44 protein-coding genes (1 of these 44 cut by a window edge) are annotated in these 48179 nt (G+C 73.7%); 21 read left to right on the top strand and 23 right to left on the bottom strand.

Annotated features, from left to right (window positions below; genetic code table 11):
* On the top strand, positions 1–13 hold the final stretch of the coding sequence (locus tag ACFSHS_RS11105; RefSeq protein WP_376875379.1) for a glutamine amidotransferase. Its footprint begins 716 nt before the window's first position; 13 of the gene's 729 nt are visible here — the last part of the coding sequence; its start codon lies off the left edge, out of view; the stop codon is at positions 11–13.
* A 78-nt stretch (positions 14–91) separates the two neighbouring features.
* Entirely contained in the window at positions 92–730 is a 639-nt protein-coding gene (locus ACFSHS_RS11110; protein WP_376875382.1) for a hypothetical protein, read from the top strand.
* Between the two features lie 103 nt (positions 731–833).
* On the opposite strand, the gene ACFSHS_RS11115 is transcribed toward ACFSHS_RS11110, so the two are convergent.
* The gene (locus ACFSHS_RS11115) at positions 834–1562 is read right to left on the bottom strand and encodes a GntR family transcriptional regulator (protein WP_376875385.1); all 729 of its coding nucleotides are present in this window, start codon (positions 1560–1562) and stop codon (positions 834–836) included.
* Positions 1563–1658: 96 nt separating this feature from the next.
* Between ACFSHS_RS11115 and ACFSHS_RS11120 the strand changes: the two genes are divergently transcribed.
* From ACFSHS_RS11120 to ACFSHS_RS11150, 7 genes are read left to right on the top strand one after another with little or no spacing between them, the layout of a single operon-like run.
* Positions 1659–2708, top strand: a complete 1050-nt coding sequence (locus ACFSHS_RS11120) for a BMP family ABC transporter substrate-binding protein (protein ID WP_376875388.1) — start codon at positions 1659–1661, stop codon at positions 2706–2708.
* 55 nt (positions 2709–2763) lie between these two features.
* Positions 2764–4284, top strand: a complete 1521-nt coding sequence (locus ACFSHS_RS11125) for an ABC transporter ATP-binding protein (protein WP_376875391.1) — start codon at positions 2764–2766, stop codon at positions 4282–4284.
* Complete coding sequence (locus tag ACFSHS_RS11130; RefSeq protein ID WP_376875394.1) at positions 4281–5345, top strand: ABC transporter permease; 1065 nt, start codon at positions 4281–4283, stop codon at positions 5343–5345. The genes ACFSHS_RS11125 and ACFSHS_RS11130 overlap by 4 nt, the downstream gene beginning before the upstream one ends.
* The gene (locus ACFSHS_RS11135) at positions 5342–6283 is read left to right on the top strand and encodes an ABC transporter permease (protein ID WP_376875397.1); all 942 of its coding nucleotides are present in this window, start codon (positions 5342–5344) and stop codon (positions 6281–6283) included. The genes ACFSHS_RS11130 and ACFSHS_RS11135 overlap by 4 nt, the downstream gene beginning before the upstream one ends.
* A 49-nt stretch (positions 6284–6332) precedes the next feature.
* Positions 6333–7376 carry a s-methyl-5-thioribose-1-phosphate isomerase gene (locus ACFSHS_RS11140; protein ID WP_376875400.1) on the top strand — a complete coding sequence of 348 codons (1044 nt, stop codon included), beginning with the start codon at positions 6333–6335 and terminating at the stop codon, positions 7374–7376.
* Complete coding sequence (locus ACFSHS_RS11145; protein ID WP_376875403.1) at positions 7373–8104, top strand: nucleoside phosphorylase; 732 nt, start codon at positions 7373–7375, stop codon at positions 8102–8104. The genes ACFSHS_RS11140 and ACFSHS_RS11145 overlap by 4 nt, the downstream gene beginning before the upstream one ends.
* A gap of 22 nt (positions 8105–8126) precedes the next feature.
* A complete protein-coding gene (locus ACFSHS_RS11150) occupies positions 8127–8762 on the top strand; it encodes a class II aldolase/adducin family protein (RefSeq protein ID WP_376875406.1) in 636 nt (211 codons plus the stop codon).
* A 73-nt stretch (positions 8763–8835) separates the two neighbouring features.
* On the opposite strand, the gene ACFSHS_RS11155 is transcribed toward ACFSHS_RS11150, so the two are convergent.
* Together ACFSHS_RS11155 and ACFSHS_RS11160 are read right to left on the bottom strand one after the other, a co-directional pair.
* Positions 8836–9822: an asparaginase gene (locus ACFSHS_RS11155; RefSeq protein ID WP_376875409.1), complete on the bottom strand. Its 987-nt coding sequence runs from the start codon at positions 9820–9822 to the stop codon at positions 8836–8838.
* Between the two features lie 242 nt (positions 9823–10064).
* A complete protein-coding gene (locus ACFSHS_RS11160; protein WP_376875412.1) occupies positions 10065–13037 on the bottom strand; it encodes a BTAD domain-containing putative transcriptional regulator in 2973 nt (990 codons plus the stop codon).
* Between the two features lie 409 nt (positions 13038–13446).
* On the opposite strand from ACFSHS_RS11160, the gene ACFSHS_RS11165 reads away from it, so the two are divergent.
* Both ACFSHS_RS11165 and ACFSHS_RS11170 read left to right on the top strand, forming a co-directional pair.
* A complete protein-coding gene (locus ACFSHS_RS11165; protein WP_376875415.1) occupies positions 13447–14100 on the top strand; it encodes a peroxiredoxin in 654 nt (217 codons plus the stop codon).
* Positions 14101–14161: 61 nt separating this feature from the next.
* Complete coding sequence (locus ACFSHS_RS11170; protein ID WP_376875418.1) at positions 14162–15538, top strand: MBL fold metallo-hydrolase; 1377 nt, start codon at positions 14162–14164, stop codon at positions 15536–15538.
* A gap of 330 nt (positions 15539–15868) precedes the next feature.
* On the opposite strand, the gene glnA is transcribed toward ACFSHS_RS11170, so the two are convergent.
* Complete coding sequence (gene glnA, locus ACFSHS_RS11175) at positions 15869–17302, bottom strand: type I glutamate--ammonia ligase (RefSeq protein WP_376875421.1); 1434 nt, start codon at positions 17300–17302, stop codon at positions 15869–15871.
* Positions 17303–17492: 190 nt separating this feature from the next.
* Between glnA and ACFSHS_RS11180 the strand changes: the two genes are divergently transcribed.
* Positions 17493–17912 (top strand): RDD family protein, encoded by a 420-nt coding sequence (locus tag ACFSHS_RS11180; RefSeq protein WP_376875424.1) that lies wholly within the window; start codon positions 17493–17495, stop codon positions 17910–17912.
* 57 nt (positions 17913–17969) lie between these two features.
* On the opposite strand, the gene ACFSHS_RS11185 is transcribed toward ACFSHS_RS11180, so the two are convergent.
* The 3 genes from ACFSHS_RS11185 to ACFSHS_RS11195 all read right to left on the bottom strand — a co-directional run bounded on the left by ACFSHS_RS11185 (position 17970) and on the right by ACFSHS_RS11195 (position 21059).
* The gene (locus ACFSHS_RS11185; protein WP_376875427.1) at positions 17970–18818 is read right to left on the bottom strand and encodes a DUF4191 domain-containing protein; all 849 of its coding nucleotides are present in this window, start codon (positions 18816–18818) and stop codon (positions 17970–17972) included.
* A gap of 49 nt (positions 18819–18867) precedes the next feature.
* On the bottom strand, positions 18868–19842 hold the full coding sequence (lipA, locus tag ACFSHS_RS11190) for a lipoyl synthase (RefSeq protein ID WP_376875430.1): 975 nt from the start codon (positions 19840–19842) through the stop codon (positions 18868–18870).
* 74 nt (positions 19843–19916) lie between these two features.
* Complete coding sequence (locus ACFSHS_RS11195; RefSeq protein ID WP_376875433.1) at positions 19917–21059, bottom strand: hypothetical protein; 1143 nt, start codon at positions 21057–21059, stop codon at positions 19917–19919.
* Positions 21060–21174: 115 nt separating this feature from the next.
* Here ACFSHS_RS11195 and ACFSHS_RS11200 point away from each other — a divergent pair, with 115 nt between their 5' ends.
* The gene (locus tag ACFSHS_RS11200) at positions 21175–22104 is read left to right on the top strand and encodes an LLM class F420-dependent oxidoreductase (RefSeq protein WP_376875436.1); all 930 of its coding nucleotides are present in this window, start codon (positions 21175–21177) and stop codon (positions 22102–22104) included.
* 33 nt (positions 22105–22137) lie between these two features.
* On the opposite strand, the gene ACFSHS_RS11205 is transcribed toward ACFSHS_RS11200, so the two are convergent.
* A complete protein-coding gene (locus ACFSHS_RS11205) occupies positions 22138–24417 on the bottom strand; it encodes a putative bifunctional diguanylate cyclase/phosphodiesterase (protein ID WP_376875439.1) in 2280 nt (759 codons plus the stop codon).
* 280 nt (positions 24418–24697) lie between these two features.
* Between ACFSHS_RS11205 and leuS the strand changes: the two genes are divergently transcribed.
* Entirely contained in the window at positions 24698–27616 is a 2919-nt protein-coding gene (gene leuS / locus ACFSHS_RS11210; protein WP_376875442.1) for a leucine--tRNA ligase, read from the top strand.
* Positions 27617–27775: 159 nt separating this feature from the next.
* Here the strand turns inward: leuS and lipB are convergent, their stop codons facing one another.
* On the bottom strand, positions 27776–28438 hold the full coding sequence (gene lipB, locus ACFSHS_RS11215) for a lipoyl(octanoyl) transferase LipB (RefSeq protein WP_376875445.1): 663 nt from the start codon (positions 28436–28438) through the stop codon (positions 27776–27778).
* Between the two features lie 72 nt (positions 28439–28510).
* The gene (locus ACFSHS_RS11220) at positions 28511–29245 is read right to left on the bottom strand and encodes a Type 1 glutamine amidotransferase-like domain-containing protein (RefSeq protein WP_376875448.1); all 735 of its coding nucleotides are present in this window, start codon (positions 29243–29245) and stop codon (positions 28511–28513) included.
* A 297-nt stretch (positions 29246–29542) separates the two neighbouring features.
* Here ACFSHS_RS11220 and ACFSHS_RS11225 point away from each other — a divergent pair, with 297 nt between their 5' ends.
* Complete coding sequence (locus ACFSHS_RS11225; protein ID WP_376875451.1) at positions 29543–31198, top strand: protein kinase domain-containing protein; 1656 nt, start codon at positions 29543–29545, stop codon at positions 31196–31198.
* 16 nt (positions 31199–31214) lie between these two features.
* Here the strand turns inward: ACFSHS_RS11225 and ACFSHS_RS11230 are convergent, their stop codons facing one another.
* The 3 genes from ACFSHS_RS11230 to lpdA form a co-directional block, all read right to left on the bottom strand.
* Complete coding sequence (locus ACFSHS_RS11230) at positions 31215–32123, bottom strand: TIGR01777 family oxidoreductase (protein WP_376875454.1); 909 nt, start codon at positions 32121–32123, stop codon at positions 31215–31217.
* An 84-nt stretch (positions 32124–32207) separates the two neighbouring features.
* A complete protein-coding gene (sucB, locus tag ACFSHS_RS11235) occupies positions 32208–34058 on the bottom strand; it encodes a 2-oxoglutarate dehydrogenase, E2 component, dihydrolipoamide succinyltransferase (RefSeq protein ID WP_376875457.1) in 1851 nt (616 codons plus the stop codon).
* Between the two features lie 47 nt (positions 34059–34105).
* The gene (lpdA, locus tag ACFSHS_RS11240) at positions 34106–35485 is read right to left on the bottom strand and encodes a dihydrolipoyl dehydrogenase (protein ID WP_376875460.1); all 1380 of its coding nucleotides are present in this window, start codon (positions 35483–35485) and stop codon (positions 34106–34108) included.
* Between the two features lie 163 nt (positions 35486–35648).
* Here lpdA and ACFSHS_RS11245 point away from each other — a divergent pair, with 163 nt between their 5' ends.
* On the top strand, positions 35649–36011 hold the full coding sequence (locus ACFSHS_RS11245; protein WP_376875463.1) for an oxidoreductase: 363 nt from the start codon (positions 35649–35651) through the stop codon (positions 36009–36011).
* Positions 36012–36050: 39 nt separating this feature from the next.
* Here ACFSHS_RS11245 and ACFSHS_RS11250 read toward each other — a convergent pair whose 3' ends face one another.
* Positions 36051–37565: a leucyl aminopeptidase gene (locus tag ACFSHS_RS11250; RefSeq protein WP_376875466.1), complete on the bottom strand. Its 1515-nt coding sequence runs from the start codon at positions 37563–37565 to the stop codon at positions 36051–36053.
* Positions 37566–37677: 112 nt separating this feature from the next.
* Between ACFSHS_RS11250 and gcvT the strand changes: the two genes are divergently transcribed.
* Positions 37678–38796 (top strand): glycine cleavage system aminomethyltransferase GcvT, encoded by a 1119-nt coding sequence (gcvT, locus tag ACFSHS_RS11255; protein WP_376875469.1) that lies wholly within the window; start codon positions 37678–37680, stop codon positions 38794–38796.
* A gap of 54 nt (positions 38797–38850) precedes the next feature.
* Here the strand turns inward: gcvT and ACFSHS_RS11260 are convergent, their stop codons facing one another.
* From ACFSHS_RS11260 to ACFSHS_RS11275, 4 genes are all read right to left on the bottom strand, one after another.
* A complete protein-coding gene (locus ACFSHS_RS11260; RefSeq protein ID WP_376875472.1) occupies positions 38851–39978 on the bottom strand; it encodes a YihY/virulence factor BrkB family protein in 1128 nt (375 codons plus the stop codon).
* Positions 39979–40119: 141 nt separating this feature from the next.
* Entirely contained in the window at positions 40120–40392 is a 273-nt protein-coding gene (locus tag ACFSHS_RS11265) for a DUF4235 domain-containing protein (protein WP_376875475.1), read from the bottom strand.
* Positions 40389–40679 carry a DUF3618 domain-containing protein gene (locus ACFSHS_RS11270; protein ID WP_376875478.1) on the bottom strand — a complete coding sequence of 97 codons (291 nt, stop codon included), beginning with the start codon at positions 40677–40679 and terminating at the stop codon, positions 40389–40391. The genes ACFSHS_RS11265 and ACFSHS_RS11270 overlap by 4 nt, the downstream gene beginning before the upstream one ends.
* Positions 40676–41140: a phage holin family protein gene (locus ACFSHS_RS11275; protein WP_376875481.1), complete on the bottom strand. Its 465-nt coding sequence runs from the start codon at positions 41138–41140 to the stop codon at positions 40676–40678. Before ACFSHS_RS11275 ends, ACFSHS_RS11270 begins: the two co-directional genes overlap by 4 nt.
* A gap of 108 nt (positions 41141–41248) precedes the next feature.
* Here ACFSHS_RS11275 and ACFSHS_RS11280 point away from each other — a divergent pair, with 108 nt between their 5' ends.
* On the top strand, positions 41249–41461 hold the full coding sequence (locus ACFSHS_RS11280) for a hypothetical protein (protein WP_376875484.1): 213 nt from the start codon (positions 41249–41251) through the stop codon (positions 41459–41461).
* A 71-nt stretch (positions 41462–41532) separates the two neighbouring features.
* Here the strand turns inward: ACFSHS_RS11280 and ACFSHS_RS11285 are convergent, their stop codons facing one another.
* Together ACFSHS_RS11285 and ACFSHS_RS11290 are read right to left on the bottom strand one after the other, a co-directional pair.
* A complete protein-coding gene (locus ACFSHS_RS11285) occupies positions 41533–42516 on the bottom strand; it encodes an aldo/keto reductase family protein (RefSeq protein WP_376875487.1) in 984 nt (327 codons plus the stop codon).
* A gap of 71 nt (positions 42517–42587) precedes the next feature.
* Positions 42588–43205, bottom strand: a complete 618-nt coding sequence (locus tag ACFSHS_RS11290; RefSeq protein ID WP_376875490.1) for a DUF3043 domain-containing protein — start codon at positions 43203–43205, stop codon at positions 42588–42590.
* A gap of 142 nt (positions 43206–43347) precedes the next feature.
* Here ACFSHS_RS11290 and ACFSHS_RS11295 point away from each other — a divergent pair, with 142 nt between their 5' ends.
* Complete coding sequence (locus tag ACFSHS_RS11295) at positions 43348–43701, top strand: HesB/IscA family protein (protein WP_376875493.1); 354 nt, start codon at positions 43348–43350, stop codon at positions 43699–43701.
* Between the two features lie 140 nt (positions 43702–43841).
* Here the strand turns inward: ACFSHS_RS11295 and asnB are convergent, their stop codons facing one another.
* From asnB to ACFSHS_RS11310, 3 genes are read right to left on the bottom strand one after another with little or no spacing between them, the layout of a single operon-like run.
* Positions 43842–45773 (bottom strand): asparagine synthase (glutamine-hydrolyzing), encoded by a 1932-nt coding sequence (asnB, locus tag ACFSHS_RS11300; protein WP_376875496.1) that lies wholly within the window; start codon positions 45771–45773, stop codon positions 43842–43844.
* 55 nt (positions 45774–45828) lie between these two features.
* A complete protein-coding gene (locus ACFSHS_RS11305) occupies positions 45829–46179 on the bottom strand; it encodes a DUF3817 domain-containing protein (protein ID WP_376875499.1) in 351 nt (116 codons plus the stop codon).
* Positions 46169–46537: a metalloprotease gene (locus ACFSHS_RS11310; protein WP_376875501.1), complete on the bottom strand. Its 369-nt coding sequence runs from the start codon at positions 46535–46537 to the stop codon at positions 46169–46171. The genes ACFSHS_RS11305 and ACFSHS_RS11310 overlap by 11 nt, the downstream gene beginning before the upstream one ends.
* Positions 46538–46819: 282 nt before the next feature.
* Here ACFSHS_RS11310 and ctaC point away from each other — a divergent pair, with 282 nt between their 5' ends.
* Together ctaC and ACFSHS_RS11320 are read left to right on the top strand one after the other, a co-directional pair.
* Positions 46820–47710 carry an aa3-type cytochrome oxidase subunit II gene (gene ctaC / locus ACFSHS_RS11315; protein WP_376875504.1) on the top strand — a complete coding sequence of 297 codons (891 nt, stop codon included), beginning with the start codon at positions 46820–46822 and terminating at the stop codon, positions 47708–47710.
* Positions 47711–47761: 51 nt separating this feature from the next.
* On the top strand, positions 47762–48166 hold the full coding sequence (locus ACFSHS_RS11320; RefSeq protein WP_376875507.1) for a cytochrome c oxidase subunit 4: 405 nt from the start codon (positions 47762–47764) through the stop codon (positions 48164–48166).
* The last annotated feature ends 13 nt before the right edge of the window (positions 48167–48179 follow it).

Here is a 48179-nt window from a genome sequence, read left to right on the forward strand (position 1 = left end):
CCGGTACGGCTGACGGCGCCGAGGAGGGGCCGCTGGACCCCGGTACGTTCCGACCGAGGCGGCACACCGCGCAGCTCCCGGAGGTGAGCGGGTGAGCGATCCGTACGGCGGACGGCCCTGGCCACCGCCGGGCTGGGCCGGCGGGCCGCCGTCCGCCCAGGCGCCGTCCGCCCAGGCGCCGTCCGCCCAGCCGCCGTCCGCCCAGCCGCCCCGGTGGACCACCGTCGGGCTCCCGGTGGGGTTGATCGGGCTGGTCGTCGCCCTGCTCGCGGCCTACCTGGTGGTCGATGCTCGGCGCGGCGTCGACCCGCGCCTGCCCACGATGCCGGCGGCCGGTAGTGCGCTGCCGTCGTCCGAGCTGGACGGGCAGTGGTCCGGCGAGGGATCGCTCACCCGCTGCGCCGGGTTCGACGACCAGGACTGCCCCGAGACGCGCTCGATCACCCTCACCATCGACTGCTCGCAGGACCCCTGCGCCGTCACCCCGTTCCGGCGGGGTTACGGCAGCCCGCCGCTGCCGTTCGAGGACGGGGAGTACCAGGCCGCGGGCCCCGTGCCGCCGGAGGTCGCCCCCACCTGTGGCGGGACCCCCACCCGCAGCGCCCTGTGGCGGCTGCACCTCGTCGCCCGGGACGGGCGGCTGGGCGGCACCTACTCGGAGTCCACGGTCCAGGGGTTCGACTGCGGCGCGACGGGAGTGGAGTGGCAGGTCGTCCTCGAGCGCACGTGACCGCCCCCGCGCGTGGCCCTCACGGCGCGCTCCGACGCCGCCCGTCCCGCCCGCGGTCGGTCGCGTGCCTCGCTCGGGGCATCCGGGTGGCGACCACGCGCGGTCAGCGGCTGCGGACCAGCGTGAACTCGAACTTGTCCTCGACGAAGAACGTCCGCGACCAGCTGACGGCCTGCCCGTCCGGCAGGTACTGCACCTGGTCGAGGCAGACGTAGAGCGGTCGCTCCGGCCGGCGAGGTCCCCAACCGACGGACGTGTCGTGCACCGCGCGGACGTGGGCCACGGCCTGGACCGGCAGCAGTCCCAGGGGCTCCATGAACTCGAACACCGAGCCGGTGATGTCACCGGCGTCGACGCCATCAGGGAGGACGGCGGCGTTGATCAGGTCGTGCTCGAAGGCGACGACCTCGTCGTCGGCGAGGAAACAGCGCTCGATGGCGATGACGGGCAGGCCGGGCGACCCCTCGAGCCGCTCGGCCTCGGCCACCGTCGCCGGGCGCAGCTCGCGGGACCGGTAGACGACCTCGCAGCTGTAGCCCTGTTCGGCGATGATCCGGCTGGTCGACCGCAGCTGCTGCAGGCCCGCCTGGATCGCGCCCTGGTGGGAGGTCACGAACGTGCCCGCGCCGTGGCGGACGCGCAGCATCCCGCTGTCGACCAGGCGGGCGACGGCGCTGCGCACCGTCGGGCGGCTGACGCCGTACTCCGAGGCCAGCTCCTGCTCGGAGGGGAGCCGGTGCCCGGGCTCCCAGTGGCCGTCGGCGATCCGCTGGCGCAACCTGTCCGCGAGCTGTGCGGGCAGGGGGCGGGCGTCCCGTAACGGAGTGCTCACACGTCCCCTTCCGCGTCCTCTTGACGCCCCGGTGGACCGGCCTCGATAGTCGCACCCTACTGGATGACAGACGTCAGACAACTTACGGGAGCGCTCATGCTCGGATGCCGGCCACACGTCCTCACGGCTCTGTCGGCGGCGCTGAGCGTCACCGTCCTGGCCGGCTGCAATGCCAGCTCGTCCGGCGGGGGTGGCGACGACGCGGACGCCGAGAGCGGCCCGAGCCTCATCCTCATCACACCGGAGCCGGTCGGCGTGAACCCGTTCCTCCAACTGGCGGTCGACGGTGTGGAGCAGGCGGCGGAGGAGAACGGCGGCGAGGCGCGGATCTTCGAGAGCCAGGATCCGACGAACATCCAGCAGCAGATGGACGCCGCCGTCGCCGATGCGCCCGACGTCCTCGCGGTCGTCGGCTTCGAGTTCGCCGACTCCGTCGCCGCGGCCGCCACGGCCAACCCCGAGCAGCAGTTCCTCTTCGTGGATGCCTGCACCGCGGAGGAGTTCGAGAACGTCACCTGTGCGGTCTTCCGCGAGCACGAGGCGGTGTACCTCGCAGGGGTCGAGGCCGGGCTGCTCAGCCAGTCCGGCCAGGTGGGCGCCGTCGTCGCCCTCGACACCCCGCAGATCCGCCGCTTCTCCGACCCGTTCGGCGCCGGGGCGCAGTCGGTGAATGCCGCCGTCGGGTTCACGCCCCTCTACGTCGGCGGCTCCTCGCCGTTCAACGACCCGGCCCGGGCCAAGGAACAGGCCCTCGCCCTGGTCGCCCGCGGCGCGGACCACGTCATGGCCGCCGCCGCAGCGGGCAATCTCGGCGTCTTCGACGCGGCCAAGGAGGGCGCCTTCAAGGCCTTCGGCGTCGACGTCAACCAGTGCCCCGATGCCCCCGGGGTCGTGGTCGACAACGTCATCAAGGAAGTCGACGTGGTCACCGCCGACAGCATCGGCGAGATCCTCGCCGGCAACGGCGGCGGTCTCGTCTCCTACGGCCTCGAAGAGGGGGGCGTCACGCTGACCGGGCTGCAGGACGGTGTGGAGGACTCCGGGTGCCTGATCGCCGACCACCCCGACGTCATCGCCGAGGTGGAATCGGTCCGCGACCGGATCGTGGCCGGCGAGGTGACCGTGGATGACCCCGCGGAGGGCTGAGCCCGACACGGCCGCCGGCCCCGCCCGGCAACCGGCGGGCCCACCCCGCGTCCGGATGACCGGGATCGTCAAGCGGTTCGGCGACGTCGTCGCCAACGACTCCGCCGATCTGGAGCTCGCGGCGGGTGAGATCCACGCGCTCGTGGGGGAGAACGGGGCCGGCAAGTCCACCCTGATGTCGGTGCTCTACGGACTGATCGCACCCGACAGCGGCGAGATCCGGGTCGAGGGCCGGCCGGTCACGTTCCGGTCACCGGTCGACGCCGTCGCGGCCGGGATGGGCATGGTCCACCAGGCGTTCCGGCTGTTCCCGTCGATGACCGTGGCCGAGAACGTCGTCTACCGGGCCGAGACCCGCGGGACGGCCGGCCTGCTCGACCGCCGCGCCGCGGTGCGCGCGGTGCAGGAACTGTCGGAGCGGTACGGCCTGCGCGTCGATCCCCGGGCGCGCGTCCGCAACCTGTCGGTCGGCGTCCTGCAGCGCGTGGAGATCCTCAAGGCGCTGCACCGCGAGGCGCAGGTGCTCATCCTCGACGAGCCGACAGCGGTGCTGACGCCGCAGGAGACCCGCCTGCTCTTCGACGTGCTGCGGGGACTGCGGGAGGCGGGGCGGACGGTCGTCATCGTCACCCACAAGCTCGGCGAGGTGCTCGAGCTCAGCGACAAGGTCACGGTGCTCCGGGACGGGCGCACCGTGGCCCGGCTGGTGACCGCGGAGACCGACGGGGCCGAGATCGCCCGGCACATGACCGGCCGTGCCGTCGACCTCGAGGGCCACTACGTGGCGGGTGCGCCCGGCCGACCGGCACTGCACGTCGAGGGCCTCACCGTCGGGCCACCCACCGGGCGCCCGGTCGTGGACGGCGTCTCCCTGTCGGTGCGCGCCGGCGAGATCGTCGGCATCGCGGGCGTCGCGGGCAACGGCCAGGTGGAACTCCTGGAGGCGATCGCCGGCCTGCGTGCCGCCCGATCGGGATCGGTCCGGATCGGCGACCACCGCCTCGACGGTCTCTCCGCCGGCCGCCGCCGGGAGGCCGGCGTCGCCTACGTCCCGGAGGACCGAGCGGCCACGGGCTCGGCCGTCGCCGCCTCGGTCACCGACAATCTCGCCATCGGCTTCCACCGGCGGCCACCGCTGCGCCGCGGCTGGCGGCTGGACGGCGGGGCGATGCGGTCGCACGCCCGCCAGATCATCGAGCACTTCGACATCAAGGTGAGCAGCCCCTCCGTGCCGGCCGGCACCCTGTCCGGGGGGAACCTGCAGAAGCTCGTCGTCGGCCGGGAGATGGCGCACGACGCCCCGGTACTCCTCGTCGACCAGCCCACCCGTGGGGTCGACATCGGCGCCATCGAGAACATCCACGCCCGGCTGCGTGGCTACCGCGACGCCGGGCACGCCGTGCTCCTGGCCTCGGCGGAGCTCGGTGAACTGATGGCGCTGGCCGACCGGCTGCTGGTCATGTTCGGCGGGCGCGTCGTGGCCGACCTCGCCCGCGGGGAGGCCACGGAGGAGAACGTGGGCCTGGCCATGGCCGGCCTCGCGGCGACGGCGACGGCCCGGGACACCGCATCATGACGGCGACGCAGGACGCGTCCGCCACCGCGACCCCGGCCGCGCGGGCCCGCGGGCTGCTGCGGTCGCCGATCGTGCTCTCGGTGCTGGGCGCGCTGGTGCTCGGCTCGGTCATGCTGCTGGGTGCCGGCGGCAACCCGATCGAGGCCTACGCGGCCATGATCACCGGCGCCTTCGGCCCGACGCAGTGGCGCAACACCCTGATCGTCGCCGTCCCGGTGGTGGGCATGGCGCTCGCCGTCGCCGTCCCCCTGCGCGCGGGGGTGGTCAACCTCGGTGGCGAGGGGCAGATCGTCCTCGGCGGGATCACCGCCGCGGTGGTCGCCGCCACGGTCGAGCTGGCGATGCCCCTGTCCCTCGTCGTGGCGCTGGCGGCCGGGGCGCTCGCGGGCGGCCTGCTGGGCACGGTCCCCGCCGTCCTCGAGAACCGGCTCGGCGTGCCCCTGCTGGTGAGCTCGCTGCTGATCTCCTATCCGGTCGTGGCCCTCGCCTCGTACGTCGTGCGGTTCCCACTGCGTGACCCTGGCACGGGCCTTCCGCAGAGCCGGGTGTTCGACGAGGCCTACCGGATGCCGGTGTTCTCCGGGGTCGGGCTGAGCGTCCTCGTCCTGGTGCTGGTCGTCGTGCTGATCTGGCAGGTCGACTCGCGGACGCCCTTCGGCTACGAGGTCCGGCTGACCGGGCAGAACCGGCGGTTCACCGAGTACGCCGGCGTCGCGGTGCCCCGCATGGTCACCCGGCTGATGTTCACCGGTGGGGGGATCGCGGGGCTGATCGGCGCGATGGTGGTCACCTCGGTGCCCTATCGGTACATCGACGGCGCCCTGGTGGTCCCCGGCTACACGTGGACCGGACTGCTGGCGGCCCTGCTGGCCCGCGCGCACCCGCTTGGCGCCGTCGCGGCCGGGATCTTCTTCGCCGCGCTGCAGGTGGGTGGGTTCGGCATGGAACGGGAGACCGAGGTGCCGCGGGAGCTGAGCTCCATCCTGCAGGCCACGGTCATCGTGATCCTCGCGGCGACGGTGGCCGCCACCGCCCGGCGGCCTCGGAAGGACAAGGCATGAGCGTCCTCGCCGATCTGCTGGACGCCTCGCTGATCCCGTCGGTCCTCCGGGCGCTCACCCCGGTGCTGCTCGCCGCCCTCGGCGGGGCGATCTGCGCCAAGGCCGGCGTCTTCAACGTCGGCCTCGAGGGCTTCATGCTCGTCGGCGCCTTCGCCGCGGTGGCCGGGAGCTGGTTCACCGGCTCGGCCTGGGTCGGCGTGCTCGCCGGCTCGCTGGCCGGCGCCGGGATGGCTGCTCTGCTCGCCATCGCCTCGGTGCGCTACGGCGGCGACGAGATCATCGTCGGGATCGCGCTGAACCTGCTCGCCGTGGGGCTGACCGCCTTCCTCCTGCGGACCGTCTTCGGCACGCAGGGCACCTTCACCGACCCGGACCTGCCGGGGCTGTCGACGGTCCTGGGGCAGACGCCGCTGACCTATGCCGCCTGGCTGCTCGTGCCGGTCCTGGCCGTCTTCCTCCGGCGGCACGTCTGGGGCTTTCGGCTCCAGGGCGTCGGCGAGGCGCCCGAGGCCGCTCGCAGTCTGGGCGTCGACACCGCGAAATACCGCTACGGCGCCGTCCTGGCCAGCGGCGTGCTGTGCGGGCTCGCCGGGGCACAGCTCTCGCTGGGCAACGTGGTCCTGTTCTCGCACAACATGACCGCCGGGCGCGGCTGGGTCGCCGTCGTGGCGGTGCTGCTCGCCCAGGCGGCACCGTTCGGCGTGCTGCTGGCTGCGCTGCTGTTCGCGACGGCGGAGGCGTTCGGCTTCCGGTTGCAGGGCGTCGGGCTGCCCAGCCAGCTGGCCTCGGCGACCCCGTACGTGCTGACCCTGGTGGCGCTGGTCGTGGCCAGCGTCCGCAGCCGGCGCGCCCTCAGGCGGGCCCCCACCGAACCGCCGCCGGACGACCGGCCGCCGGTGGCGAACCCGGCCGCGGCCGGCCACGTGTCGCGGGAGTGACCGTGGCCCCGCCCATGTCCCCGACCGACCCACCTCCGGAGCCACTGCCGTGACCGACCCCGTCGACGTGCCCGTCCCGACGATCATCAGCCAGAACGTGCTGATCGAGCCGGACGCGGTGCGCATCCTCGACCGCCGGGTCTTCCCGTTCGAGAAGACCTGGGTGACCTGCCGCAACCACGAGGAGGTCGCCAAGGCGATCGAGGACATGGTCACCCAGAGCAGCGGACCGCTGTTCGCCGCAGCCGGCGGGATGACCCTCGCGGCACGCGACGCCGACCGGCTGGCGGGCGCCGACGAGCGGCGGGAGTTCATGGCCGCCGCCGGCCGCCGGCTGGTGGACACCCGGAAGACGAACAACCAGATCCGCGACGTCGTCGCCCAGCTCCTCGAGGTGACCGGGACGGCGCTGGACACGGGCGAGCCGCTCGCCGAGGCCGTCGAGCGGGCGGCGGTGGCCGCCGGCGAGCGGTACCTCTCCCGGAGCCGGGTGATGGGCGAGCATGCCGCGGTGCTGATCCCGGACGGCGCCACGGTGCTGACCCACTGCTGGGCGGAGTCCTACATCACCGAGACCCTCGCCGCGGTACTGCGCTCGGGCAAGCGCGTGGAGGCGATCTGCACCGAGACCCGGCCCTATCTGCAGGGCGCCCGCCTCACGTCGGAGAGCCTGGCCGAGATGGGCGTGCCCACCCGCCTCATCACCGACGGGATGGCGGCGCACCTGATGAGCCGGGGTCAGATCACCCGGTTCGTCACAGCGGCCGACCGCATCACCATGGACGGGCACGTGGTCAACAAGGTCGGCACGTTGCAGATCGCCATCTCCGCGCACGCCTTCGACGTGCCCTACGTGGCGCTGGTGCAGGCACCCGACCGGCAGGCACCCAGCGCCGACGCCGTCGAGCTCGAGGACCGGGACGGCGACGAGGTGCTGCACACCCTCGGCCGCCGGACCGCCTCGCACCGGGTGACCGGCATCTATCCGGCGTTCGACATCACCCCGCCCCGCTACGTCCGGACCATCGTCACCGACCGGGGACGGTTCTCCCCGCAGGACCTGGAGTCCTACTACGCCGGGGAGAGGGCGTGAGCGACCTGTTGCCGGTCACGCGCATTCCGCGGACCGGCCTGCCGCCGCGTGCCGTCGTCGTCGGTGATCCCTTCCGCGCCGAGCGGATGGCGAAGCGGCTGACCGGTGCGGTGGAGGTGGCGCACGCGCGGGAATACCGGACCTTCCGGGGATCGTGGGACGGGACGGAGGTCGTGGTGTCCTCCCACGGGGTGGGTGGCCCGGGGGCGATCTGCCTCTTCCAAGAGCTCACCGAGGCGGGCGTCGACACGATGCTCCGGCTGGGCACGGCCGGCGCGATGCAGCCGGGCGTCCGGGACGGCGACCTGGTCATCGCCGAGGCCTGTGTCCGCGACGACGGCGTGACGCAGCAGCTCGTGCCGCCGGAGTATCCCGCCACCGCGAGCCCCGAGCTCGTCCTGGCGCTGGCCGCAGCAGCACGCGATCGCCAGGCCCCGCACCACCGTGGGCTGGTCTGGACCCGGGCCGCCTTCTACCCCGGGTTGCTGCCCGTGCCCATGCCGGCGTACGTGGCGGCGGGGGTGCTCGCCATCGAGATGGAGCTCTCGGCGCTGCTGGTGCACGGCTCGCTGCGCGGTCTCACCACGGGCGGGGTGCTGGTCATCGACGGGGTGGCGGCCGACGAGCTGGTGGGCACCACAGGGTACGACCCGCACCGGGACGTCGTGGCCGCAGGGGTGGAGCGGGGGATGGACGTCGCCCTGGACGCGCTCGTGCGCCTGTCGTGACCGTGGACCCGGAGGAGCGGCCGTGAGGACACCCGAGACCCGCGACGACCTGGTCGCCCAGCTGGCCGAGGTGGGACGAATGGCCGTCAGCAGGGGACTGGCCCTGGCCAGCGGTGGCAACCTGTCGGCCCGGCTGCCCGGCGCCGCGGAGTTCGTGGTGACCGGTGCCGGGACCTGGCTGGATCGCCTGACCCCGGACGACTTCACCGTCATGGACCTCGGCGGTGCGGTCACCGGGGGAGCGTCCCGCCCTTCGAGCGAGTGGAAGCTGCACCAGCGCACCTACCGGGTGCGCCCGGACGTCAACGCGGTCGTCCACCTGCATCCGCAGCACGCCGTCCTGGTGGACGCGCTGGGACACCGCATCCGGCTGATCACGCTCGACCACGCGTACTACGTCCGTTCGGTCGGCACCGTGCCCTACCACCCGAACGGCTCGGACGACCTGGCCGACGGTGCCGCCGAGCAGGCGCGCGAGCACGACTGCATCGTGCTGTCGCACCACGGGTGCTCGACCCTGGGCGCGGACATCGGCATGGCCTACCGCCGGGCGCTGAACCTCGAGGAGGCGGCGACCGCGACCTACCGCTGCCTGGCCGTCGGCAACACCGCGTGCACCTTCCCGCCGGAGGCGTTCGCCGAGCTGCACCACGCCTGACCCGTTCTCGTCCGCGGCGGCCGAGGTCCCCGGTGCGGCCCTCCGTCCGGTGTCCCCGGGCGGGGACGTGTCGTCAGCCGTCGGCGAGCTCGCGGAACGCGCGCCTGACCGTTGACGGATCGCGGTGGATGCCCAGCAGGGCGGCGAGGAGCATCCTCGCCTGCGAGGGGCGCAGGAGACCGCTCGGGACGGCTCCCGCACGCAGCAGGTCGGCGCCGCCGCCGTCGCCGTAGACCGGGGCGACGGGCCCGGCGGCCACGCGCGTCGACGTGACGACGACGACGCCGGCGGCCGTCAGCTCCTCCACCGCCGCGCAGACGGCGGGATTGGCGTTCCCCGCTCCAGTCGCCTCGAGCACGATGCCGCGGGCGCCGGCGGCGGCGTAGGCGCGCGGTGCGGTCGCGTCGGCGTCCGGATGGCAGGCGACCACGTCCACACGGAGGCCGGTCGGATCGAACGCGTCCAGGTCGAGAGCCGGTGTCCGGCGCGGCTGCGTCACGACACGGACTTCGCCGCCGTGCACCCAGCCCAGCGCGCCGCCGTAGGGATTGGTGAAGGTGTCCGTGGCCAGGGTGTGCGTCTTGCGGGTGCCACGAGCCGGGTAGAGCTGGCCGCCGAATCCGATGAGCACGCCGAGGCAGCGCGCGGCCGGGTCGGCGGCGACGGCGACGGCATCGCCGAGGTTGCGCGGGCCGTCGCTGTCGCGGGCGTCGGCGGCGCGCTGAGCCCCGGTGACGACGATCGGACGCGCGTCGTCGTGGAAGAGGTCGAGGAAGAACGCCGTCTCCTCGGCCGTGTCCGTCCCGTGGGTCACGACGACGCCGGTCAGCTCGGGGTCGCGCAGCTGGGCGGCGACCGCCCGGGCCAGGGTGTGCAGCCGGTCGAGCGTCATGCGGAAGCTGCCCACGCGCAACACGTCCTCGACGCGGACCGCGACACCGGCCGGCAGGGACAGCTGCGCCACCAGGTCGGCGCCGGCGTCCCGCGCGGTCGCCCCGCCCTGGCCGTCGGCGCGGCTGGCGATCGTTCCGCCGGTGGCCAGCACGGTCACGAGCGTCATGGGTACCTCTTCCTGCACGGGTCGCCCTGACCGTATCGGGGAGACCGGACCCGGCCGACCCAGGTCGCACGCCACCGTCGACGCCGTGGCCCGCGCCGCTGCAGGTCGCGCTGCGCTGAGCCGCCCCCCGGCGGACAGCCCGACCCGCCGGCCGGGTGCCGCAGGGGCAGCAGGGGGGCGGTCCTCGCGCGTCCCGGCGGCCGGGGAGCAACCGGCCGGCCCGGACGACCGGGCGGTCTTCGTCAGCCCGCGGGGGCGAGCGCCACGACGAGGGCGAGCACCTCGTCGAGCTGCATGCGCCGCCCCTGATCCTGCAGCTCGGTCCGCCGACCTCGCGGCAGCGCGGCCTCGACGACGCCGGCGACGCGGAGCCGGTCCCGTTCCTCCTCGGGGGTGGGCACCGACCCGCTCGCCTCGCGCCGCCGCCCGGCCGCGCCCTGCAGGATCGCCGCCTCGGCCCACCGCCCGGTGCCGGCCAGCGCGGCGGCGATGCCGTCGAAGCACTCCGCCAGCCCGGCGGCGTCGCCCAGCTCGACGCGCAGCCGTACCGCCTGGAGCAGGAGGGCCGTGCTGCGCGGCCACTCGCCCCGCGCGGCGGCGACGGCCCCGAGGTTCTTGTAGGTGGAGGCGGTGCACCGGCGGTCACCGATCCGGCGCAGCTCCTCGAAGGCCTCCTCGTAGAGCGCGGTCGCCCGGTCCAGGTCGCCGCGCTGCCTGGCCACGTCCGCCAGCGTGCTGCGGACGTGGGCGACCGCCGCGGGGTCGCCCAGCTCGTGCCAGATCCCGAGGGCGCGGTTGCAGAGGTGGTCGGCCTGCGCGAGATCGCCGAGGTTGCGGACGGCGGCCGCGATGTGCCGCAACGCCGTCGCCTCCCCGCGGCGGCTGCCGAGGCCCGTCCACGCCGCGAGCTCCTCGCGGGCGAAGCGTTCGGAGAGCGCGTGCTGTCCCCGCCGTCCGCTCACGAATGCCCGGCCCTGCCAGCAGCGGGCCGCGAGCCGCAGGTCCCCCGACTGCCGGGCGATCGCGGCCGCCTCGTCGAGAGCGGCCTCCGCCGCATCCAGGGAGCCCTCGTTGCCCAGCGCCGACCCGACGGCCACCTGTGCGGCGCCCAGACCTGCCGGGTCGCCCAGCCTGCGGAACAGCGCGACGGCCTCGCCGGCCCACCGCTGGGCGTCGCGAGCCTCTCCGGGGGCGGCGGCCAGGTCGGCCATGGCGGTCAGCGCCCATGCCCGCACCTCGGACGGGACGACGTCGTCCGCCGACCCGAGGGCCGAGGTGAAGTACGCGAGCGCGTATCCGCCACGCCAGGTCAGGTCCCAGTACGGCCACAGGGCCACGGCCAGGCGCAGGGCCTGGACGTGGTCCCGTTCCGCGGACCAGCCGAGGGCGGCGTGCAGGTTCGGCTCCTCGGCGGCGAGCCGGTCGCTCCAGGAACGCTCCTCCGGGCCCCACAAGCGGGCGCCGGCGCGCTCGGCTAGCTCCAGGTAGAACCGCGCGTGGGCCCCGCGCGCCGGCTCGGCGTCCCCTTCGGCGGCCAGCCGGTCGAGGGCGAACAGCCGCAGCGTGTCGAGCATCCGGTAGCGGGTCGGTGCGGCGGCCTCGCGCGCCAGCAGGGAGTGCTCCACCAGCGCGGCGACGTGCGGAAGGACGTCCTCGCCGCAGACCGCGGCCGCCGCGTCGAGTGCGAAGGTGCCGGCGAAGACACCGAGCCGCGCGAAGACCCTGCGCGTCGGTGCCGGCAGGAGGTCGTGGCTCCAGGCCACCATGTCGCCCAACGTCCGCTGCCGCGCCGGTGCGTCGAAGCGCCGGCTGGTGAAGCGCAACCGCTCCCCGAGGCGGTCGGCGAGCCCGCCGGGGCCCAGCACCCGCAGCTGGGCGGCAGCGAGCTCCAGGGCCAGCGGCAGGCCGTCCAGCGACCGGACGATGCCGGTCACCGCCGGGCCGGCCGCCTCCTCCGCCGGCGTCCCCGCCAGCCGGGCCCGATCGGTGAACAGGCGGCATGCGTCGTCCTCGGGCATCGGAGGGAGGGGGACGACGCACTCCCCGTCGACCCCGAGCGGGCGGCGACTGGTCGCGAGGATCCGCACCGGCGGGCAGCCCCGAATGATCCGGTCGGCCAGTCGCGCGCAGGCGGCCAGGAGGTGCTCGCAGTTGTCCAGTACGAGGAGCAGGGGGCCGCGGTGCTCCAGTGCGGACAGCAGCGTCTCCTCGTCGTCCTGCCCCGGCTGCTCCCCGACGGCGAGGGTCGCGGCCACCCGGTGGACGACGAGGAGCGGCTGGTCCAGCGCGGCCAGGTCCACCCACCACACGCCCGCGGGATGGTCGCCGGCCGCGGCGGCGCCCACCTCCGCCGCCAGTCGTGACTTGCCCACGCCGCCCGGACCGGTCAGGGTCACCAGCCGCGTCGTGCGGACCGCCTCCAGGACTCGGCGGCGCTCGTCCTCACGACCGACGAACGAGGAGACGGGGGGCCGGAGGTTGCCCTCGGCGAACGTCTCGCCCGAGGCGGCGAGGTGGAGGCCGGGGTCGTGCCGCAGGATCGCCTCCTCGAGGCGGGTGAGCTCGGCCGCAGGATCCAGCCCGGTCTCCTCGACCAGGCGATGCCGGTGGGCCGCGAAGACCTGCAGGGCCTCGACCTGCCGGCCGGACCGGTACAGGGCCAGCATCAGCAGCCCGCACAGCCGCTCCCGGAGAGGATGCTCCTCCACGAGCTGGCGGAGGGCCGGCACGGCCATCTCGTGGCGCCCGGCGCGGAGCTCGGCCTCGAACCGCCGCTCGAGGGCCACCGTGTGCAGCTCCGCCAGCCGGGCGCGCTCGACCTCGGCGAAGTGCAGGTCGGGCACGTCGGCGAGCGGTCGGCCTCGCCACAGCGCCAGCGCCCCCACGGGGTCGCCCGCGCGGAGCAGCCCCTCGAACCGGCGCGCGTCGACGGCGTGGTCGGGCAGGTCGAGGCTGTAACCGCGCCGCGACGTCCGCACCACCGCCGGACCGAGCACCCGGCGCAGCTGGTGCACGTACTTCTGCACGACCTTGGCCGCCGTCACCGGCGGCGCGCCGTCCCAGACGTCCTCGACGAGCGCGTCGACCGGCACGACGCGCCGCGGTTCGACGAGCAGGCGGGCCAGGACCGCCCGCTGCCGAGGGCCGCCGAGCCGCAGCGGCACCCCGTCGCGGACCGCCTGCAGCGGTCCGAGGATGCCGAGCTCCACGGTCACGGCGCGTCCCGGGTACGAGTCGGCGGACCGGTCCCGCCGCCGGGGCGGAGCCGGTCGTTCACCGGGTCGGGAACACAGCCTGGCACGGCCGGCCCGGCACGGGGAGAGGCCTGGGTGCCGCGCCTCGCGCGACCGGCGCCCAGGAGGCGACGACGATGCGCAACGCCACGCGCACCGCCGTGCGCACTCCCGTCCGGCGGGTCGGCATCGCGACGGTCGCCACGCCACGGTCGTCGGTCCGGTCGACCCCGCCCCGGCCATCCACCCGGCCATGCACCCGGCCATCGACCGGGACACCCGGCCGGGGCGACCTGGGCGGAACCGGACATCCACCGGTCCGGAACCACCGGTTGCCACTGTCGGACCGGGCGCCGGGAGGAGCCCGGCCCCATCGATCGAGGAGGCCGACATGACGACAGGAACGGCGGCACCGGCCCTGCGGCTCGGCGACGAGGCGCCGGACTTCACCGCCGAGACCACGGAGGGGACCATCCGGTTCCACGAATGGCTGGGCGGCGGGTGGGGGGTCTTGTTCTCGCACCCGCGCGACTTCACGCCGGTGTGCACCACCGAGCTGGGGGAGATGGCCCGGATCAGGTCCGAGTTCGACCGGCGGGGGGTCAAGGTGCTCGGCCTGAGCGTCGACCCGCTCGACGCCCACGAGCGGTGGGCCCGGGACATCGAGGAGACGCAGGGCTACGCGCCCAACTTCCCGCTCGTGGCGGATCCGCAGCGCGAGGTGGCCGACCTGTACGGGATGGTCCACCCGAACGCCGATGACACCGCCACCGTGCGGTCGGTGTTCGTCGTCGGGCCGGACAAGAAGATCAAGCTGACGCTCACCTACCCGATGAGCACCGGGCGCAACTTCGAGGAGATCCTGCGGGTCATCGACTCCCTCCAGCTGACGGCGGCCCATCGGGTCTCCACGCCGGCCAACTGGCGGCAGGGCGACGACGTGATCATCGTCCCGGCGGTCGACGACGACGAGGCCCGCCGGCGCTTCCCCGACGGCTGGGCCGCGCCGAAGCCCTACCTGCGGATCGTCCCGCAGCCCCGCTGACGGCGACGCCCGCGGCTGCCCGGCTACCCCGGCGGCCGCGGGCCCGCACGAGGAGCGCACCATGATCGAGATCGTTCCGCTGGACACGCCCTCCCTGGGCGACCGCAGCTACCTGGCCACCGACGGTGAGGTGGCCGTCGTCGTCGACCCCCAGCGCGACGTCGACCGCGTGCTGGAGCTGGCCGGGTCGCACGGTGTCCGGATCACCACCGTCGCCGAGACCCACGTGCACAACGACTACCTGTCCGGCGGGCTCGTGCTGGCCCGTCGGGTGGGGGCCCGCTACCTGGTCAGCGCCGAGGACGACGTCGCGTTCGAGCGGACGCCGGTCCGCGACGGCGACGTCGTCGAGAGCGGGCGGATCCGGCTGCGGGTGCTGCACACCCCCGGGCACACCTTCACCCACCTGTCCTACGCGCTCGAGGACGCCGACGACGGCGTCGTCGGGGTCTTCACCGGCGGGAGCCTGCTCTTCGGCACCACCGGCCGCCCGGACCTCTTCGGCGACCGGCACACCGTCGGCCTGGCCCGGCGGCAGTACGCCTCGGCGCACCGGCTGGTGGCCGAGCTGCCCGCCGGGACGCCGCTGTTCCCCACGCACGGGTTCGGCAGCTTCTGCTCGGTGACGCCGGCGTCGGGAACGTCGTCCACCCTCGGCCGCGAGGCCGCCCGCAACCCGGTGCTGACCCGCGACGAGGAGACCTACGTCGCCGAGCTCGTCGCCGGGCTGGGGGCCTACCCCGCCTACTACGCGCACATGGCCCCGTTGAACGCGGCCGGACCGGGGCCGGTGGACCTCACCCTGCCGGAGCCGGCCGAGCCGGAGGAGCTCCGGCGGCGGATCGACGCGGGGGAGTGGGTGGTGGACCTGCGCCAGCGCCGGCTCTTCGCGGCCGGGCACCTCCCGGGGACGCTGAACTTCGGCTTGGACGGCACCTTCCTGACGCACCTCGGTTGGCTTCTGCCCTGGGGCACGCCGGTGACCCTGCTGGGGCGGACGGCCGAGGACGTCGCGACCGCGCAGCGGGAGCTGACGCGGATCGGCATCGACCGGCCCGCGGCCGTGGCCGCCGGGACGCCGGAGCGGTGGGGGCCGGACCAGGCGCTGGCCAGCTTTCCCCGGGTGGGCTTCGCCGACCTCGCCCGGGTGATCGAGGCCGGAGGAGCGCCGGCGATCCTCGACGTCCGGCGTGCCGAGGAGCGGCGGGCCGCGGTCCTGGAGGGCAGTCTGCATCTCCCGCTGCACGAGCTGCCCGGCCGGCTGGACGAGGTCCCGGCGGGCCGACCGGTGTGGGTGCACTGCGCGGTCGGCTACCGGGCGGCGATCGCCGCCTCGCTGCTCGACCGGGCCGGCCGGGACGTCGTCCTGGTCGACGACGACCTCCACCGGGCTCGGCAGCTGGGGCTGCTCGCGGGCGGGATCCGGACCGCCGCCTGAGACCTGGGGCGATCCGGGTGCGCACCCGGTTCCCTCCGTGCTCCGGTGCAGCAGCCTTCCCCCACGGGCGCCCCCGGCGTGGGAAGGGCGTCCGGCTCGGCGACGGGCGGCACCGCCCTGGCGTGGCTCCCTCGCACCCCCTCGACGGAAGAGTCGCGCAGCACCGAGTCCGGCACGGAAACGGGAGGACGACGACGGACACCTACGGGGAACCGTCGGCCGGACAGCGACGGGCCCGCACGGGCCGCCGGCACCGGCGGCCCGTGCGGACCCGTGGGGGACTGCTGGCGCTCGTGACGGGTGAACCTGTCGGTCAGCGCGACGTTCGACTCAGATGTCGTAGTACATCGCGAACTCGTGCGGGTGCGGGCGGAGACGGATCGGGTCGATCTCGTTCTCCCGCTTGTACTCGATCCACGTCTCGATCAGGTCGGGCGTGAACACGCCGCCGTCGATCAGGTACTCGTGGTCGACCTCGAGCCGGTCGAGGACGGCGTCCAGCGACGCGGGCACCTTCTCGATGCCCAGGGCCTCCTCGGGCGGCAGCTCGTAGAGGTCCTTGTCGACCGGCGCGGGCGGCTCGATCTTGTTCTTCACGCCGTCGAGGCCGGCCATCAGCATCGCCGAGAAGGCGAGGTAGGGGTTGGCCGACGGGTCGGGCACGCGGAACTCGATGCGCTTTGCCTTCGGGTTGTCGCCCGAGATCGGGATCCGGGTGCAGGCCGAGCGGTTGCGGGCCGAGTACACGAGGTTGATCGGCGCCTCGTAGCCGGGGACCAGGCGGTGGTAGCTGTTCACCGTCGGGTTGGTGAAGGCCAGCAGCGACGGCGCGTGCTTGAGGAGGCCACCGATGTAGTGCCGCGCCATGTCGGACAGGCCCGCGTAGCCGGTCTCGGCGTGGAAGAGCGGCTCGCCGTCCATCCAGAGGCTCTGGTGGCAGTGCATGCCGGAGCCGTTGTCACCGAAGAGGGGCTTGGGCATGAACGTGACGCTCTTGCCCGCGGCCCAGGCGGTGTTCTTCACGATGTACTTGAACAGCATGAGGCTGTCCGCCGACCGCAGCAGCGTGTCGAACTTGTAGTTGATCTCCGCCTGGCCGCCGGTGCCGACCTCGTGGTGGCCGCGCTCGAGCTCGAGCCCGGCACTGATCAGGTTGGTCATCATCGTCGCGCGCAGATCGCTCTGCTGGTCGTAGGGCTCCACGGGGAAGTAGCCGCCCTTGAGCCGGGCCTTGTACCCGCGGTTGGCGGCGCCGTCGGGGTCGGTCGAGGAGCCGGAGTTCCAGACGCCCTCGGCGGAGTCGATGTGGTAGTAGCCCTCGTTGATCGAGGTGTTGTAGCGGACCGAGTCGAAGATGTAGAACTCCGCCTCGGCGCCGAAGTAGGCGGTGTCGGCGATGCCGCTGGAGGCGAGGTACGCCTCCGCCTTCTTCGCCACGTTGCGCGGGTCGCGGCTGTAGGCCTCGCGCGTGATCGGGTCGTGGATGAAGAAGTTGACGTTCAGCGTCTTGTGCCGGCGGAACGGGTCGAGGAAGGCGCTGTTGGCGTCGGGCAGCAGCAGCATGTCCGACTCGTTGATCGCCTGGAAGCCGCGGATCGACGAGCCGTCGAAGCCGAGGCCCTCGGAGAACGTGTCCTCGCCGAAGGTCGACGCCGGGATGGTGAAGTGCTGCATGACGCCGGGGAGGTCGCAGAAGCGGACGTCGACGTACTCGACGTCGTTGTCGCGGATGTAGGCGGCGACCTCGTCGGGGCTGGTGAACATCGATCCTCCGGAATTGGGCGAACTACCGGACAGCAAGTTACGAGCGGGGAGTTGCCCCCCGGTGTCCCGAGTGTTTCGGACCGGTAACAACGCTCCCGGCGTGTCGTCGTAACGCCGCGGCCCCGTGCAGCCCCCGTCGCGGGCGTGCGAGTGGCGGGGGGCGCGGGGCCCTCTCACTAGGCTGCCGTGCATGGTCGGTGATGTGCAGCCACCCTCTCAGGGCCGCGTCCGCGGCGCCTCCCTGGGGCTGCCCGGCGAGGGGCCCGGATCCCTGGCGGACTTCGGCACCCGGGTGCTGGCCTTCTGCGTCGACGCACTGGGAGCGGCCCTCGTCGCGGGCCTGTTCACCGCGCCGGAGCTGCCCGGCAACTGGGCGCTGGCCGCCTTCGCCGCGATCACCGTCGTCACGCTGGTCGTCTTCGGGCAGACGCCGGGCATGCGCCTGCTGAAGCTCCGCATCGCCCATCCGCGGCCGGGTCAGCGGCTGGCGCCGTGGCGGGCCGTCGTCCGCACCGCGCTACTGTGCCTGCTGGTGCCGGCGCTGCTGGTCGACGGCGACGGCCGCGGGCTGCACGACCGCCTCACCCAGACCGCCGTCGTCCGGGAGTGAGCCCGGACGCGACCGGGCCCCGTCCGGATCGGACGGGGCCCGGTCGCGAGTCACGGCTCAGCTGCGGCGGCGGACCTGGCGCTGGCTGATGGACATCTGGCGCCCGCCCGGCATCGGCCCTCCGGGGACCGGCATCTTCGGCCCGCCGAGCGCGCTCATCCGGCGGGCCAGGGCGTTGACCTCGGCCCCGCTGAGGTTGCGGGGCAGCTTCATCACGTGCGTGCTCAGCTTGCGGAGCGGGATCTGGCCCTCCTCGTCGCCCACGACGATGTCGTAGATCGGGGTGTCGCCGACGACCCGCGCGACCTTCTTCTTCTCCTGGGCCAGCAGTCCACGCACCCTCGCCGGTACGCCCTCGGCCACCAGGATCACGCCGGGCCGGCCCAGCACGCGGTGGACGGCGTCCATCTGCTGCGTGCCGGCCACGCCGGACGTGACCCGCCAGTCACCGCGCATACCCTCCAGCACCCACGCGGCCGCACCGGGCTGCCCCTCCACCTGGCGGTAGGCCGAGCCCTGCGCGCGCCGGCCGAACACGATCAGCGCGGCGAGGCCACCGCTGACCAGGGCCAGCGGCAGGAAGATGAACGGGGAGTCGAGCAGGATGCCGATCAGCTCGACCACCGCGGCCACCGCCACGAACCAGATCAGCATGATCCAGGGCAGCTTGGGGTCGTTCCGCCGCGTCAGCGAGTAGGCCTGCTTGATCATGCGGGCCTGGCCGCCGAGCTTCTTCAGCCGCTGCTTCTTCGGCTGACCCTTCCGGTTCAGCTTGACCGGCTGGGCGCCCGGAGCCGACCCGCCGGAGGCCGCAGCGCCCGACGTGCGGCCGCGCCCACCGTCCTTCGGGCCGCGGCCGGCCTTGCCGCTCGGAGCGGTCGCGTCTGTGGGCTTGCTGCGTGCCATGTCCCCAGGATAGGGGCGCGCCACGCCGCGCCGGCCGACCTGCCCGAAGTCAGGCCTGGCGAGCGAGCCCGCGAGCCTCGATCGCCTGCTGGTACAGCCGCCCGGCGCGGTAGGAGCTGCGCACCAGCGGCCCGGCGAGCACCCCGGGGAAGCCGATCCGCTCGGCCTCGGCCTGGAAGTCGACGAACTCGTCGGGCTTGACCCACCGGACGACGGGGTGGTGGCGCGGCGAGGGACGCAGGTACTGGGTGATGGTGAGCAGGTCGCAGCCGGCGTCGTGCAGGGCCTGCATGGTCTCGACGACCTCGTGCGGCTCCTCGCCCATGCCGAGGATCAGGTTGGACTTCGTCACCAGGCCGGCCTCCCGCGCGGCGGTGATCACCGACAGCGAGCGGTCGAAGCGGAAGCCGGGCCGGATGCGCTTGAAGATCCGGGGCACCGTCTCCACGTTGTGCGCCAGCACCTCCGGCCGGGAGGAGAAGACCTCGGCCAGCTGGGCGGGGTCGGCGTTGAAGTCCGGGATCAGCAGCTCGACCCCGCAGCCGGGCAGCTGGGCGTGGATCTGGCGGACCGTCTCGGCGTAGAGCCAGGCGCCGCCGTCGGGCAGGTCGTCGCGGGCCACACCGGTGACCGTGGCGTACTTCAGGCCCATCGTGGCGACGCTCTCGGCCACCCGGCGGGGCTCGTCCGCGTCGAACGCGGCCGGCTTGCCGGTGTCGATCTGGCAGAAGTCGCAGCGCCGGGTGCACTGGTCGCCGCCGATGAGGAAGGTGGCCTCGCGGTCCTCCCAGCACTCGTAGATGTTGGGGCAGCCGGCCTCTTCGCAGACGGTGTGCAGGCCCTCGCGGCGGACCAGCGACTTCAGCTCGGTGTACTCGGGGCCGGTCCTCAGCCGGGTCTTGATCCACTCCGGCTTGCGCTCGATCGGCACCTGGCTGTTGCGCACCTCCAGGCGGAGGAGCTTGCGGCCGGCCGGCTCGATCGTCGATCCCGTAGAGGTCATCGGAACGGCCGGCTCACTCATGATCTCCACGGTACTCCGGACGCACGACGCCCCCGTCGCGCGAGGCGACAGGGGCGTCGGATGTGACGAGGTGCTCAGACCTGGCGGTCGTCCGGACCCGCGGTCGGGCCCGCGTCCGCGCCGCCGGCCCCGGACGTGAAGGGCTGGGGCGCGTCACTGCCGTTGACGGTGGCCGTGTCGGGGCCGTCGCCGTCGACGAGCTGGGCATCGCGCACGCCCATGTCGGACTCGGCCGGTGCGGAGTCGCCCGTGGTGTCGGCGGTGGACAGGGTCTTGCCGGAGGTGCTGTCGGGTGTGGGCACGGGGTCCTCTCGGTAGCTGGGCACCGGACCGTCGCCGGCGGGCGCGGGGGTCCAGACGTCGTCCTTCTTGCGGCGCAGGAGGACGAACACGGCCGTACCCACGGCGAGGAAGACGAACACCCACGGCCAGCGGCGGGGCTCCGGCGCGGCTCCGGTCCTGCGCGTGACCTGGGTGGCGGTGGCGGCGACCTTCTTCTCGAGCTCGCGGTGCTTCCTGGCGGCGACCTTGCGCGCCTTCTTGGCCCTCCTGCGTGCCTTGCGGGTCGACGCGGCCGCGGCGGCGGCGACCTCGGCCCGGCGGGCCTCCAGCTCGCTGCGCGCGCTCTCGACGCCGGCGGCGAGGGCCTCCTTGGCGCTCTCCAGCGCCGGCGTCACGGCGTCGCGAGCGGCGACGGCGCGGGGGACGGCGTACGCCAGGGCGGCGGTCTGCGCCGCCTCGAGCCGCGGGACGACGTCGTCCTGGAGCGCCTTCTGCGCCGCCTTCTGGGCCGCCTCGACGTGCGGCGCCAGATCGGCCGCGGCCGTGGCGGCGGCCGCCTGGGCCGCGGTCAGCGCGGAGGCCACCCGCGGGGCGGCCGCGTCCCGGGCCGCCTCGATGCGCGGGGTGAGCACCTCCCGGGCCGCCTCCACCCGCTCCCTCGCCGCCTCGACCCGCGGCGCCACGGCTTCCCGGGCGGTCGCGACCGCCGGCGCGGCCACTGCCGCCGCGGCGGCCACCTTCGGCACCACCTTCAGCGCGGCGGCCTTCTGGGCGGCGTCGAGCGCCGGCCCGGCCGCCTCCCGGGCCGCGGCCACCCGCGGCGCCAGCTGCTCGGCCGCGAGGCGGCCGGCTTCGGTGGCCGCCACCCCGATGTGGGCGAGACCTTCCTGGAGCTCGGCGCCGATGACCTGACCACGCGTCTGCTTGCGGAACACGAGCTGCACCTCCGAGTTGATCGTCTCGCGATCATCCTGCCCGGTCCGGAGGACCAGCACACCCCGAGTCGGAGCCGGACGGCGGCTTCCGAGGAGAACTGGCTAGCGTCGGGACGTGCAGCTGCGGATCTTCACCGAACCCCAGATGGGCGCCACCTACGACGACCTGCTCGCGGTCGCCCGGCGCACCGAGGAGACCGGCTTCGACGCCTTCTTCCGGTCCGACCACTACTTGACCATGGGCGGGGACGGGCTGCCCGGCCCCACCGACGCCTGGGTGACGCTGGGCGCGCTGGCCCGCGAGACGACCCGGATCCGCCTGGGCACGCTGATGACCGCGGCCACGTTCCGGCTGCCCGGTCCGCTGGCCATCTCGGTGGCGCAGGTCGACCAGATGAGCGGTGGCCGGGTGGAGCTCGGGATCGGATCGGGCTGGTACGAGGCCGAGCACGCTGCCTACGGCATCCCGTTCCCGCCGCTGGGGGAGCGGTTCGACCGCTACGAGGAGCAGCTGGCGGTCATCACCGGGCTGTGGAGCACACCGGTCGGGGAGACCTTCGACTTCGAGGGCGCGCACTACCGGATCGCCGGCTCGCCGGCGCTGCCCAAGCCGGTGCAGGACGGCGGCATCCCGCTGATCGTCGGCGGCAAGGGTTCGAAGCGCACGCCACTGCTGGCCGCGCGCTACGCCGGCGAGTTCAACGTGCCCTTCTCGTCCGTGGCGGACAACGCCCGCCTGTTCGCCGGCGTCCGCCGGGCCTGCGAGGAGGCCGGCCGCGATCCCGGCGCCATGGTCCACAGCTCGGCGCTGGTGCTGTGCGTGGGCAAGGACGAGGAGGAGATCGCCCGCCGGGCCGCCGCGATCGGACGCGAGGTGGGCGAGCTGCGGGAGCACGGCGTCGCCGGCACGCCGGCCGAGGCGGTCGACATCCTGGGGCGGTACGCCGAGGCGGGCGCCCAGCGGGTCTACCTGCAGGTCCTGGACCTCTCCGACCTCGACCACCTGGACCTGGTCGCGAGCGAGGTGGCGCCCCAGCTCGCCTGAGGAACCGCCTCCGCCGCTCCCGGCCGGGTGCGCTCAGGGCCGGGCCTGCTCCAGCAGGAAGGGCCGCGGTGTGGCCAGCCAGGTGAGGAAGTCGTCGACCGGCATGGGACGGGCGATGGCGTAGCCCTGGGCGACGTCGCAGCCCAGCTCCGCCAGGACGGCCGCTGTCGGGGCGTCCTCCACGCCCTCCGCGACGAGGCTGAGGCCCAGGTCGTGGGCGAGTGCCACGGTGTGCCGCACGATCGCCGCGGCCCGCGGGTCCCGACCGACGTCCTGGGTCAGGCTGCGGTCGAGCTTGAGCTCGTCGGCCGGCAGGGACCGCAGGTAGGCCAGCGAGCTGTACCCGGTTCCGTAGTCGTCGATCGACGTGCGCACGCCCAGGCGGCGCAGCTGGCCGAGCACCGTCCGGCCCCGCTCGGGGTCGCCCATGAGGGTGTCCTCCACCAGCTCCAGGGTGAGGGCCTGGGCGGGCAGCCCGTAGCGCACGAGCGCCAGCGCCACCTTGCTGGGCAGGTCGAGGTCGGAGACGTTGGCCGCCGACAGGTTGACCGAGACGGGGACCCGGGCCGATTCCCACCAGCCGGCGACCGCCCGCAGCGAGAGCTCGAGGACCGTGTCGGTCAGCGGGCGCAGGAGGCCCGCCTGCTCGGCCGCCGGCAGCAGCTGCGCGGGGGAGAGCAGTCCGCGGGTCGGGTGGTTCCAGCGCACCAGCGCCTCGACGCCGACGACCCGCCCGTCGGTGAGGTCGACCTGCGGCTGCAGGTGCACCAGGAGCTCGTCGTCGCGGGTCAGCGCCGTCCGGAGCTCCTCCATGGTGCGCAGCCGGTCACCGGTGCCTCCGTGCGGATCGGGCACGTACACGTGGACGCCCTCGCGACCGGCCTTGGCGGCGTACATGGCGATGTCGGCGCAGCGGAGCAGCTCCTGCACCGTGGCGGCCGGCACGGGTGCGGTGGCGACGCCGATGCTCACGCCCACGTGCAGCCGGATGCCCTCGACCGTGAAGGGCTGCAGCAGCAGCTGGCGGAGCCGTTCCGCCCGGTCCTGCGCCTCGTCCAGGCCGGCCTCCTCCAGGAGGACGGCGAACTCGTCCCCGCCGAGCCGGGCGAGCAGGTCGCCCGAGCGCAGCGCCCCCCGCAGCCGGGGACCCACCTGGCGGAGCAGGTCGTCACCGGCGTGGTGCCCCAGGCTGTCGTTGACCTCCTTGAAGCCGTCCAGGTCGAGCAGCAGCAGCGCGGCCGGCCGGCGCGCGGTCGTGCCGCTGAGCACGCGGCCGGCGTGCTCCAGCAGCGCCCGCCGGTTGGGCATGCCGGTGAGCTCGTCGGTGAGGGCCTGCTGCCTGACCTCGTTGAACGCCCGGACCTCGCGGAAGGTGATCGCCGTGCGGGCGAGCGCGGCGAGCACGGTGCCGACGGCCGACCACCCGGCGATGGGGGAGACCTGGTCACCCCAGCCGACGGCCAGCACCAGGAGGGCCGCCACGTTGCACGCCAGCGGAACGGCGAGGACCCGCCAGCCGACCCGGGAGCTGGCGTCGCTGCCCGGCTCCGGGCGGTGGTCGGCGGGCCGGCTCACGTGCGCGGCGACCGCGGTGAGGGAGACACCGACCAGCCAGGTGAGGTCGAGGGGACCGCCCTCGACGTAGACGCCCTGCGTGGCCAGGTTCAGGTAGACGACGTCGCCGACCAGCGTGATCAGGATCCCGGCGCCCACGAGCTGGAGGGCGCGGTCACGGCGGATGCCGAAGATGGCGGTGCCGGCCACCAGCAGCGCCAGCAGGACGACGTCGGCCAGGGGGTAGGCCAGGCTGGTCACGACGGCGGCCATCGTGCCCTCGGTCAGCTCCAGGGCGGGACCGAGGAGCACCGCGGCGGCCACCGCGGCCGCTCCCAGGGCACCGATGAGGCCGTCGAGCCACATGCTCGGGTGGAACCTGGGGACGCGGGACCGGACGAGCCCGACCAGCATGACGTAGACCCCGCCGTAGTAGGCGAGGTAGAAGGCGTCGGCGATCGACGGGAAGGGCTCGTCGGGCATGCGGGCGATGACCGTCGTGTAGACGACGTTCGCTGCGATGCCCAGGACGAGGGCGGTCGCCATCCCGGCCCAGGCCACGCGTTCCGCGCGCCCTCGACGGGCGGCCTGCACGCACACGCCCAGGCCCCCGAGGTAGACGAGGTTGTACAGCACGAGGTCGTAGAAGACGCCCCACGCGTCGCCGTCTGGCCGGGCGAGGACCCCCGTCGCGAAGACGCCGAGGGCGAGGAGGGTCACGACGAGGTACAGCCGCGACCACGGCAGGCCACGCCTCACCGGCGGGTGTTCGTCGTGCACATGACGCTGATCGGCGGGAATCCAGCGCGATCGGAGCCGGTACCGCGGTGGCTCCCTCCTGAGGGTGAGGCCCGCGCACCGGAACGCGGCGGCGTCCGCGGGGCGCCTCGCGGTAGGCTCCGGACGTGACCGGCCGGCTGTCGCTTCCCCGGCCGTGCTGATCTGACCGATCGGACAGCACGGCTACCCCTCCATGCGTGAGGGGTTTTTTTCTGCCCGCCGCCGGTACGAGAGCCTCGAGGACCCAGGAGCACCAGCGATGAGCCAGACCGCCGACCAGCCCAACGCCGAGCAGGTGCCGGGTGACGTGCCCCCGTACCGCTACACGCCGGCGCTGGCCCAGCAGATCGAGCTGGCCTGGCAGGACCGCTGGGCGGCCGAGGGGACGTTCCACACGCCCAACCCGGTCGGCCGGCTGAGCGCGGGCTTCGAGCGGGTGGCCGACCGGCCCAAGTTCTTCGCGATGGACATGTTCCCCTATCCCTCGGGCGCCGGTCTGCACGTCGGGCACCCGCTGGGCTACCTGGGCACCGACGTCACCAGCCGGTTCCGCCGGATGGACGGCGACAACGTGCTGCACCCGATGGGCTACGACGCGTTCGGCCTGCCCGCCGAGCAGTACGCCGTCCAGACCGGGCAGCACCCACGGATCACGACCGAGCAGAACATCGCCGCCATCAGGGCGCAGCTGCGCCGGCTGGGCGTCGACCACGACGAGCGCCGCAGCTTCGCGACCATCGACCCGGGCTACTACAAGTGGACCCAGTGGATCTTCCTGCAGATCTTCGGCTCGTGGTTCGACGAGCAGGCCGGGAAGGCCCGCCGCATCGAAGAGCTGGTCGCCGAGCTGGACGCCGGCACCCGCGAGCCCGCCGCCGGCACCAATCCGTCCGGACGGCCCTGGGCCGAGCTGGACGACGTGGAGCGGCGCAAGGTCGTCGACGCGCACCGGCTGGCCTACCTGCACGAGGCGCCGGTCAACTGGTGCCCGGGCCTGGGCACGGTCCTGTCCAACGAGGAGGTCACGCCCGACGGGCGGTCCGAGCGCGGCAACTTCCCGGTGTTCCGGCGTCCGCTCACCCAGTGGATGATGCGGATCACCGCCTACGCCGACCGCCTGCTGGCCGACCTGGACCGTCTGGACTGGCCCGAGTCGCTGAAGCTGATGCAGCGCAACTGGATCGGCCGCTCGACGGGAGCGCGGATCCGGTTCGCCGTCGGGGCGGCGGGGCGGGGGGACGACGCAGCCGGCGAGACCATCGAGGTCTTCACCACCCGGCCCGACACCCTGTTCGGCGCCACCTACATGGTCCTGGCCCCCGAGCACCCGCTGGTCGAGACGCTGACCGCGGCCGCCTGGCCGGACGGCGCCGACCCGCGGTGGACCGGAGGTGCTGCCACTCCCGGGGAGGCGGTGCGGGCCTACCAGCGGCAGGCGTCCCGCCGCTCCGAGCTGGACCGCCAGAACGAGGCGCGGGAGAAGACCGGCGTCTGGCTGGGCGTCACCGCTGTTAATCCGGTCAACGGCCGCGAGCTGCCGGTGTTCATCGCCGACTACGTGCTGACCGGCTACGGCACCGGCGCGATCATGGCCGTGCCGGGCGAGGACGCCCGCGACTTCGAGTTCGCGGAGGTGTTCGGGCTGCCGGTGGTGCGCACCGTCCAGCCACCGGAGGGGTTCGAGGGCGGCGCGTACACCGGCGCCGGCCCGATGATCAACTCGGCGAACGAGGAGATCTCGCTGAACGGCCTGGACAAGGCCACCGCCATCGCCACCATCACCGACTGGCTGGTGGCCCACGGGCACGGCGAGGCGACGACCACCTACAAGCTGCGGGACTGGCTGTTCAGCCGGCAGCGCTACTGGGGCGAGCCGTTCCCGATCGTCTACGACGAGGACGACCTGCCCGTCGCCGTCCCGACGTCGATGCTGCCGGTGCTGCTGCCCGAGGTCGACGACTACTCGCCGAAGACCTTCGCCGACGACGACGCCGACTCCGCTCCGGAGCCGCCGCTGTCGCGGGCCACCGACTGGACGACGGTCGAGCTGGACCTGGGCGACGGCCCGCGGAAGTACCGCCGCGAGACCAACACGATGCCCAACTGGGCAGGGTCGTGCTGGTACTACCTGCGCTACCTGGACCCGGGCGACGACGCGCAGATGGTCGACCCGGAACTGGAGAGGTACTGGCTGGGCCCGCGCGGCGAGGGGGACGTCGGCGGCGTCGACCTGTACGTGGGTGGCGTCGAGCACGCCGTCCTGCACCTGCTGTACGCGCGCTTCTGGCACAAGGTGCTGCACGACCTGGGGCACGTCTCCAGCGAGGAGCCGTTCCGCCGGCTGGTCAACCAGGGCTACATCTCTGCCTACGCCTACACCGACGAGCGCGGCTTCTACGTGCCCGCGGCCGAGGTGGTGGAGAAGGACGGGAAGTTCTTCCACGACGGCAAGCCGGTCAACCGGGAGTACGGCAAGATCGGCAAGAGCCTGAAGAACATGGTCACCCCCGACGAGATGATCGGGGCGTACGGAGCCGACACGTTCCGGGTCTACGAGATGTCGACCGGCCCGCTGGACCAGTCGCGGCCGTGGGAGACCAAGGCCGTGGTCGGGTCGCAGCGGCTGCTGCAGCGGATCTGGCGCGTCGTCGTCGACGAGCGGACCGGTGTGGTGCGCGCCGTCGACGACGTCGAGCCCGGCGAGGACACCCTGCGTGCCCTGCACCGCACCGTCGCGGGGGTCCGCGACGGGTTCTCGACGCTGCGGTTCAACATCGCCATCGCGCGGATCACCGAGCTGACCAACCACCTGACCCAGACGTACGGGGCGGAGTCACCGGTCCCGCGCTCGGTCGTCGAGCCGTTGGTCCTGCTGGTGGCGCCGCTCGCCCCCCACATGGCCGACGAGCTGTGGTCGCGGCTGGGTCATGACGGATCCTGCGCCTGGCACCCGTTCCCGGTGGCCGACGAGCGGTGGCTGGTGGAGGACACCGTGCAGGTGGCGGTGCAGGTGAACGGCAAGGTGCGGTCGCAGGTCAGCGTGCCGGCCGACGCCGACGCGGCCGCCCTGGAGGCCGCCGCGCGCGCCGACGAGAAGATCGCCGGCTACCTCGCCGGCGCCACCGTTCGCCGCGTCGTCGCCGTCCCCGGCCGGCTGGTCAACTTCGTGCTCGGCTGAGCCGGCGCGGTCCGAGGCGCTCCGGCGCGACCGCGGCTCCCCGGTGCGGGGAGCCGCGGTCACCGGGCACGGACGGGGATCGTCCGGTGCCCTCGCGCGCTGCCTCGGGGATGACGTGCCGGAGGCCGCAGGGGGCGGTGCTGCCGCGCAGCGCCGCCGTCAGCGCGTGGCGGGCTCGGGCTCGAAGGCCAGGACCCTGCGCATGGCCGACTCCACCGGCTCCAGGGCCTGGGCCGTGGAGATGTCGCGGCCCAGCTCGGCCGACAGGGAGGTGACGCCCGCGTCGGGGATCCCGCAGGGGACGATCGCTCCGAAGGCGGCCAGGTCGGGGTCGCAGTTGAGCGCGAAGCCGTGCATCGTCACGCCGCGGGCCACCCGCACCCCGATCGCGGCGACCTTCCGCTCGGGCCGGAACCCGGTGCCCGGGGCGTCGGCGGCCACCCACACCCCGCTGCGCCCCTCGACGCGCCCGGTCGCCAGCCCGAAACCGGCGCAGACCTCGATCAGCGCCTCCTCGAGCCGGCGCACGTACGCGACGACGTCGACGGGGTCGGGCAGCGCGACGATCGGATAGCCGACCAGCTGACCGGGGCCGTGCCACGTGATCTTGCCGCCTCGGTCGACGTCGACGACGGGCGTGCCGTCGAGCGGCCGCTCGTGCGGCTCGGTGCGGCGCCCGGCCGTGTAGACGGAGGGGTGCTCGAGCAGCAGCAAGGTGTCGGGAACCTCGCGGGCGACCCGCTGCCCGTGCAGCTCGCGCTGCTGCGCCCACGCCTGCTCGTAGGGAACCGTGCCCGCCCGGATGATCTGCAGCTCCGACACGCCCCCAGCCTATAGAAGTGACCCCGTTCCCCTCACCGCGCGCAGGTTCGCGGCGAGCCTCTACACGGGGCCTCAGCCGAGCCGGCGCGGCTCCACCCGGATCTCGACCGCGGTGCCGCCGGGGCCGCGTTCGACACGGTATGCCGCCGCGTCGGCGCGGTCGGCCACCGCCTCGACCAGCTGCGTGCCCCGGTACACCAGTCCGACGCCGTCGTCGGTGGCGTGGCCCCCCGGGAGGGTGCCGTCGGCGACCAGGCGGTGGTACAGCGGGCGGCGCTGTTCCTCGGAGTCGTGGTGCACCCCGTTCGACGTCGGGATGAACCCCAGCCCGTCGGTGACCGGGCGCAGGTCGGGACCGTAGGAGTCGGTGGTGCCGCCGACGTGCCAGCACAGCGACCCGGCCGACACCCCACCCAGCACGACGCCGGCGCGCCAGCATTCGGCGAGCACCGGGTCCAGGCCGTGCACCCGCCACACGGCGAGCAGGTTGGCCACGCTGCCGCCACCGACCCAGACGACGTCCTGGGCCAGCAGGTGCGCCCGGACGTCGGCGACCGTCGGCATCGGGAAGAGACTGAGGTGGCTGACCTCGACCGCGCTGCCGGCGAAGGCCCCGTACACGCCGGCCAGCCGCACCGGGTCGTCGCCGGTGGCGGTGCCCAGGTAACAGAGCTTCGGGCGTGCCGGCGCGCCCGCGAGGTCGATGGCGAGGCCGAACACCGGCCCCGGCCGCCAGTCGTAGGGCCCCCGACCACGGGAGGCGAATCCCATGCTCGTGGCGAGGATCGTGGGCGCGGACGCGGGCATCGGCGGGCTCTCCGGTCGTCGGGGCGGGCGGGCGGACGGGCGCAGGGCGCGGAGGACGGCGCGGGCGGTGCGGGCGCCGCTGGCCATCGCGCCCTGGACGGCCCGCCGACGCCAGGCGGGTGGCCGCCGACAGCCCGGCAGCCCGGCCCCGCCGACGACCACCTCGGCCGCAGCGACATCGCCCGACGGTATCCGGGCGCGCAGGCCCGGCACCCACACCCACCCGACCTGGGAATCGTGTCGTCGGCTGTGGACAGCCGGAGCGGAACGTGGCCGGCGCCGCCTACGGTCGCCGACATGCCTGCCGCCGTCCCACCCGCGGAAGCGGACGCCGTCCCGCCGCCGCCCGTGCCGGGCTACACGCTCCAGGATCTGCTGGGTCGCGGCGGATCGGGAGAGGTGTGGCGGGCGGTGAGCCGCAGGGGCGGCGACGCCGTCGCCGTGAAGGTGCTGGTGGCCGGCGACCCCGAGCGGCAGGCCCGCGAGGCGGCGCTGCTCGGCGAGCTCGACCATCCTCATCTGGTCCGCCTGATCGAGGTGGTGCACCAGCCCCGGCGCGGCGGCGCTCCCCGCGTGGCTCTCGTCCTCGAGCTGCTCGGCGGCGGCAGCCTCGCGGCACTCCTGGCCCGGCGCGGACGCCTGCGGCCGGGGGAGGTGGTGACGGCGATCGCGCCGGTGGCCGCTGCCCTGGCCCACGCCCACGACCGCGGGATCGTCCACGGCGACCTCTCCCCGGGCAACATCGTCTTCACGGCGGAGGGCCGGCCGGTGCTGACCGACCTGGGGGTGGCCCGCGTGCTGGGGGAGGCGGCGGCCGCGGAGGTCACGCCTCCCTACGTCGACCCGACCGTGGCCCGCGGCGGTGCGCCCGGGCCCGCCTCCGACGTGTTCGGGATCGCGGCCGCCGCCTTCCACGCGCTGACCGGCGTCGCTCCCTGGAACGCGGCCACCACGGCCGAAACGCTCGCGGTGGCGGCGGCCGGCCAGCTCCCCGACCTGACCGAGCTGGCGCCGGACGCGCCACCGGAGCTGATCGCGGTGATCGGCCGCGGGCTCGCCGCCGATCCCCACGACCGTGGGTCCGCGGCGGCCTTCGCCCTCGACCTGCGGCACGCCTGCCGTCCGGAACCCGTGCGGTTGCCGGCCGACGGCGTGGCGACGAGGGAGCTCGCGCGGACCGGTCGGGGTCCCCGGACCGAGCTGACCCATCAGGTCCCGGGCCGTCGGCCGCGGCCGGCCCCCGTCGTCGCCGCTCCTCCCGGTCGGTGGGAGCGCTGGTCCACCGCAGTGCGCGAGGGGGCGGGCTCGCCGGCACGGACGGCCGCAGGCGCGTCAGTCGCGGTGGTCGTCGCGGCCCTGCTCGTCGTCGGCTGGCTGTGGCTCGGCGCGGAGCGGAGGAGCGGCGGAGCGCCGGACGACAGCCCGGTGACGACGGTCGCCGCGGAGGCCACGGCGGTGCCCCGAGCACAGCGCGGCACGGGGACGGCCGGCGGCGGTGCCGGGACGCCGCCCGCCGCGGAGACCACTCCCGGGGCCGACCGGCGGGTGACCCCTGACTCGGTCGAGGAATGGCGGGCGGTGGTCACGGACCTGTACGACCGCCGGGCGGCCGCTCTCACGGCCGCCTCCCCGGAGGGACTGGAAGAGGTGTACGCGCCGGGCAGCCCGCTGCGGGGCCCCGACGAGGAGCACGCCCGAGCACTGGCGGGGGCGGGGGCGGTGCTCCGGGGGTTCGCCCCGACGGTCCTCGCGGTGACCGCGGCCGAGGTGCGCGGCGATCGCGTCGAGCTGGACCTGGTGGACCGCTGGCGGAGCTACGACGTCGTCCCCGCTGCCGACCCCGACGGGGCCGCGGTGCGCACGCTGCCCGGTCGGCCGGCGGCCGGCGTGCGCATGGTGCTCGTGCGCAGCGGCGAGGGGTGGCGGATCGAGACCGCGCAGCGGCTGGCGTGAGTGCCGGCGGCCCGGGTCAGTTCCGGGCGAGGGCCACCCGGAGGGCCTCGCCGAGCTCGGTGTGCGTGAACCGGAAGCCGGACTCGAGCAGCTTCGCCGGAACGGCCCGCTGTCCGCCGAGGACGCTCGCCCGGCCGAACTCGCCCAGGCCCGCGGAGATCGCGAACGCCGGCACCGGCAGCACCGTCGGTCGGCGCAGCACCCGGCCGAGCTCGCGGGTGAACTCGGCGTTGGTCGCCGGGGTCGGTGCGGTCACGTTCACCGGGCCGGAGAGGTCGGTGGTGAGCACGTGCCGGATCGCGTCGATCTCGTCCCGCAGGCTGATCCACGGCCAGTACTGCCGGCCGGAGCCCAGTCGCCCCCCCAGCCCGAGGCGGAACACGAGGCCGAGGACCTTCACGAGCATGGCTTCCCGGCCCAGCACCAGACCCGTCCGCAGGAGCACCACTCGCACCCCCGACTCCGCGGCCGGTGCCGTCGCGCCCTCCCACTGCACGCACAGCCGGGCGAGGAAGTCCTGCCCCGGCGGCGCGTCCTCCCGGATCAGCGCGTCACCGGTGTCGCCGTAGTAGCCGATGCCGGAGGCGTTCACCAGTACCCGCGGACGGGCGGGGTCGGCCGCGGTGGCCGCGGCGAGTGCCTCCGCGATGGTGCTGGTGGCGTCGAGCCTGCTGGCGACCAGTTGCTCCCGGTACCCCCGCGTCCACGGGCGTGGCCGGATCGGCTTCCCCGCCAGGTTGACCACCGCGTCGACGTCGGCCAGCAGGGCGGGGTCGATCCGGCGGTGCTGCGGAGCCCACCGGTGCTCCTCCGCGGTGCGTGGCGTGCGCCGCACCAGTTGCATCACGTCGTGCCCGTCCGCACGCAGGGCCGGGACCAGGGCCGACCCGATGAGCCCGGAGGCCCCGGACACGGCGATCTTCAACGACTCTCCCGGGGGAGCGGGCGACGGCGGGCCCCCGGGAGGGGCCCGCCGTCACCGCGCGAGTGGCGGGGCAGGGGTCCTTGCTCAGGCGAGCCCGAGCTCGCCGTGGAACTGCCCGGCCTCCAGCCGCTCCCGGACCGTGGTGAGGAACCGCGCGGCGTCGGCGCCGTCGACGATCCGGTGGTCGTAGGTCAGCGCCAGGTACACCATCGAGCGCACGGCGATGACCTCGCCGAGGTCGGCGTCGTTGACGACCACCGGGCGCTTGACCACCGAGCCGGTGCCCAGGATCGCGACCTGGGGCTGGTTGATGATCGGGGTGTCGAACAGCGCGCCCCGGCTGCCGGTGTTGGTGATGGTGAAGGTGCCGCCGCCCAGCTCGTCGGGCGTGATCTTGTTCGTGCGGGTCCGCTCGGCGAGGTCGGCGATCTTCCGGGCGATCCCGCCGAGGCTGAGGTCGCCGGCGTCGTGGATGACCGGCACGAGCAGCCCGCGCTCGGTGTCGACGGCGACACCGAGGTTCTCGGTGTCGTGGTAGGTGACGGTGCCCGCCTCCTGGTCGATCGAGGAGTTCACGGACGGGTGCGCCTTCAGCGCCTCGACCGCGGCCTTGGCGAAGAACGGCAGGAAGGAGAGCTTGACCCCTTCACGTGCCTCGAAGTCCTTCTTGGCCTGCTGCCGCAGCTTCGCGATCCGGGTGACGTCGGCCTCGACCACCGTGGTCAGCTGTGCGCTGACCTGCAGGGACTCGACCATCCGCCGGGCGATGACCGCGCGGAGGCGGGACATCTTCTCGGTCCGGCCACGCACCGAGGTGTCCGGCGTCGACGCGGGAGAGGGGGTGCGAGCCGGCGCGGCAGCGGGTGCCGATGCGGGCGCGGCGGCCTTCTCGGCCGCGGCCAGCACGTCCTGCTTCCTGATCCGCCCGCCGACGCCGGTGCCGGAGACGGTGCTGAGGTCGACACCGCGCTCGGCCGCGAGCCGGCGGACCAGCGGGGTCACGTAGGCGCCGCCGCCGTCGCCCGACGGCGCGGCCTCCGGGGCGGACTCCTGCGGGGCGGGCCGTGCGGGGGCCTGCGGTGCCACGGCGGCGGCGGGAGCCGGCTCCGATGTCGGCGACTGGGTCGGCAGCCCTCCGCTGGAGCCGTAGTCGCCACCCGGCTGCTCGGACGCGGGACGGGCGTCCTGCGGCGCCGGCTGCTGGGGCGCGGGCGCCTCCTGCTTCGGGGCCTCCTGCTTCGGGGCCTCCTGCGTGGGGGCGGGCGCGGCCGGAGCTGCCGATCCACCGGCGGCGCCGGTGCCGATGAGGGCGAGCTGCGCGCCGACGTCGACCGTCTCGTCCTCGTTGACGGTGATCTCCAGCAGCGTGCCGCTGACCGGGGAGGGGATCTCGGTGTCGACCTTGTCGGTCGAGACCTCGAGCAGCGGCTCGTCCGCGGCCACCTCGTCGCCGACGGACTTCAGCCACCGGGTGACCGTGCCCTCCGTGACGCTCTCGCCCAGCGCCGGCATGGTGACCGGGGTGCCCTCGCCGCCGCCGCCACCCGCCGAGGCGGGTGCGGGCTCCTCCTGCTGCGGGGCCGCTTGCTCGTCCGCCGGCCCGGGGCCCGCGTCCTCCACCTGCTGGGCGGGGCTCTGCGGGGTCGTGTCGGCGTCCTCGGCCGAGGCCGGCGGGGCGCTGTCGCCACCACCGTCGCCGTCGCCACCGATGACGGCCAGCTCCGCGCCGACCTCCACGGTCTCGTCCTCGGCGACCAGGATCCTGGTCAGCACGCCCGCCGCGGGCGACGGGATCTCTGTGTCGACCTTGTCGGTCGAGACCTCGAGGAGGGGCTCGTCGGCCTCGACCTGCTCACCCTCCTGCTTGAGCCAGCGGGTGACCGTGCCCTCGGTGACGCTCTCGCCCAGGGCGGGCATGGTGACGGACGTCGGCATCGGGGCAGTGCTCCTTCTTGGCGCAGGGTGGGTGGGGGAGAAGCAGGTCAGCCGTGCACGTGGAGCGGCTTGCCGGCGAGCGCCAGGTGGGCCTCACCGAGCGCCTCGCTCTGCGTCGGGTGCGGGTGGATGAGGCCGGCGACGTCGTCCGCCTCGGCCTCCCAGTTGTAGATGAGCTGGGCCTCGGCGATGAGCTCGCCGACCCGGCTGCCGACCATGTGGATGCCGACGACCGGCCCGTCCGGCGCCTGCACGAGCTTGACGGCGCCGGTGGTCTTGAGGATCTGGCTGCGGCCGTTGCCGGCGAGGTCGTAGGTGAGGGTCTTCACCTCGCCGTAGCGCTCCTTCGCCTGGGCCTCGGTGAGGCCGACCGAGGCCACCTCGGGGTCGGAGTAGGTGATGCGGGGAACGCCGGCGTAGTCGATCGGCGCGGGATTCAGCCCCGCCACCCGCTCGGCGACGAGGATGCCCTCGGCGAACCCGACGTGGGCCAGCTGCAGGGTCGGGATCAGGTCGCCGACGGCGGAGATGGTCGGCACGTTCGTCTGGCAGTACTGGTCGACGAGGACGTAGCCGCGGTCCATGGCGACGCCCGCCTCCTCGTAGCCGAGCCCCTGGCTGACCGGGCCGCGGCCCACGGCCACGAGCAGCAGCTCGGCCTCGAACTCCTTGCCGTTCTCGAGCGACACCTTGACGCCGTTCTCGGTGTTCTGCACGCCGGAGAAGCGGCTGCCCAGCTCGAAGCCGATCTTGCGGCGGCGGAAGGCACGCTCCAGCAGCTTCGAGGACGCCTCGTCCTCCAGCGGGACCAGGTGCGGCAGGGCCTCGATGATGGTCACGTCGACGCCGAAGGACTTCCAGGCGCTGGCGAACTCGCAGCCGATCACGCCGCCGCCGAGCACGATCGCCGAGCTCGGTACGCGGTCCAGCTCGAGCGCGTCCTCGCTGGTGATGACCCTGGTGCCGTCGATCTCGAGGCCGGGCAGCGAACGCGGGTAGGAGCCGGTGGCCAGCAGGATGTGCCTGCCCTCGTAGCTCTGACCGTTCACCTCGACCGTGGTGGGGGAGGTCAGCCGCCCCTCCCCCTCGACGTAGGTGATCTTGCGGGCCTTCACCAGGCCCTGGAGGCCCTTGTAGAGCTTGGAGACGACGCCGTTCTTGTAGGCGTTGACGCCGTCCATGTCGATGCCGGCCAGCGACGTCTTCACGCCGAACTGCTCACCCTCGCGGGCCAGGTCGGCGATCTCGCCGCTGTGCAGCAGGGCCTTGGTCGGGATGCAGCCGCGGTGGAGGCAGGTGCCCCCCACCTTGTCCTTCTCGATGAGGACGACGTTCATCCCGAGCTCGGAGGCGCGGAACGCTGCGGCGTAACCACCCGAGCCACCACCGAGGATGACCAGGTCGGCGGGGGACGTGGGTGCGCTCACGGGTACTCCTCGATGATGTCGTCGCGTCCCGCTCGTCCGGGCGGGGGCTTGGCCTCATCCTGCCACTCCGGGAACGACCTGGCCGGAACCACCGTTGCCATCCCGAGCGTCGCGCGGGTCACCGCGGCGCGCAGACCCGGGACAGAACGAGGGGAGAGGGGCCATGGGGCTGTTCGACCGGTTGCGCCGTGCGGGCTCCGGCCGCCCTCGCGCCGCCCGCGGGAACGGGCGCCGGGTCACGCTGGACCGGGCCTCGCAGCGGACCGACCTCACCCACCTGGAGCAGTTCGTGGCCACCCGTCGCGGCGTGGAGGGCTACGTGGAGCCGCGGACGGCGGTCACCGAGACGACGATCGTGCTGGTCGCGGCCGACGGCGAGTGGACCCGCCGCCGCATCGACGGCCCCGACGTCGCCCGCCGGCTCTCCCGCGACCTCGGCATCCCCGTGTACGACGCGCAGGTGACCGGCTATCCCCAGCGCATGCGCGACTGGTCGAAGGCCCACAGGCCCCCCACCGCTCGCTGACGCTCGCGGCGGGCCCCTGCCTGTGGCCGTGCCAGTACGTCACCCTTCGGCGATGAGGTCCTCGATGGTGGCGAGCAGGGTCCGCACGGGGACGCCGGTGCCGCCCTTGGGCGTGTAGCCCCACGGCGAGCCGGTGTTGTAGCTCGGGCCGGCGATGTCGATGTGCGCCCACGGCAGCCCGTCGGGCACGAACTCGGCCAGGAAGTGGCCGCCCACGAGCATGCCGCCCATCCGGTCGGCGTTGGCGTTGACGAAGTCGGCGATGGGGGAGTCGAGCCCCTTGCGCAGCTCCGGGGGCAGCGGCATGGCCCACATGCCCTCACCACAGCGCTTCCCGGCGGCGACGACGGCGTCGCGGAGGTCGTCGCTGCCCATGACGCCGGCGGTGCGGGTGCCCAGGGCGACCAGCTGGGCGCCGGTGAGGGTGGAGGTCTCCAGGAGGGCGTCGGGCCGGTCCTCGGCCGCCCGCGCGATGGCGTCGGCCAGGATGACCCGCCCCTCGGCGTCGGTGTTGGTGATCTCGGCCTTCTTGCCGTTGCGGAAGGTCACCACGTCGGCGGGGCGGTAGGCGCTGCCGCTGGGCAGGTTCTCGGCCATCGGCACGGTGGCGACGACGTCGACGGGCAGCCCGAGCTGCGCCACGAGGCACACGGTCGCGATCACGGCGGCGGCGCCGGCCATGTCGCTCTTCATGTCCTCCATCTTCAGCGCCGGCTTGATCGACAGGCCGCCGCTGTCGAAGGTGATGCCCTTGCCGACCAGGGCGACCTTCTTGCGCGCCCCGGCGCCGGAGTAGGACAGCCGGAGCAGGCGGGGCTTGCGGGTCGATCCCTGGCCGACGGCGAGGATGCCGCCGTAGCCGCCCGCGGCGAGTTCGTCCTCGTCGAGGATCTCGGCGGCCAGCCCGGCCTTCTCGCCGGCGGCTGCCCCGCGAGCGGCCAGCTCGGCCGGGTAGAGGTCGTTCGGCGGGGTGTTGACCAGGTCACGGACCAGCGCGACGGCGTCGGCGACCGCCCGCACGCGGCGCAGGGCGGCCTCGGCGGCGGCCGTGTCCGGGACGACGATGGTGAACTCGCTCGGCGGGACGAGGCGCCCGGCGGGGAGCTCGGACTTGTACGCGGTGAACTCGTAGGCGCCCAGCAGCGCGCCCTCACCGACGGCGTGCAGCCGCCCGGCGTCGGGCGTGCCGCCCACGGCGGCGAGCAGACTGACGACCGTGCGGCGTCCGCCCAGCGCGCGGCTGGCGGCACCGGAGGCCCGGCGCACCGCCTCGTGCCCGTACGCGCCGGCGGCGTCGGGCGCCCCCAGGCCGACCACGGCGACGACCGGGAAGGGGCCCTGACCGAACGAGGGCAGCCGGGTCACCTCGTCCTCCGTGCCCCGCACGCCGAGATCGGCCAGCGCGGGCAGCAGGCGGCCGCCCAGCAGCCGGTCGACGGCCTCGGCGCCCGGGGTCGGCAGCGGCCCGTCCGGGCCCTTGCCGACGGCGACGACGACGGCGTCCCCGGTCAGCTTGTCCAGCGGGTGGTCGGTGGCGGTGATCGTCGGCGGCACCGCTCGATCCTAGAAGGACCCCCTGCCCCCCACGCCTCGCACGCTCGGCGCGGGCCCCTGCAGGGGGCCGTTCCATCCCGTCACCACGGGAGGCCGCACTAGCGTGACGCACGTGAGCCCGCTGACCTCTCCCCTCCACGACCGGCACGTCGCGGCGGGAGCCAAGCTCGCCGACTTCAGCGGCTGGTCGATGCCGATCGAGTACGCGGGCGGGGGGGTGCTGGCCGAGCACGCCGCGGTGCGCAGCGCGGTGGGACTGTTCGACGTGTCGCACCTGGGCTCGGGCACCGTCCGGGGCCCCGGGGCGGCGGCGTTCGTCGACTCCTGCCTCACCAACGACCTCTCGCGGATCGGGCCCGGGCAGGCGCAGTACACGCTGTGCTGCCTGCCCGACGGCGATCCGCGGGCGGGCGGCGTCGTCGACGACCTGATCGTCTACCTGCACGGCCCGGACGACGTCCTCCTCGTGCCGAACGCGGCGAACGCGGCCGAGGTCCTCGGGCGCCTGGCCGACGCCGCACCGGCCGGGGTCACCGTGACCGACCGCCACAGGGAGGTCGCCGTGCTGGCCCTGCAGGGCCCGCGGTCGCTGCAGGTGCTGGAGCTGCTCGGCCTGCCCGGCGAGCTGCCGTACATGTCGTTTGTCACCGGCACCGGCGGTGCGGGCGCCGAGGTGACCGTCTGCCGGACCGGCTACACGGGGGAGCACGGTTACGAACTGCTCGTCGACGCGGCGCACGCCGAGGAGCTCTGGGACGCGGTGCTGGAGGCCGGCCAGGACCTGGGGATCCGTCCGTGCGGGCTGGGCGCCCGGGACACCCTGCGGACCGAGATGGGTTATCCGCTGCACGGGCACGAGCTGTCCCGGGACATCACCCCGAACCAGGCCCGCGCCGGCTGGGCCGTCGGCTGGCGGAAGCCGGCCTTCTGGGGGCGGGAGGCGCTGCTCGCGGAGAAGGCGGCCGGCCCGGCCCGGCTGCTGTGGGGGCTGCGCGCCGAGGGCCGGGGCATCCCACGGCCGGGCATGGCCGTCCTGGACGCCGCGGGGACCGCGGTCGGGGAGGTCACCAGCGGCACGTTCTCCCCGACGCTGCGGACCGGGATCGCGCTCGCGCTGATCGGGACGGCCGCCGGCGTGCAGGAGGGCGACGAGCTCGCCGTCGACGTCCGGGGCCGCCCGCAGGCGGTCCGGGTGGTGCGGCCGCCCTTCGTGGAGTCGCACGTGCGTTAGGCGCCCTCCAGAGGCTCGGCCCGAGCGTGCGAGGGCCGAGGAGGAGGGGGCCCTTCATCTGCGGGTGGGGTCGCTGTCGCCCTTCTCCGGCTCGGGCGACTCGGGAAGCGTGTCGGCCATCTTCGCGTCGCGCGAGCCCATCGGCTCGGGTTCGCCGGTGGTCGTGTCGTGCGCCGTCTGGTGCTCCACCTCGGAGTTGATCTCCGCACCCAGGAGGACCAGGTAGCAGGTGATGTACAACCACAGCATCAGGACGATCACGCCGGCGATCGCGCCGTAGGTCTTGTCGTAGGACCCGAAATTGTTCACGTAGAGGCTGAACCCGAGGCTGACAAGCGCCCAGATGACGGTGACGACGACGGCGCCGAGGCTCACCCACCGGAACCGCGGGGCGTCCCGGTCCGGGGCGACGCGGTAGAGCACGGCGAGCGAGCCGGCGAAGACGGCGAGCAGCAGCGTCCACCGGAGGACCTGCGCCAGGATCGTGCCGACGATGCCCAGCGGCAGGGCGTCGATCACGACGGGGACGACGGCGACGAGGCCGAACGTGAGCAGGACGAAGACGATCGCCCCGAGGGTGAGCGCCAGCGCGGTGGCCCGCAGCTTGACGAAGTTCCGGGTCTCCACCTCGTCGTAGGCCAGGTTGACCGCGGTGATGAGGTTGCCCATGCCGCCCGAGGCGCTCCACAGCGCCGCGAGGATCGACACGACGAGGCTGAGCGTCAGCGCGCCGCCGCTGTTCTCGACGATCGCGTTCAGCTGCTGGCCGATCAGGTCCGCGGCGTCGTCGGGCAACTGCGCGGAGAGGTCCTCGACCTGACGGGCCACCGTCTCGGGTGACGCGATCAGGCCGTACAGCGAGATCATCGCGGCCAGCGCCGGGAAGATCGCCAGGAAGGCGAAGAAGGCGACCCCGCCGGCGATGATCGGCATGTTGTCGGCCTTGTGCTCGGCCCAGGACCGCTTGACGATCTGCTTCCAGCCGGCCCACGGGATCTCCGTGGGCTTCTCCGCGTGGATGCCGGGGAGCTCCTGGGGGGTGGGGGAGCCGGCCGGCGGGCGGTTCGGATCACCCTGCGGCGGCGCGGTGGCGGCCTTCGCCGCCGCCCGCCGGGCGGCCTTCTCCTCGACCCGCTCCCGGATCCGGTCGACGGCGCTCTCGCGGCGCCCGGTACCAGTCACGTGGCTGCTCCTGTGTGTTGCGACGGTGGGCACGTGGGCCCCCTGCGGGGCCGCTGCCGGCCGCGTCCGGAGGCTCGTCCCGAGCCTGCACGGGACGAGGAGGACGTGGTCCTTCTGCGGTGGGGGCGGGAGGGTCCTTCCTCAGTCGCCCGGCCAGGCCCCGGTGAGCTTGCTGAAGCCGCGCGCGCCGGCGCGGTCGACGACGGCCTTGGTCGCGGCGAAGATCGCCCCCTGGATCGCCGCCGCGAGCACGACCTCCTTCATCGAGTACTCGCTCTGGAGGGCTGTCGGGGCGTCGTCCTCGTTCGCGACCTTCTTCCAGATCTGCTTGAAGACGACGCCGGACACGGTTCCGGCCAGGATGCCGCCGATGAGGCCGATCGGCCGGTAGGCGAGCTTGGCTCCCTTGCTCAACGCTTCCTCCTTCTGGTGGCGGTGCTCGTCGCCCGCCGGGTCGCACGCTTCCGGCGCAAGATCACCACGCCGGCCACCAGCCCCACCAGTGCGACCGCCGCGCCGATCACGGCCGGCGGGCTCTCGCGGTAGGTCTCGACGGCGGTGTCCTTGGCGCGGGCGGCGCTCTCCCGGGCACGCGCGGGGACGTCCAGCCGCGCGCTGAGCTCGTCGACGGTCCGGCCGAGCTGTGCGCGGGTGGCCTCGATCTCGGCCTTGATCTGGTCGGGGTCCGCGGGGCCGGTCACCGGGAGAGCCCCTGCCTCACCGTGGCGACGTCGGCCTGCACGCCCGCGATCGCCTGGGTGGGCAGCGGCGGGGAGCCCTGCGCGACGTCCTTCCTCCCCACCAGCGCGAGCACCCCGGCGACGGCGAACAGGACGACGGCGACGACGAGGGCGGCCAGCCAGGCCGGCAGCACCGCGGCGAGCCCGAGCACGGCGGCGCTGATGAGCACGGCGAGCCCGAAGAACGCCGTGAGTCCCGCCCCGCCGAACAGGCCGGCGCCGATCCCGAGCTTCTTCGCCTTCTGGGCGACCTCGGCCTGCGCGAGGCGGGCCTCGTCGCGCACCAGGCGGGTGAGCTGCTCGGTGAGCCGGCCGATCAGCTCCCCGGTCGAGGCGCCGGCCGGGTCGGGCGTCGTGCTGGCGCGGGTCGCCCCCGCGGCGGTCGGTGGCGCGGTGGGGGGCTGGTGCGTGGGTGCGGTCATCGGTCCTCCGGCTGGGCGGTTCGATGGGGTCCCATGCCCCTCGCGGGAAGGCCGTAACCGGCGGGCGGGTCACAGCACGGTCACCGCCGGATCACTAGCCTCCGTGCCATGACCTGGCACTGGCGCCTCGAGGACCCGTCCGGAGCTCCCGTCGACCCCGCGGCACTGGGGGTCGAGGCGCCCGGCGCCGACAACCAGGGGGACGCCGAGTCCTGGCTGGGGGAGAACTGGCGCGAGCTGCTCGACAAGGGGGTCGCCACGGTGACCCTCTTCGACGGCGACGACGAGGTCTACGGCCCCATGGGGCTTGCCGCCCCCTGAGCCGAGCCGAGGTGACGGCGCCTCCCTCCCGGCTCCCCGGGTGCGAGGGGAGTCGGGACGAAGCGCGCTCGCTAGCCCCTCGCCGTCTTCGCCGGGTCGCGCTCCACGACGTCGCCGAGGACGTCGTCGATCCGTCGGAGGACGTCGGCGTCGAGCCGGACCCCGGCGGCCTTGACGTTGTCGTGCACCTGCTCGGGCCGGGTGGCACCGATGATCGCGGCCGCGACGTTCGGGTTCTGCAGCACCCACGCGATCGCCAGCTGGGCCATCGACAGCCCCAGGTCGTCGGCGATCGGCCGCAGGTCCTGGACGCGGGTGAGGATGTCGTCGCGCAGGAAGCCGCGCATCGACTGGCCGGCCTCCGCGTGGCCGCCGCGGCTGTCGGCGGGCGGCCGCTCGCCCGGGCGGTACTTGCCCGTGAGCACGCCCTGCGCCAGCGGGGACCAGACGATCTGGGACAGCCCGTGCTTCTCCGACGTCGGCACGACCTCCGACTCGATGACCCGCCACAGCATCGAGTACTGGGGCTGGTTGCTGATCAGGTGGATGCCCAGCTCGCGGGCGAGGGCGGCGCCGGCGGCGATCTGCTCGGCGTTCCACTCCGAGACGCCGATGTAGAGCGCCTTCCCCGACCGCACGAGGTCGGCGAAGGCGGTCATCGTCTCCTCGAGCGGCACCGTCGGGTCGTAGCGGTGCGCCTGGTAGAGGTCGACGTAGTCGGTCTGCAGCCGCCGCAGCGAGGCGTGGCAGCTCTCGATGATGTGCTTGCGGGAGAGCCCGCGGTCGTTCCGGCCGGGGCCGGTGGGCCAGTAGACCTTGGTGAACAGCTCGTAGGAGGAGCGGCGCCGGCCCTCCAGGGCGCGGCCCAGGACGGCCTCGGCCCGGGTGCCGGCGTAGACGTCGGCGGTGTCGAACGTGGTGATGCCGGCGTCGAGGGCGGCGCGCACGCAGGCGAAGGCCGCGTCCTCCTCCACCTGGCCGCCGTGCGTCAGCCAGTTGCCGTAGGCGATCTCGGAGATGTTCAGGCCGGAGCGGCCGAGGCGTCGGAATTCCACCGGTCGGACGCTAGTACAAGGACCCCCGCCCCCCACCGCTCGCACGCTCGCGGCGGGGCCCTGCGGGGGGCCTAGACGTCGGCGCCCAGGGGGACGTCGGGCTTGGGGAAGCGCCAGCGCCGGACCATGGTCGCCCGGCTGATCCCGTACCAGACCAGGCCGCGCGTCTTCTGCGTCTCCGGGAAGCGCTCGGCGACCTTCCGCTTGATCCGCCGGCCCAGCAGGAACGAGTCGACGATGAGCAGCAGGAAGAACCCGAACAGCAGGAAGCTCGCGTAGTTGCGGACGACGAGGCTCGGCACCACGGTGCCGATCAGGGCCACGCCGGCGATGGCGAGGAAGAAGCTGCCCACGTTGCGGCGGGCGTCGACCACGTCCCGTACGAGCTTGCGCACCGGACCGCGGTCGCGGGCGGGGAGGTACGCGTCGTCGCCTCGCGCGGCGCCCAGCCGGGTCTCGGCCCGCCGGGCGGCCTGCTGCTCCCTCATCCGCTTGTAGGCCTCCTTGCGAGTGGTCGGCGGCGGCGGTGGGGGACCGGGACGCCGTCCCTGGGCCTCGCTGCGCCTGGGGGTCGGGCGCCCCTTCCCGGCGGAGCGGTCCGGCTGCCCGGGAAGGTCGGTACCGGCGTCCGGAGTGGTCGGCGCGGTCGTCTCGGCGCGGTCGCGGCGGCCGGGCAGGCGGAGCTTCACGGGCTCGAAGTCTACGTGTGTGGGAAAGGAGACCTGGGAACTCGGCTCGGGCGCCGTACAGTGGAAGAAGCTCCGCCGCGGCGGTGTTGGGTCGCTGCGGGACGTGCCGCAGCGGGCACCCAGGAATGTGGGAGGACACAACATGTCGGTGCAGGACACGACCGACGCCGCCACCGGCGTCATCCTCAGCGAGCCGGCGGCCGCGAAGGTCAAGGCGCTGCTGGACCAGGAGGGTCGCGACGACCTGCGGCTGCGCATCGCCGTGCAGCCGGGCGGCTGCTCCGGTCTGCGCTACCAGCTGTTCTTCGACGAGCGCTTCCTCGACGGTGACCAGACCTACGAGTACGGCGGCGTCGAGGTCATCGTCGACCGCATGAGCGGCCCCTACCTCGGCGGCGCGGTCATCGACTTCGTCGACACCATCGAGAAGCAGGGCTTCACGATCGACAACCCCAACGCAGGCAACTCCTGCGCCTGCGGCGACTCCTTCAGCTGAGCCGCATCACCTGAACGAACCGGCGCCCGGTTTCCCCCGACAGGGGAACCGGGCGCCGTCGTGTCGCGGGGGCCGCGCGGTCGATCATCGGGTCGTCGCCACCGGCACACGGCAGCGGAGTCGATGATCGACGAGGGCGGCTACAACCTGACCGGATACGCCGGCTCGGGGACGTCGGGCCTGATGCGCTCCTCGACGAAGATGCCGTGCCAGATCATGAAGACCAGCAGCGTCCACAGCTTGCGCGAGTAGTCGACCGCCGAGCCGCTGCGCTGGTTGTCGCGGTGCTCGTCGAGCATCCAGAGGATCTGCCGGCGGTCGAACCACTCGTCGGTCTGGCTCTCCTCGATGATCTGCCGGGCCCAGTCGTGCAGGCCCTCGGCCAGCCAGTGCCGTGTGGGGACCGGGAAGCCGAGTTTGCGGCGGTTGAGCACGTGCGGCGGCACGATCTGCTCCAGGGCCCGCCGGAGCGCGTACTTCGTCGTCTCCCTGGTCACCCGTTGGTCCACCGGCAGGGTGCTGGCGACCCGGAAGACCTCGGGGTCGAGGAAGGGCACCCGCAGCTCGAGCGAATTGGCCATCGTCATCTTGTCGGCCTTCACGAGGATGTCTCCGCGCAACCACGTGAACAGGTCCACGTACTGCATCGCGGTGACGTCGTCGTAGCCGGCGGCCCGGGTGCGCCGGTAGAGCTCCGCGGTGACCGCCACGTGCGAGAGGTCGGGGTCGCGCCGCTCCAGGAAGCCCAGCTCGTCGTCCCGGAAGATCCGGGCGTTGCCGTAGTACCGCTCCTCCAGCGGGATGGACCCGCGCCGGAGCAGGTCCTTGCCGCGCATGCCGTCGGGCAGCCGGGCCGACAGCTTCCCCAGCGCCCGGCGCACGCCGGTGGGCAGCCTCTCGAACGCGGCAAGGGACAGCGGTTCCCGGTAGATGTTGTAGCCGCCGAACAGCTCGTCGGCGCCCTCGCCGGAGAGCACCACCTTCACGTGCTTCCGGGCCTCGCGGGCGATGAAGTACAGCGGCACGAGTGCGGGATCGGCGACCGGGTCGTCGAGGTACCAGACGACGAGCGGGATCGACTCGGCGAACTCCTCCGCGGTCACCACCTTGGTGATGTGCTCGACCCCGATCGCCGCGGCCGACTCGGCGGCGACGTCGATCTCGGAGAACCCCTCGCGCTCGAAGCCGGTCGTGAAGGTGAGCAGCTTCGGGTTGTAGCGCTTGGCGAGCGCCGCGATGGCCGTGGAGTCGATGCCGCCGGAAAGGAAGGACCCGACGGTCACGTCGGCCCGCATGTGCATCCGGACGGAGTCGTCGAGGACGTCGGCGATCCGGTCGTAGAGCGCCTGCTGCTCGTCCTTCGCGACCGGCCGCACCGGGAAGGAGGGGTGGAAGTAGCGCGTGGTGTGCAGCTCGCCGTCGACGACGGTGAAGCTGGTGCCGCTCTCGATCCGGCGGATGCCGGTGTGCAGGGTCGCGGGCTCCGGCACGTACTGCAGCGTCAGGTAGTGCTGCAGCGAGGCCGGGTCCACCCCCCCGGCGGCCTTGCTGCCACCGAGGAGCTCGAGCAGCGCCTTCTTCTCCGAGCCGAACACGATCGCGCCGTCGGCCAGCCGGGTCGTGAACAGCGGCTTGATGCCGAAGGGATCGCGGGCACCGAACACCGTGCTCGTACGGGTGTCCCAGATGACGAAGGCGAACATTCCGCGCAGCCTGCGGACGACGTCCTCGCCCCAGACGTGGTAGCCGGCGACGATCGCCTCGGTGTCGCCCTCGGTCGCGAAGGTCGCGCCCGCGGCGGCCAGCTCCTCGCGCAGCTCGAGGTAGTTGTAGATCTCGCCGTTGAAGACGATGCGGTACCGGCCGTCCGCGTAGGGCATCGGCTGGTGGCTGTGCTCGATGTCGATGAACGACAGCCGGTTGAACCCGAAGACCGCACGGGCGTCCCACCAGGCCTCGTTCTCGTCCGGGCCGCGGTGGCGCATGCAGTGCTGAGCTCCCCGGACGGCGGCGACCGCGGCGTCGTCGACCCGGTCGGCGTCGGTGGAGAAGTAGGCGAGCAGGCCACACATCAGGGGCAGGTCCTCGGGAGCGGGGAGGGGTGGGGGAGCGGTCGTCGACCGGGGGTCACACGCGCTCGCCGGCGCGCATCCGCCGGGTGACGGAGTGCTCGGCGGCGAACGACAGGAACGGGATGGTGCCGGCCACCAGGGCGACGACCGTGCCCTTGAGGGTCCACTTCGCCCGCAGCGCCAGGTCGACGGCCGACAGGAAGAAGAGCGCGTAGAGCCAGCCGTGGGCCGTGCCGAGGATCGTGACGGGCGTCGGGATGCCGCCCCAGTGCTTCAGCGGCACCGCCACCACGATGAGCAGGATGAGCAGGACTCCCACGACGTTCGCCATGACCCGGTAGCGCTGCAGCGCCGCGGCGATCGCCTGCTCGGAGTCGCGGGCCGGCGCGACGCGGTCACCCGCCATTGCCGGCACTCCGCTGACCGAGGGCGCGCTCGTTGAGCTCGGCGAGGTAGGCGTTGTAGGCGGCCAGCTCCGGATCTCCTGACGTGTCGATGCGGGGGCGCTGGTAGAGGACGACGGCCGAGCCTGGCGCGTCGTCGTCCGGATCGCGGTGCAGCTCGATCTTCACCATGCGCAGGTAGAACCACAGGCCCATGAAGCCGTACAGGGGCCACTGCAGGGCGTAGCTCCAGTTGACCGCGCCGCCGCCGGCCTCGGCCTTGGTCAGCTGCCAGTAGCCGAGGAAGAACGTGGCCACGAACAGGGCCGCCACCAGCAGGTGCAGCAGCAGCCACTTGGGGGTCAGCAGCCGGGAGTACACGCACCCGACTCTAACCGCCGGCCGCGCCGGCCCGGCCGACATGCGTGTGCCGGCCGTGCCGGGCCGCCACCCCCTCGGGATCCGGCCGGGCCGGATCCGTCGCGCCGACCTGCGTGGCTGCGACCCGCCGGTCAGGTGTCTCCGGTGGTCGGCCGCCGAGCGGAGTCGGATAGTCTCGCCCCACACTGTGATCGGCGTGGATGCCGTCTGCCGGAAGCCGGTGGGCGACCCGCTGGGAGGACCGTCCGGGCACCCGGACGGAAGACGAGGAGGCAGCGAGCAGTGGCTCGAGGCAGCAGGCTCGCGCGGCTGGCCGCGCTCGGTCTCCTGGGGGTCGCAACCCTCACCGGATGCGCGATGCCGAACAACGAGTTCTGGCGGTTCGGCTGGCCGGAGGGCATCACCGAGCAGTCCCAGGACATGCGCGAGCTGTGGACCGGTTCGGTGATCGCTGCTCTGATCGTCGGCTTCCTGGTGTGGGGCCTGATCCTGTACTCGGTGGTGGCCCACCGGAAGCGCAGCGACGAGCTGCCGAAGCAGACGGCCTACAACCTGCCGCTGGAGATCGTCTACACGATCCTGCCGTTCCTGATCATCGCGGGCCTGTTCTTCTACACCGTGGTCGTGCAGAACCGGGTGATGGAGCGCAGCGACGAGCCCGACGAGACCATCGCGGTCAACGCCTTCAAGTGGAACTGGCAGTTCGTCTACCCGGAGACCACCGGCGCCGACGGCGAGCCGGTGAACACCGTGGGGAGCACCGAGGAGATCCCCATCCTCGTCGTGCCCACCGAGCGCACCATCCGGTTCGAGGTGGCCTCCGCCGACGTCATCCACTCGTTCTGGGTGCCCGAGTTCCTCTTCAAGCTCGACGTCATCCCCGGCAACGAGAACGGCCGCGACAACGTCTTCGAGGTCACCGTCCAGGAGGAGGGCGCCTACGTCGGGCGCTGCGCCGAGTTGTGCGGCACGTACCACGCGTACATGAACTTCGAGGTGCGTGCGGTGTCCGGTGACGAGTACGACGCCTACCTGGCGGCCCGGGAGGACGGCATGGACACCTACGAGGCGCTGGAGGAGATCGGTCAGCCCGGGACGGCGTCCACCACCACGCCTCTGGACCTGATCGAGAGCAAGACCACCAGCGAGCAGCAGTCCGACAACAATGGCTGACCGTCGGGTGTCCGCCCGCCCGGTCGTCACCACGCCCGAGGAGGCACGACCGTGAAGGTCGAGGCGCTGATCTTCAACGTCATCGCGCTGTTCTGCATCATCGCCGCGGCCGTGTACGGCTTCTGGTCCCGCGAGCCGATCGGCACCACAGCGCTGGTGCTCTCCGGCGGCCTCACCGGCCTGATCGGTGGCTTCTTCTGGTTCGTCTCGCGGCGCATCGACGCCCGGCCCGAGGACCGGAAGGACGCCGACATCGCCGAGGGCGCCGGCGAGCTCGGGTTCTTCCCGCCGGCCAGTTACTGGCCGTTCGCCCTGGCGGCCTCTGCCGGTCTGATGGGCCTGGCCCTGGCCTTCTGGTACTCCTGGCTGATCCTCATCGCCCTCGCGGCGCTGCTGATCACCATCGGGGGTCTGCTCTTCGAGTTCTACGTGGGGCAGAACGCCCAGCAGAGCTGAGCGCACGCCTTCC

The organism is Blastococcus deserti, from assembly GCF_042682525.1.
Lineage (GTDB): Bacteria > Actinomycetota > Actinomycetes > Mycobacteriales > Geodermatophilaceae > Blastococcus_B > Blastococcus_B deserti.

Bases quoted from the DNA above. Each gene is read 5' to 3' on its own strand.
- ACFSHS_RS11220 (WP_376875448.1), bottom strand. From the start codon at position 29,245: ATGCCCGCGTCCGCGCCCACGATCCTCGCCACGAGCATGGGATTCGCC.
- ACFSHS_RS11245 (WP_376875463.1), top strand. From the start codon at position 35,649: ATGGGGCTGTTCGACCGGTTGCGCCGTGCGGGCTCCGGCCGCCCTCGC.
- leuS (WP_376875442.1), top strand. From the start codon at position 24,698: ATGAGCCAGACCGCCGACCAGCCCAACGCCGAGCAGGTGCCGGGTGAC.
- asnB (WP_376875496.1), bottom strand. From the start codon at position 45,773: ATGTGTGGCCTGCTCGCCTACTTCTCCACCGACGCCGACCGGGTCGAC.
- glnA (WP_376875421.1), bottom strand. From the start codon at position 17,302: ATGTTCACCAGCCCCGACGAGGTCGCCGCCTACATCCGCGACAACGAC.
- ACFSHS_RS11185 (WP_376875427.1), bottom strand. From the start codon at position 18,818: ATGGCACGCAGCAAGCCCACAGACGCGACCGCTCCGAGCGGCAAGGCC.
- ACFSHS_RS11155 (WP_376875409.1), bottom strand. From the start codon at position 9,822: ATGACGCTCGTGACCGTGCTGGCCACCGGCGGAACGATCGCCAGCCGC.
- ACFSHS_RS11295 (WP_376875493.1), top strand. From the start codon at position 43,348: ATGTCGGTGCAGGACACGACCGACGCCGCCACCGGCGTCATCCTCAGC.
- ACFSHS_RS11120 (WP_376875388.1), top strand. From the start codon at position 1,659: ATGCTCGGATGCCGGCCACACGTCCTCACGGCTCTGTCGGCGGCGCTG.
- sucB (WP_376875457.1), bottom strand. From the start codon at position 34,058: ATGCCGACGTCCGTCACCATGCCCGCCCTGGGCGAGAGCGTCACCGAG.
- ACFSHS_RS11280 (WP_376875484.1), top strand. From the start codon at position 41,249: ATGACCTGGCACTGGCGCCTCGAGGACCCGTCCGGAGCTCCCGTCGAC.
- ACFSHS_RS11275 (WP_376875481.1), bottom strand. From the start codon at position 41,140: ATGACCGCACCCACGCACCAGCCCCCCACCGCGCCACCGACCGCCGCG.
- ACFSHS_RS11165 (WP_376875415.1), top strand. From the start codon at position 13,447: ATGACGACAGGAACGGCGGCACCGGCCCTGCGGCTCGGCGACGAGGCG.
- ACFSHS_RS11125 (WP_376875391.1), top strand. From the start codon at position 2,764: ATGACCGGGATCGTCAAGCGGTTCGGCGACGTCGTCGCCAACGACTCC.
- ACFSHS_RS11225 (WP_376875451.1), top strand. From the start codon at position 29,543: ATGCCTGCCGCCGTCCCACCCGCGGAAGCGGACGCCGTCCCGCCGCCG.
- ACFSHS_RS11135 (WP_376875397.1), top strand. From the start codon at position 5,342: ATGAGCGTCCTCGCCGATCTGCTGGACGCCTCGCTGATCCCGTCGGTC.
- ACFSHS_RS11130 (WP_376875394.1), top strand. From the start codon at position 4,281: ATGACGGCGACGCAGGACGCGTCCGCCACCGCGACCCCGGCCGCGCGG.
- ACFSHS_RS11170 (WP_376875418.1), top strand. From the start codon at position 14,162: ATGATCGAGATCGTTCCGCTGGACACGCCCTCCCTGGGCGACCGCAGC.
- ACFSHS_RS11305 (WP_376875499.1), bottom strand. From the start codon at position 46,179: ATGGCGGGTGACCGCGTCGCGCCGGCCCGCGACTCCGAGCAGGCGATC.
- lipA (WP_376875430.1), bottom strand. From the start codon at position 19,842: ATGAGTGAGCCGGCCGTTCCGATGACCTCTACGGGATCGACGATCGAG.
- ACFSHS_RS11180 (WP_376875424.1), top strand. From the start codon at position 17,493: ATGGTCGGTGATGTGCAGCCACCCTCTCAGGGCCGCGTCCGCGGCGCC.